The organism is Sphingomonas sp. NFR04, assembly GCF_900114095.1.
In the GTDB taxonomy this organism is placed as follows: Bacteria; Pseudomonadota; Alphaproteobacteria; order Sphingomonadales; family Sphingomonadaceae; genus Sphingomonas.
In genome coordinates this window covers 730,160-787,830 of the sequence record NZ_FORV01000002.1, presented here as the reverse complement: position 1 = coordinate 787,830, position 57,671 = coordinate 730,160, and the positions used below count along the sequence as shown (strand labels likewise).

45 protein-coding genes and 2 pseudogenes (2 of these 47 running past the window's edge) are annotated in these 57,671 nt (G+C 68.4%); 25 read left to right on the top strand and 22 right to left on the bottom strand.

Features of this window, described 5'->3' with window-relative positions:
• Positions 1 to 758 carry the end of a glutamate--tRNA ligase gene (locus BM009_RS09765; RefSeq protein ID WP_217644190.1) on the top strand. Its footprint begins 940 nt before the window's first position, so the window shows 758 of its 1,698 coding nt (coding positions 941-1,698); its start codon lies beyond the left edge, outside the window; the stop codon is at positions 756 to 758.
• Positions 759 to 769: 11 nt separating this feature from the next.
• On the opposite strand, the gene BM009_RS09760 is transcribed toward BM009_RS09765, so the two are convergent.
• On the bottom strand, positions 770 to 1,837 hold the full coding sequence (locus tag BM009_RS09760; RefSeq protein WP_254772220.1) for an FAD-dependent monooxygenase: 1,068 nt from the start codon (positions 1,835 to 1,837) through the stop codon (positions 770 to 772).
• On the opposite strand from BM009_RS09760, the gene BM009_RS09755 reads away from it, so the two are divergent.
• The 11 genes and pseudogenes from BM009_RS09755 to BM009_RS23220 all read left to right on the top strand — a co-directional run.
• On the top strand, positions 1,818 to 2,633 hold the full coding sequence (locus BM009_RS09755; RefSeq protein WP_254772219.1) for a TetR/AcrR family transcriptional regulator: 816 nt from the start codon (positions 1,818 to 1,820) through the stop codon (positions 2,631 to 2,633). The genes BM009_RS09760 and BM009_RS09755 overlap by 20 nt on opposite strands.
• 47 nt (positions 2,634 to 2,680) lie before the next feature.
• Positions 2,681 to 3,109 carry a hypothetical protein gene (locus BM009_RS09750; protein ID WP_254772218.1) on the top strand — a complete coding sequence of 143 codons (429 nt, stop codon included), beginning with the start codon at positions 2,681 to 2,683 and terminating at the stop codon, positions 3,107 to 3,109.
• 61 nt (positions 3,110 to 3,170) lie between these two features.
• Positions 3,171 to 5,522 (top strand): TonB-dependent receptor family protein, encoded by a 2,352-nt coding sequence (locus tag BM009_RS09745; RefSeq protein WP_093295706.1) that lies wholly within the window; start codon positions 3,171 to 3,173, stop codon positions 5,520 to 5,522.
• Between the two features lie 14 nt (positions 5,523 to 5,536).
• Positions 5,537 to 6,916, top strand: coding sequence for a PepSY-associated TM helix domain-containing protein (locus BM009_RS09740; RefSeq protein ID WP_093295705.1), 1,380 nt, complete (start codon positions 5,537 to 5,539; stop codon positions 6,914 to 6,916).
• Positions 6,917 to 7,024: 108 nt separating this feature from the next.
• The gene (locus tag BM009_RS09735; RefSeq protein ID WP_093295703.1) at positions 7,025 to 8,638 is read left to right on the top strand and encodes a Na+/H+ antiporter; all 1,614 of its coding nucleotides are present in this window, start codon (positions 7,025 to 7,027) and stop codon (positions 8,636 to 8,638) included.
• Positions 8,635 to 9,132, top strand: a complete 498-nt coding sequence (locus BM009_RS09730; protein ID WP_217644187.1) for a GNAT family N-acetyltransferase — start codon at positions 8,635 to 8,637, stop codon at positions 9,130 to 9,132. The genes BM009_RS09735 and BM009_RS09730 overlap by 4 nt, the downstream gene beginning before the upstream one ends.
• Positions 9,133 to 9,211: 79 nt before the next feature.
• Complete coding sequence (locus tag BM009_RS09725) at positions 9,212 to 12,373, top strand: intermembrane phospholipid transport protein YdbH family protein (protein WP_093295701.1); 3,162 nt, start codon at positions 9,212 to 9,214, stop codon at positions 12,371 to 12,373.
• 25 nt (positions 12,374 to 12,398) lie between these two features.
• A complete protein-coding gene (locus tag BM009_RS09720; RefSeq protein ID WP_093295699.1) occupies positions 12,399 to 12,593 on the top strand; it encodes a YnbE family lipoprotein in 195 nt (64 codons plus the stop codon).
• Positions 12,593 to 12,970, top strand: a complete 378-nt coding sequence (locus BM009_RS09715) for a YdbL family probable chaperone protein (RefSeq protein WP_093295697.1) — start codon at positions 12,593 to 12,595, stop codon at positions 12,968 to 12,970. Before BM009_RS09720 ends, BM009_RS09715 begins: the two co-directional genes overlap by 1 nt.
• 210 nt (positions 12,971 to 13,180) lie before the next feature.
• A complete protein-coding gene (locus BM009_RS09710; RefSeq protein WP_175487966.1) occupies positions 13,181 to 14,677 on the top strand; it encodes a TolC family protein in 1,497 nt (498 codons plus the stop codon).
• Positions 14,589 to 15,317: pseudogene (locus tag BM009_RS23220) on the top strand (3-hydroxyacyl-CoA dehydrogenase NAD-binding domain-containing protein); the annotation flags it as partial. The gene BM009_RS09710 and the pseudogene BM009_RS23220, both read left to right, overlap by 89 nt.
• Positions 15,318 to 15,640: 323 nt before the next feature.
• Here the strand turns inward: BM009_RS23220 and BM009_RS09700 are convergent.
• Entirely contained in the window at positions 15,641 to 16,108 is a 468-nt protein-coding gene (locus tag BM009_RS09700) for a hypothetical protein (protein ID WP_254772217.1), read from the bottom strand.
• Between the two features lie 86 nt (positions 16,109 to 16,194).
• The gene (locus BM009_RS09695; RefSeq protein ID WP_175487965.1) at positions 16,195 to 18,954 is read right to left on the bottom strand and encodes an ATP-binding protein; all 2,760 of its coding nucleotides are present in this window, start codon (positions 18,952 to 18,954) and stop codon (positions 16,195 to 16,197) included.
• A 194-nt stretch (positions 18,955 to 19,148) separates the two neighbouring features.
• Between BM009_RS09695 and BM009_RS09690 the strand changes: the two genes are divergently transcribed.
• Complete coding sequence (locus BM009_RS09690) at positions 19,149 to 19,964, top strand: hypothetical protein (protein WP_093295688.1); 816 nt, start codon at positions 19,149 to 19,151, stop codon at positions 19,962 to 19,964.
• Here BM009_RS09690 and BM009_RS09685 read toward each other — a convergent pair.
• The 7 genes from BM009_RS09685 to BM009_RS09655 form a co-directional block, all read right to left on the bottom strand.
• Positions 19,927 to 21,801: an FUSC family protein gene (locus BM009_RS09685; protein ID WP_093295687.1), complete on the bottom strand. Its 1,875-nt coding sequence runs from the start codon at positions 21,799 to 21,801 to the stop codon at positions 19,927 to 19,929. The two genes, BM009_RS09690 and BM009_RS09685, sit on opposite strands and share 38 nt — an antisense overlap.
• Complete coding sequence (gene mdtN, locus BM009_RS09680; protein WP_093295685.1) at positions 21,785 to 22,837, bottom strand: multidrug transporter subunit MdtN; 1,053 nt, start codon at positions 22,835 to 22,837, stop codon at positions 21,785 to 21,787. The genes BM009_RS09685 and mdtN overlap by 17 nt, the downstream gene beginning before the upstream one ends.
• 2 nt (positions 22,838 to 22,839) lie before the next feature.
• Positions 22,840 to 23,145 carry a hypothetical protein gene (locus BM009_RS09675; RefSeq protein ID WP_217644186.1) on the bottom strand — a complete coding sequence of 102 codons (306 nt, stop codon included), beginning with the start codon at positions 23,143 to 23,145 and terminating at the stop codon, positions 22,840 to 22,842.
• A gap of 227 nt (positions 23,146 to 23,372) precedes the next feature.
• Positions 23,373 to 24,896 (bottom strand): ABC transporter permease/substrate-binding protein, encoded by a 1,524-nt coding sequence (locus tag BM009_RS09670; RefSeq protein WP_093295684.1) that lies wholly within the window; start codon positions 24,894 to 24,896, stop codon positions 23,373 to 23,375.
• The gene (locus BM009_RS09665; protein WP_093295682.1) at positions 24,893 to 25,660 is read right to left on the bottom strand and encodes an ATP-binding cassette domain-containing protein; all 768 of its coding nucleotides are present in this window, start codon (positions 25,658 to 25,660) and stop codon (positions 24,893 to 24,895) included. The genes BM009_RS09670 and BM009_RS09665 overlap by 4 nt, the downstream gene beginning before the upstream one ends.
• A 45-nt stretch (positions 25,661 to 25,705) precedes the next feature.
• Positions 25,706 to 28,321, bottom strand: a complete 2,616-nt coding sequence (locus tag BM009_RS09660) for a glycoside hydrolase family 2 TIM barrel-domain containing protein (RefSeq protein ID WP_254772216.1) — start codon at positions 28,319 to 28,321, stop codon at positions 25,706 to 25,708.
• Between the two features lie 167 nt (positions 28,322 to 28,488).
• On the bottom strand, positions 28,489 to 29,241 hold the full coding sequence (locus tag BM009_RS09655) for a dienelactone hydrolase family protein (RefSeq protein WP_093295679.1): 753 nt from the start codon (positions 29,239 to 29,241) through the stop codon (positions 28,489 to 28,491).
• A 275-nt stretch (positions 29,242 to 29,516) separates the two neighbouring features.
• On the opposite strand from BM009_RS09655, the gene BM009_RS09650 reads away from it, so the two are divergent.
• Positions 29,517 to 29,735 carry a hypothetical protein gene (locus BM009_RS09650; protein WP_093295677.1) on the top strand — a complete coding sequence of 73 codons (219 nt, stop codon included), beginning with the start codon at positions 29,517 to 29,519 and terminating at the stop codon, positions 29,733 to 29,735.
• Here the strand turns inward: BM009_RS09650 and BM009_RS09645 are convergent.
• The 3 genes from BM009_RS09645 to BM009_RS09635 all read right to left on the bottom strand — a co-directional run bounded on the left by BM009_RS09645 (position 29,732) and on the right by BM009_RS09635 (position 35,305).
• On the bottom strand, positions 29,732 to 31,150 hold the full coding sequence (locus tag BM009_RS09645; protein WP_093295676.1) for a glucoamylase family protein: 1,419 nt from the start codon (positions 31,148 to 31,150) through the stop codon (positions 29,732 to 29,734). The two genes, BM009_RS09650 and BM009_RS09645, sit on opposite strands and share 4 nt — an antisense overlap.
• Positions 31,151 to 31,217: 67 nt before the next feature.
• Positions 31,218 to 34,268 carry a TonB-dependent receptor gene (locus tag BM009_RS09640; RefSeq protein ID WP_254772215.1) on the bottom strand — a complete coding sequence of 1,017 codons (3,051 nt, stop codon included), beginning with the start codon at positions 34,266 to 34,268 and terminating at the stop codon, positions 31,218 to 31,220.
• Between the two features lie 2 nt (positions 34,269 to 34,270).
• Positions 34,271 to 35,305 (bottom strand): LacI family DNA-binding transcriptional regulator, encoded by a 1,035-nt coding sequence (locus BM009_RS09635; RefSeq protein WP_093295673.1) that lies wholly within the window; start codon positions 35,303 to 35,305, stop codon positions 34,271 to 34,273.
• A 155-nt stretch (positions 35,306 to 35,460) separates the two neighbouring features.
• Here BM009_RS09635 and BM009_RS09630 point away from each other — a divergent pair, with 155 nt between their 5' ends.
• Positions 35,461 to 37,749 carry a glycoside hydrolase family 3 N-terminal domain-containing protein gene (locus BM009_RS09630; RefSeq protein ID WP_093295671.1) on the top strand — a complete coding sequence of 763 codons (2,289 nt, stop codon included), beginning with the start codon at positions 35,461 to 35,463 and terminating at the stop codon, positions 37,747 to 37,749.
• Positions 37,750 to 37,890: 141 nt separating this feature from the next.
• On the opposite strand, the gene BM009_RS09625 is transcribed toward BM009_RS09630, so the two are convergent.
• The 3 genes from BM009_RS09625 to BM009_RS09615 all read right to left on the bottom strand — a co-directional run bounded on the left by BM009_RS09625 (position 37,891) and on the right by BM009_RS09615 (position 40,085).
• Positions 37,891 to 39,165: an MFS transporter gene (locus tag BM009_RS09625; protein WP_093295670.1), complete on the bottom strand. Its 1,275-nt coding sequence runs from the start codon at positions 39,163 to 39,165 to the stop codon at positions 37,891 to 37,893.
• Between the two features lie 68 nt (positions 39,166 to 39,233).
• Positions 39,234 to 39,542, bottom strand: coding sequence for a UBP-type zinc finger domain-containing protein (locus BM009_RS09620; RefSeq protein WP_093295668.1), 309 nt, complete (start codon positions 39,540 to 39,542; stop codon positions 39,234 to 39,236).
• Between the two features lie 123 nt (positions 39,543 to 39,665).
• Positions 39,666 to 40,085, bottom strand: coding sequence for a DoxX family protein (locus BM009_RS09615; RefSeq protein ID WP_093295666.1), 420 nt, complete (start codon positions 40,083 to 40,085; stop codon positions 39,666 to 39,668).
• Between the two features lie 216 nt (positions 40,086 to 40,301).
• Here BM009_RS09615 and BM009_RS09610 point away from each other — a divergent pair, with 216 nt between their 5' ends.
• The 5 genes and pseudogenes from BM009_RS09610 (at position 40,302) to BM009_RS09580 (ending at position 44,037) form a co-directional block, all read left to right on the top strand.
• Entirely contained in the window at positions 40,302 to 40,616 is a 315-nt protein-coding gene (locus BM009_RS09610; RefSeq protein WP_093295664.1) for a hypothetical protein, read from the top strand.
• Between the two features lie 11 nt (positions 40,617 to 40,627).
• Positions 40,628 to 40,939, top strand: a pseudogene (locus tag BM009_RS09605) (OsmC family protein); the annotation flags it as partial.
• Positions 40,940 to 41,018: 79 nt separating this feature from the next.
• Positions 41,019 to 41,501 carry an OsmC family protein gene (locus tag BM009_RS09600; protein WP_093295662.1) on the top strand — a complete coding sequence of 161 codons (483 nt, stop codon included), beginning with the start codon at positions 41,019 to 41,021 and terminating at the stop codon, positions 41,499 to 41,501.
• 70 nt (positions 41,502 to 41,571) lie between these two features.
• A complete protein-coding gene (locus BM009_RS09595) occupies positions 41,572 to 42,378 on the top strand; it encodes a transporter (protein ID WP_175487964.1) in 807 nt (268 codons plus the stop codon).
• 1,203 nt (positions 42,379 to 43,581) lie between these two features.
• Positions 43,582 to 44,037 carry a hypothetical protein gene (locus BM009_RS09580; protein ID WP_139216585.1) on the top strand — a complete coding sequence of 152 codons (456 nt, stop codon included), beginning with the start codon at positions 43,582 to 43,584 and terminating at the stop codon, positions 44,035 to 44,037.
• 364 nt (positions 44,038 to 44,401) lie between these two features.
• Here BM009_RS09580 and BM009_RS09575 read toward each other — a convergent pair whose 3' ends face one another.
• Positions 44,402 to 45,331: a LysR family transcriptional regulator gene (locus BM009_RS09575; RefSeq protein WP_093295653.1), complete on the bottom strand. Its 930-nt coding sequence runs from the start codon at positions 45,329 to 45,331 to the stop codon at positions 44,402 to 44,404.
• Between the two features lie 120 nt (positions 45,332 to 45,451).
• Here BM009_RS09575 and BM009_RS09570 point away from each other — a divergent pair, with 120 nt between their 5' ends.
• Both BM009_RS09570 and glf read left to right on the top strand, forming a co-directional pair.
• Positions 45,452 to 46,150 carry a pirin family protein gene (locus BM009_RS09570; RefSeq protein WP_093295651.1) on the top strand — a complete coding sequence of 233 codons (699 nt, stop codon included), beginning with the start codon at positions 45,452 to 45,454 and terminating at the stop codon, positions 46,148 to 46,150.
• 161 nt (positions 46,151 to 46,311) lie between these two features.
• Positions 46,312 to 48,618 (top strand): UDP-galactopyranose mutase, encoded by a 2,307-nt coding sequence (glf, locus tag BM009_RS09565; protein WP_175487963.1) that lies wholly within the window; start codon positions 46,312 to 46,314, stop codon positions 48,616 to 48,618.
• Positions 48,619 to 48,684: 66 nt separating this feature from the next.
• On the opposite strand, the gene BM009_RS09560 is transcribed toward glf, so the two are convergent.
• Positions 48,685 to 49,881, bottom strand: a complete 1,197-nt coding sequence (locus BM009_RS09560) for a cellulase family glycosylhydrolase (protein WP_254772214.1) — start codon at positions 49,879 to 49,881, stop codon at positions 48,685 to 48,687.
• Between the two features lie 155 nt (positions 49,882 to 50,036).
• Between BM009_RS09560 and BM009_RS09555 the strand changes: the two genes are divergently transcribed.
• The 3 genes from BM009_RS09555 (at position 50,037) to clpX (ending at position 54,396) form a co-directional block, all read left to right on the top strand.
• Positions 50,037 to 52,238, top strand: coding sequence for a family 1 glycosylhydrolase (locus BM009_RS09555; protein WP_093295648.1), 2,202 nt, complete (start codon positions 50,037 to 50,039; stop codon positions 52,236 to 52,238).
• Between the two features lie 90 nt (positions 52,239 to 52,328).
• Positions 52,329 to 52,985, top strand: a complete 657-nt coding sequence (locus BM009_RS09550) for an ATP-dependent Clp protease proteolytic subunit (RefSeq protein WP_084579678.1) — start codon at positions 52,329 to 52,331, stop codon at positions 52,983 to 52,985.
• Between the two features lie 145 nt (positions 52,986 to 53,130).
• Positions 53,131 to 54,396 carry an ATP-dependent Clp protease ATP-binding subunit ClpX gene (gene clpX, locus BM009_RS09545; RefSeq protein WP_064311561.1) on the top strand — a complete coding sequence of 422 codons (1,266 nt, stop codon included), beginning with the start codon at positions 53,131 to 53,133 and terminating at the stop codon, positions 54,394 to 54,396.
• A gap of 63 nt (positions 54,397 to 54,459) precedes the next feature.
• Here clpX and BM009_RS09540 read toward each other — a convergent pair whose 3' ends face one another.
• The 4 genes from BM009_RS09540 to BM009_RS09525 form a co-directional block, all read right to left on the bottom strand.
• Entirely contained in the window at positions 54,460 to 55,566 is a 1,107-nt protein-coding gene (locus BM009_RS09540) for an acyltransferase family protein (protein WP_139216584.1), read from the bottom strand.
• Positions 55,567 to 55,771: 205 nt separating this feature from the next.
• A complete protein-coding gene (locus BM009_RS09535; RefSeq protein ID WP_139216583.1) occupies positions 55,772 to 56,380 on the bottom strand; it encodes a hypothetical protein in 609 nt (202 codons plus the stop codon).
• 104 nt (positions 56,381 to 56,484) lie between these two features.
• Positions 56,485 to 57,087: a methyltransferase family protein gene (locus BM009_RS09530; RefSeq protein ID WP_093295644.1), complete on the bottom strand. Its 603-nt coding sequence runs from the start codon at positions 57,085 to 57,087 to the stop codon at positions 56,485 to 56,487.
• On the bottom strand, positions 57,084 to 57,671 hold the end of the coding sequence (locus BM009_RS09525; protein ID WP_093295643.1) for a M1 family metallopeptidase. Its footprint extends 1,098 nt past the window's final position; the window shows 588 of its 1,686 coding nt (coding positions 1,099-1,686); the start codon falls outside the window, past its right edge; the stop codon is at positions 57,084 to 57,086. Before BM009_RS09525 ends, BM009_RS09530 begins: the two co-directional genes overlap by 4 nt.

The window sequence follows — 57,671 nt, the reverse complement described above, 5'->3', positions numbered from 1 at the left end:
ACTGGTATTCGGTCGAGGGCTATCCGCGCCAGGCGGTGATCGAGTATCTGCTCAACCTCGCCGACGGCAAGTTCGAGGACTGGCGCAAGGCCAATCCGACGGCGGATTCCGAGAGCTTCCCGCTGCAGGTGGAGCGGCTGAACCGCAGCGGCGCGCTGTTCGATCTCGTCAAGCTGTCGAGCATCAGCCGCGAGGTGATCGGCGCGATGACCGCGGCGCAGGTCTATGACGCGGCGCTGGCCTGGGCGCAGGTCCACGACGTGCCCTTCGCCGAGCGGCTCGCCGCGCATGCCGATTATGTCCGGGCGATCCTGAACATCGAGCGCGGCGCGGCGCGTGCGCGCAAGGACATCATCAAATGGTCCGACGTGCCGAGCGACACGGGCTATTTCTTCGACGATCTCTTCGTGCCGCGCGACGAGGCCAACCAGCCGCTCTGGGATGCGCTGGCACCTGGCCTCGCCGCGATCCTGCGCGAAGTGGCGGAGGGCTTCGACCCGACGATCGATCGCGATGCGTGGCTGGAATGGGTGCGCGCCATCGGCGAGAAGCATGGCTATGCCGCCAACGGCAAGGCCTATAAGGCCGAGCCGGAGCGCTATCAGGGCCAGTTCAGCGCCATCGCCGGTGCGCTGCGCCTGGCGCTGGCCGGCAAGCCGAACACGCCCGATCTGTTCGAGGTGATGACGGTGATGGGACCGGAGCGGGTTCGTGCGCGCCTGTCGGCAGCGGCGGCGTGGATCGAGGGCAGGGGCTGACCCTCCCTCGATTATAGGTCGATCGTCCCGTCACGCAGCCGGCGGTTGCGTTCCGCGAGTTCGGCTTCGTCGGCGGGGAACAGCATCGACATGCCGTTGGTCGCCGCCCGTTCCTGGACCGCCTCCACGAACGGGCGGAGCCCGGTTTCATAGGCCTGGAAGGCGGCTGCGTGGTCGCCCGGATGCTGCGCAAGCGCATCGGCCAGCCGCGCCGCGCCGATCAGCGCTATCGATCCGCCCATGCCCGCCAGCGGCGACACGCAATAGCCGGCGTCGCCGACCAGCGCGATCCTGCCCGTCGACCAGGTCTGCATCCGGATCTGGTTGGCCTGGTCGAAATAGAAGTCGCCCTCGGTATCGACGTGCGCGAGCATTGCGGGCACCTTCCAGCCGATCCCCTCGAACTGTTCCCGGATCAGGCGGCGCTGCGCGGCCTTGTCGCGGAAGTCATAGGCGATCGGCCGCTCCGCCCGAAAGGCGAGGCAGATGTCGGTGCGGTCGTGATAGCCATTGAGCATCGCGCTCTTGCCGGGAACGCTGAACAGTTGCGACGTGTCGCCGGGCAGCAGCCCGGTTTCGGGCACCACGCGCAGATAGAAATAGCCGCCCATGAAATAGGACGCGGTCTCGGCGTCGTCGAACGCCAGCGCGCGCGTGTTCGATCGGTTGCCGTCGCAGCCGAACACCAGCGCATATTGTTCCTGCGCGCCGTCATCGAAGGTCACTGTCACCGCCGACGCATTGTCCGAAAGCTGACGGATCGAGCGCTGGAACCGCATGTCGATCGCGCCGTCGATCGCGGCGAACAGGATGTCGAGCAGATCGTCGCGGTGGATCTCGTAGCGCGCCGTCGCCGGATCCCGCTCCCCGGTTTCCGCCGTAAAGCCGCCAAGCGTCGCGTCATTCTCGTCCTTGAAGTCAAAGCCGCGCGGCGGCAGCGCTTTCGCCAGTACCGCGTCGAGCATGCCCATCCGGCGGAGAATGTCGATCGTCTCGCCCGTGATGTCGACGGGCGTGCCGCCGCGGCGCAGGCCGGCCGCTGCCTCGACGATCGTGACCTTGTGGCCGAGCCTGGTCATCCAGAACGCCGTCGCGAGCCCGGCAAAGCTTGCACCGCTGATCAAAACACGCATGGGATTGGACACGCAAACCTCGCTAGGCATTGAACTATACCTAGTACATAAATATACTGAGTACAGAAAGCAAGCCATGTCCAATCCCGCCGTCGAACGACGCACGCGCAAGCGGCAGATGACCCGCCAGGCGATCTCCGATGTCGCCACGCGGCTGTTCTTCGAACGCGGCTTTGATCAGGTGACGATCGACGAGATCGCGCAGGCGGCGGATGTGGGCAGGATGACGGTGTTCAACCATTTTCCGCGCAAGGAAGACCTGTTCTTCGATCGCGAAGACGCCATCCGCGACGCCGCCCTTGCCGCCCTTCGCGAGCGGGCACGCGGCACGTCGGCCGTGCAGGCGCTGCGGGCGCTGGCGCACCGGCTGATCGACGATCCCGATCCGGCGTTTCCACTGTTCGACGGCACCTGCCGCTTCGTGCAGACGGCGCTGGCGAGCGAGGCGCTGAAGGCGCGGGCGCGGCAGATGCGCGACGTGTTCATCGACATGCTGGCGGCTGCGCTCGTGGAGGATGCCAGCGGCCCGGAAGGGGATCCGGACGCGCACCTGGCTGCGGGCCTGATCGCGGCGGCCTGGACCGTCGCGTTCATGGAAGCACATAAGCGGTTCGCGGAAAGCCAAGACCTGGACGCTGCGAACCGCATCTTCCTCGTCCTGATCGACAAGGGCATGGCCGGGGTCGATGCTGCGCTCGCCGGCACCGTCTATGCGGCAACATCGGCTGCCAAACCGGCCTAGGCGTACGTGGAACCGTTCGACAAGCCAGGCCGGGCAGGGTAGATATCGTGTCCGTGTCCGTCCTGCGCCGCCTCCTGCTCGAGCACCGCCTGCTGTGCGGGTGCCTGATCGCCGCCGCGCTGCTGATGAAGGCAGTGCTGCCGGCCGGGTTCATGCCGATGCAGAGCGGCGGCACGATCGTGCTGGGCTTCTGCTCGGGATACGGGCCGATGCCGATGGCGACGCCCATGCCGATGTCGATGTCGCTGTCGATGAAGGAACATCGCTCGAGCCCGGACGAGCACCAGCCCAAGACGGAGATGCCCTGCGCCTTTGGCGGGCTTGCGATGCCGGGCATCGCCGCGGTCGACCCGACACTGCTCGCGCTGGCGATCGCCTTCGTGGTCGAACGCGCGATCCGCACCGCGACGGTGCTCCCCACGATCGCCCGCGTCTATCTCCGGCCACCGTTGCGCGGGCCACCGCTCGCCGCCTGATCCCCCGTTTCCCTTTCAGGCGTTCGCGCTGTTGCGCGCGCCATCGGATCAGGAAGATTTCATGCCCAAGCTCTTGTTTCCGGCGGCCGTCGCGGCCGTCCTTTGCGCATCTGCCGCCTCCGCGCAGACCACCGACGATGCGCGCCGCGCCGAACTGCTCCGCCAGCGCGCGGCGATCGATGCCGAACTGGCCAGGCTCGATGCCGTCGCACCGAAGCCGCAAGCGGCGCCGGTTGTTACCCCTCCCGGCACCGACGAAATCTTCGTCACCGGCAAGGCGCTGTCGCTCACCACCCGGGTGAGCGGCCAGACGGTGACGACGGTCGACGCCGCCGCCTTCCGCAACACGCCGGCGACGACGATCGCCGACATCGTCCGGCTCTCGCCCGGCATCGCGGTCACCCAAGGCAACGGCCCGCGCGACGTCGGCGTCTCGGTGCGCGGCTCGAACGCGCGCAACGGCTTCGGCGCGCGCAACCTGCAGGTGTTCGAGGATGATTTCCCCGTCACCCAGCCCGACGGCCTGGCCCGCTTCGACCTGACTGACCCGCATGCCTATGGCGCGGTCGACGTGGTGCGCGGGCCTTCCTCGGCGCGCTACGGCAATTATGCGCTGGGCGGCGCGGTCAATTTCCGCACCCGCTCCGGCCGCGAGATCCAGGGTGTCGAGGCGGGGTTCGACGCGGGCGGCGATGGCTACGCCAATCTCTATGCGACGATCGGGCATGCGACCTCCGGCCACGACATCGCGGTGTTCGGCAGCTATGTCCGCGGCGACGGCGCCACGGGGCATACCGGCTACGAGACCGGGACGCTCAACGCGCTCGCCAGGTTCGAGCTGGGCGACCGCGATCGCGTCGCGGTGAAGCTGATCTACAACGAAGGTGATTTCCGCCTCTCGACCCGCCTTTCGTACAACCAGTATCTGACCAACCCCTATCAGCAGGGCTGTACGGCGGCGGCGACCGCCGCGCCGGGCTGCGGCACCATCTCGGTGCTGGTCAACGGCGTCAACGGCGCGCGGATCGCCCAGACCGCCGACGAGGGCGATCTCGCCCGCAACGACCGCCGGACGATCATCGGCACCCGCTACGAGCATGATTTGGGCCCGAACACCACCTGGCGGACGCAGGCGACCTTCGACAGCCGCGTGGTCAACCAGCCGACCAGCGCGACGCCGTTCAAGGGCACGCTGGACAGCTACAACCTGACCTCGGACGTGACCTATCACGGCCAAATCGCGGGAATGGCGTCGACCAGTTTCCTCGAGATTTTCTACAATTACCTCGATAACCAGAGCTACAGCTTCAACAAGACCCCCGCCGGTCGCAACGGCTTCGGCGCGCTGACCCAAACGGTGTTCGGCGACGTGCGGAACATGGGGGTGCGCGCCCGCGAGGAGCTGCAACTGACCGGCCGATTGCAGGCGATCGCCGGGATCGGCGCCGAGCGCTCGATCCTCGACATGCGCCAGACCGCCTATACCTACCCGGCCGGCACCAACCCGGTGCTCGCCTACATTCCCGCCGATCGCCACTTCACCAATGTCGCGCCCGAGGCGGCGCTGTTCTGGCAGGCGGTCGACGCAGTGCGGCTGCATGCGCGGGTCGGCACCGGCTACGGTATCCCGCAGTCCGGCAACCTGTTCGTCACGCCTGCAGGCGTGGCGGGCAACAATGCCAGCCTCAAGGCGCAGCGCAACACCGGCGTCGACCTCGGCGCCGAGGTGGCGCTCGGCAGCAACTTCAAGGCCGAGCTGACCGGCTATTACGAGTGGTTCACCAACGAACTGGTCAGCCAGTCGGCTGGCGTGAACCTGCTCGCCTATACCTCGAACGTGCCGCATTCGGTGCATCGCGGTGTGGAACTGGGGGTGAGCTGGAAGCCGCTGCCGGGGCTGCTGCCCGGCGCCAAGCTCGATGCGAGCTACAGCTATAACGACCAATATTACACCGACTTCCAGGAGCGGCTGACCGCCGGCACCCTGTTGACGCTGCTCGACCGCAACGGGAAGGCGATCCCGGGCGTAATCCCGAACTTCGTCAACGCCCGCGCCGGCTACGACCAGCCTGCCGGGCCGCTGCGCGGGCTCGGCGGATTTGCCGAGCTTTCCTATCGCGACCGCTTCTTCGTCGACAACAGCAACCTGCTGGCGATGCCCTCGGCGACGCTGGTCAACCTGAACGTCCATTATGACCCGCCAAAGGGACGTGGCCCGCTGTCGCGGCTCAGTTTCTATGCCTCGGTGCAGAACCTGTTCGACGTGACCTATGTCGGTGCCGCATCGGTGATCGCGAACAGCCTCGCGGCCTCGGGCGCGGAGAACCCGGGGTCTGTGCTCGCCAACACCACCGGCTCGGTCTACGCCGGGCAGCCGCGGACAATCTATGCCGGCGTCAAGGCTCGGTTCTGAGGGGGAGGGAATCCATGGCGCATAGCTCGCATCGGCGCTGGCCGAACACCGCGACCGTCTGGCGCTGGCACTTCTATGCCGGCCTGTTCTGCATTCCCTTCGTGCTGTGGCTGGCGGTCACCGGCTCGATCTACCTGTTCCGCCCGCAGGTGGAGGCGCTGATCGACGCGCCCTATGCCAATCTCGCCATCACCGGCCCGCGCGCCTCGGCGGCGGAGCAGGCGGCGGCGGCGGTGCGGGCGGTGCCGGGATCGGTGCTCCACCGCTACCAGCTGCCCGAGACCGACGGTCAGGCGGTGCAGATCATCGTCGGCAAGGGCGCGCAGGAAACCCGCGTCTATATCCATCCCCAGACGCTGGCGGTGCTCAAGACGGTCGACGAGGACCAAAGGCTGATGCGCGTGGTGTTCCGGCTGCACGGCGAGCTGCTGGCCGGCACGCTGGGTTCGTACCTGGTCGAGCTGGCCGCCTCCTGGACGATCGTGATGCTGCTGTCCGGCCTGTTCCTGTGGTGGCCGCGCCGCGCGGGCCTCGGCGGCATCGTCTATCCCCGGCTGGGTGCGGGCGGGCGGCGCTTCTGGCGGGATCTCCATGCGGTGACCGGCTTCTGGGTCTCGGCCTTCGCGCTGTTCCTGCTGATCTCGGGGTTGCCCTGGGCGAAGAGCTGGGGCGGATATCTGAAGGCGGTGCGCGGGGTGGTGGAAGGTCATCCGGTCAAGCAGGACTGGACCACCGGCCGCGCCGACGAGCTCCGCCAGCGCGCCGCCGCCGATGCAGGCACCCGCGCGATGATGGGCGAGCATGCCGAGCATCACGGCATGGCGATGGCGCACCCGGCGGTCTCGCTGGTGCCGCTCGACCGGCTGATCGCGACGCTGGGCCCGCTGCGCTTGGCGACGCCGGTGCTGGTTTCTCCGCCGACTGGGCCCGGTCAGCCTTGGACGGCAAAGTCGGATGCCGCCAATCGCCCGCTGCGCACCGACCTGACGCTGGACGGCGAAACCGGCAAGCTCCTCTCGCGCAAGGACTTCGCCCAGCGGCGGCTGGTCGATCGGCTGGTCGGCTATGGCGTGGCGATCCATGAGGGGCAGGCGTTCGGCTGGCTCAACCAGCTGCTCAACCTGCTGACCGCGCTGGGGCTGATCCTGCTCGCGGTGAGCAGCGTGGTGCTGTGGTGGCGGCGACGGCCCGAGGGCGTGCTCGGTGCGCCGCGGGCGGGCGAGCCGCGGCCGGCGGCGCTGGCGTTCTTCGCGCTTGTGGTCGCGCTGGGGCTGTTCCTGCCGCTGATGGGGATCAGCCTGCTCGCGGTGTTGGCGGTCGAGCGGCTGGTGCTGGTGCGCCTGCCGGGCGTGCGGCGCTGGCTCGGGCTGCGGAGGATGTCTGCGACGGCGTAGGCGCCGGATTTGCTGCCTGGATGTGCACAGGATAGCCTTGCCCCCGGAACCTATTGCCGCGATGTGCCTATAGGCATCGCCGCGATGCGGACCGCAGGGGGAAAGACGATGCATCCGGTCGATACGTTTGAGCTCGTCCTCGTGCTGTTCGCGGCGATCATCGCGCTGCACTGGGCGGCCGAGCGGCTGTCGTTCCTGCCCTCGGCGGCGTTGCTGCTCGGCGGCGGGGCGCTGGCCTTTCTGCCCAACCTGCCCAAGGTGTCGCTCGATCCCGAGCTCGTCCTCGTGCTGTTCCTGCCGCCGCTGCTGATGGACGGCGCCTATTATGCCGCGTTCGGGCGGTTGCGGCGCCATCTGCCGGGCATTTTGTCGCTGGCGGTGGGGGCGGTGCTGTTCACGACGCTGGTCGTCGGGCTGGTGCTCCACCTGCTGGTACCGGGGCTGCCCTGGGCAGCGTGTTTCGCGCTGGGGGCGATCGTCTCGCCGCCGGACGCGGTCGCCGCGCGATCGGTGCTGCAGCGGGTGCAGCTGCCGCGCCGCCTGCATGCGCTGCTCGAGGGCGAGAGCCTGCTCAACGACGCGACCGGGCTGGTGCTGTTCCGCTTCGCGGTCGCCGCGACGCTCACCGGCAGCTTCAACGCATTCGATGCCGGGACGAGCTTCGTGCTGCTGTCGATCGGCGGCGTGGTGGTCGGCGCGGCGGTCGGGTTCGGCGGCAAGTTCATCCTGCGCCGCCTGCCGGACCAGACCCTGATCGTCGCCACGGCAACCCTGCTCAGCTGGGCGGCCTATCTGGCCGGCGAGGCGCTGCACGTCTCCGGAGTGATCGCCGTGGTCGCCGCCGGAATCGTGTTCGGCTGGTTCCAGCACGAGGTGCTGCCGGCGCGGGTGCGGATGCAGGGCAGCGCCTTCTGGCGGACGCTGGTGTTCAGTCTCGAGGCGCTGGTCTTCATCCTGATCGGCTTCTCGCTGCGCGGCGTGCTTGATCGCGTCGGGCTGGAGCGGGTGTTCACCTCGATGGCGGCGCCGGTGATCGGCATCGTTCTCGCGGTGCTGCTCACCCGCTTCGCCTGGGTGTTCGGCAGCGAGCTGGTGCTTGGCACGCTCAAGCGGACCGGTGTCTCGCGGGTGCGGCCGCTCGGCTGGCGGCAGGCGACGATCCTTTCCTGGTCGGGGATGCGCGGCGTCGTCACGCTGGCGGTCGCGCTGTCGCTGCCCAACGACATGCCGGGCCGCGACCTGATGCTGGTCAGCGCCTTCGCGGTGATCCTCGCGACCGTCGTGCTGCAGGGCGCCAGCCTCGGCTGGTTGATCAAGGCCATTGCACCGCAGGACCGCGATCCGCCGCCCAACGTCACGTTGGTCCAAGCCGAAGCGGCGATTGCCCGCGCCAAGCGCGTCGAGGTAGAGGCGCGCGCCTATGACGAGGAGGGCAAGCTGATCCACCCGCGACTGCTTGAGGAATATCGCAAGCGCGATCATGTCACCGAACGTTATGCCGGTGATGCCAGCACCTATATGCCCGGCATCCGCGCGCATTTCGGGATCGTGCTCGCGGCAGTGGCGGCGGGCCGAAAAGAGCTGCTCCGCCTGCACCGCGAAGGCGAGATCGAGGACGAGGTGCTCCACAATCTCGAGCGCGACCTCGACCTTGAGGAACTCGGCGCGCTGTTCCAGGGCGGCGAGGGTGCCGACATCCATGGCCCGGGAGAACAAGCGTGACCGACCCTCAGCCCGCATCTTTCACGATCCGCCCGGCTGTGGCCGGGGACCGGGCGCAACTCGGTCGGCTGGGCGCGCAGATGGTCGCGGTGCATCACGCCTTCGACGCGCGCCGCTTCATCGCGCCGACGCCGGAGACGCCCGACGTCTATGGCGGATTCCTCATCCGGCAGATCGCTCGGCCGGAATCCGTGCTGCGCGTGGCGGCCACGGGCGACGCGGTGCTCGGCTATGTCTATGCCGGCGTCGAGGGGAACGACTATATGGCCCTGCGCGGGCCGGCGGGGGTGATCTACGACCTGATCGTCGCCCCGGACCACCGGCGCCAGGGCATCGGCCGTGCGCTGCTCGAGGCGGCCATGGCGGCGCTGGCCCCGCACGCGCTGCCGCGGCTCGTGCTGTTCACCGCCGAGCGCAATGCCGAGGCGCAGGCGCTGTTCGCCTCGGTGGGCTTCCATCGCACCATGGTGGAGATGACCCGCGACCTCGCCTGAGCCACGAGCCGGCCAAGGAACCTTTGCAGGATCGGAGAGCTATGGCTAGGGGCCGCACGGTCAGGCGGCTGGAGCGGGCGTGAACCGAAGCGAAGACGACACCGACGCCGAGGCGCGGCGGAGCAGCGCAGCAGCGCGGGCGAAGCGACGGCGTCGCGTCGCGGTGGCATTGCTCGCGCTGGTGTCGGCGAGCGTGGCGACGGTGTGGCTGCAGCGGCGGACGATCGCGCAGGGCTTTGTCGACCGCGAGCTGGCGGCGCGCGGGGTGGCCGCGCGCTACACGATCGAGCAGCTCTCCCCCTGGCGCCAGCGGCTGACCAACGTCTCGATCGGCGATCCCCGAAGCCCGGACCTCACCGCCGACTGGATCGAGCTGCGCACGGCGCTCACTCCCTGGCGCGCCGAGCTGCTGGTGGCGAAAGTAGGGACGGTGCGCGTGCAGGGGCGGATCGTGAACGGCGCATTGTCGCTCGGGTCGCTCGACCGGCTGATGCCGCCGCCGTCGGGCAAGCCCTTTTCCCTGCCGCGGCTCAGCGTCGAGGTGGCGGACGCGCAGCTGCGGCTGGCGAGCGGCGCGGGGCTGGTCGTGCTCGGCTTGCGCGGCAAGGGGCTGCTGACCGACGGGTTCGCCGGCACCGTGCGCGCGCAATCCGAGCGGCTGCAGTTCGGAAGTTGCGATCTGGTCGGCCTGGGCGCCGAGGTACAGGTCCGCATCCGCAAGGGCGCGCCCAGCCTCACCGGGCCGCTGGCGGCGCAGCGGCTGGCGTGCGGTGACGTTCAGGCCTTGCAGCCGCGCGGCGACGTGCGCGTGACGCTCGATGCGGCGCTTGCCGGCTGGAAGGGCGATGCGCGGCTGGGGCTGGCGTCGTTGACCTCCGCCTATGGCAAGCTTGGCCAGACCGATGCGCAAGTCGACTTCGCGGGCGATCGCACCCGGACTGCGGGGTCGCTTACGCTGCACGGCGCCGGCGCGGCGACCGACGCGGTCCGCGCGGGGATCGTCGAAGCCTCCGGCCGCTATGCGGTCGGAACCGTGCTGGCCTTCGATGGTCGCATCGGCCTGCGGGATGCGGCGATTTCCCAAGCAATACAGACGCAAGTAAACGGCTATCGCAAAGCAATAGCAGGCACACCGGTCGAGCCGTTGGCCGCCAAGTTTGCCTCGGCAGTGGAGGCCGCGGGACGACGCTTCGACGGTTCGGCGACGCTCGGGATTGCCACCCGGGGAGGCGGCGCGACGGTGCGCGTGAACGCCGTCGACCTCACTGCGCGCTCCGGTGCGCGCGTGCGTTTCGCGGGCGAGCAGGGCGCGGTGCTGGATGTCCCCAAGGGGGCGGTCGCGCTCGCCGGGCAGCTGTCGCTGGGCGGCGGCGGCATGCCGGAGCTTGCGCTCGATCTGCTGCAGCGTCCCGGCAGCGACCAGCTCCAGGGCACCGGCACGCTGCGCCCCTATGCGGCGGGCGGCGCGCGGCTGGCGCTGTCGAACCTTTATTTCACCATGCGCGGCGGGGCGGGCTCGGCAAGCACCGTCGCAACGCTCTCGGGGCCGGTGGGCAATGGGCGGGTAGACGATCTCTCGATGCCGCTGGTCGCGCGCTGGAACGGGCCGAGCGTGCTGGTGAACCCGGCATGCGAGACGCTCGGCTTCGCGCGGATCACCGCCTCCGGCATGGAGCTTCGAGGCCATCGCCAGCGTCTGTGCCCGATGGGTCCGGCGATGCTCGCCTGGAACGGCAAGCACCTGACCGGCGGTGTCCGCACCGGCGCGATCGCGCTGGCGGGCAGCATGGGCAGCAACCCGCTCAGCCTCGCCGCCGACGGGGCGCGGGTGGATCTCGCCCGGCAGACATTTGACCTCAGCGGCGTCGCGGTGCGGATGGGTGCGGAGCGGCCGACGCGGCTCGATGTCGGCCAGCTCCAGGGCACGTTCGGAAAGATGCTCGGCGGTACCTTCGATACGCTTGGCGGCCAGATCGGTGCGGTGCCGCTGGTGCTGTCGCAGGGCAAGGGCAGCTGGCAGTTCGCCGAGGGCGGGCTGTCGCTGCTTGGCAGCTTCCGCCTCGCCGATGCCGAGGCCAGCCCGCGTTTCGAGCCGCTGCTGGCTCCCGCGGGCCGGCTGACGCTCAACGGCAGCCGGATCGAAGCGCAGGCCGATCTGATCGGCACCAAGCGCCCGGTGGAGGTCGCCAAGGTGTCGATCATCCATGATCTCGGCAAAGGCGAGGGGCAGGCGCTGCTCGACGTGCCGGGCCTCCGCTTCAACACCGACGGCCTCCAGCCGATCGACCTCACCCCGCTCACCCTGGGCGTGATCGCCGATGTCGACGGCACGGTGGCCGGCTCCGGCAAGATCGCGTGGGACAGCGAGACGGTGACCAGCACCGGCCGCTTCACCGCCACCAACGTGGCGCTCGCCGCCGCATTCGGCCCGGTGCAGGGGCTGACGACCGAGCTGAACTTTACCGACCTGCTGAACGTCCGGACCGCGCCGGGGCAGGTGGCGAAGGTCGCCGAGATCAACCCCGGCGTGCCGGTGCGCGAGGGCGTGTTCCGCTACCAGCTGCTCGACAGCCGCCGGGTGCGGGTGGAAGGCGCGCGCTGGCCGTTCGCGGGCGGCGAACTCGTCCTCGATCCTACCACGCTCGACTTCAACGAAGCGGGCAAGCGGCGGATGACCTTCCAGGTGAAGGGCGTCGACGCGGCGCTGTTCCTCAAGGAAATGGCGTTCGACAATCTCGACGCGACCGGCACCTTCGACGGCACGTTGCCGATGATCTTCGACGAGACCGGCGGCCGCATCGAAGGCGGCGAGCTGCGGGCGCGGAAGGGCGGGCACATCGCCTATGTCGGCGAGGTTTCGCGCGAGAATCTGGGCACCTGGGGCAACATGGCGTTCCAGGCGCTCAAGTCGCTCGACTATCGCAACCTCGCGATCCGGATGAACGGGCCGCTGGCGGGCGAGATGATCACCGATATCGGCTTTTCGGGGCTCAGCCAGGGGCAGGGCACCAAGTCGAACTTCCTGATCCGCCGGCTGGCGAAGCTGCCGCTGGTGTTCAACGTGCGGATCAACGCGCCCTTCCGCCAGCTGCTCGATTCGGTGCAATCCTGGTACGACCCGCGCCGCCTGATCGAGCGTAACCTGCCGGCGTTGATCGAGGAGCAGAAACGTGCGCAGGAAGCGGGGCCCAATGCGCTTCAATCCACCGTTCAGCCCGCCGAAAGCACAACCCGTCCATGAAAGGCATGTCTATGAGCTTGGAAGCATGAAACAGGGTTCGTCTCTTCGGCTGGGTGCCTGCGCGATCGCGCCGCTGGCGCTGCTCGGCGGCTGCGTCACGGTGAACGCGCCCGACAAGCCGATTGTGATCAACCTCAATATTTCGATCACCCAGGAAGTGGTCTATCGCCTCGACAACAAGGCGAAGGCCATCATCCAGGACAATCCGGGGATTTTCTGATGCGACAGTTGCTCTCGACCTTCGCTATGGCAGCCGTAATTACGGCGGGGGTGATCGCCCCGGCCTTCGCCCAGCGCGACCCCGCCTATCAGGCGGCGCGCCAGGAAGGGAAGGTGGGCGAACAGCCCGACGGCTATCTCGGCATCGTCGGCGCGGCGTCGCCCGAGCTGCAGGCGATCGTCAACAACATCAACATCCAGCGCAAGCGCCAGTACACCCAGCAGGCGGCGGCGAGCTCGACCGTCGAGCAGATGGCGTTCGTCACCGGCTGCAACCTGATCCTGCGCACCGCCCCGGGCGAGAAGTATCGCGCGCCCGACGGCCGCTGGCTGACGCGCGGCAACGAGGCGCCGGTGCGCGACCCGCGCTGCCTCTGATTCCCGCGGCGTAGCGGCGGGGCTCACCCTCGCTTACGCCCGCGTCCGCCCCGTGCCGCCTAAGCGGACGGGGCGCATGCGGTCGGCCCCCGGTTCGTGCAGGCGCATCGCCAACAGCACGAAGGGACGGGCGCAGACCCCATGCATCGCCGATTTTCGCCTGCTTCGGCTCGCCGCCCCCGCCTTTGGTTTCGCCTCGCGCCGCTCGCGATGGTTGCGCTTGGCGGCTGCACCCGCCCCGGCGAACGGCTTGCCCCCCAGAGCTTCGACCGCGCCTGGACGCCCGCGACCGGCGCGAGCGGCGAGATCCTGCCGGTGCCGGCAGGCAAGGCCGCGGCGGCACCGACGGGCGGCTATGTGCTGCCCGAGAACCCGGCGCTGGCGACGCTGCCGGCCGCGCCCGATACCGACCCCCACCATGTCTACACCCTCACCGAGCTGGTGGACCTGGCGCATGCCGCCAATCCGAGCGTGCGCGTCGCCTGGTACGAGGCGCGTAGCGCTGCGCTGGCGCCGGGCATCGTCCGCGCCAGCCACGGGCCGCGCATCTCCGCGACCGGCGTCGGCGGCGGTGTGGTGAGCAGCGGCTATCGCGGCAAGGGGGTGAACGGCGAGGACCGCGATTCCAACGGCGGTACCGCGATCGCGGCGATCTCGCTCGAATGGCTGCTCTTCGATTTCGGCGGCCGCGAGGCGCAGATCGCGGCGGCGCGCCAGCAGGCGCTGGTCGCCGACATCGCGTTCACGGCCGAGCACCAGCAGATCACCCATCAGGTGGCGCTCGCCTTTTACGACGACGTCGCGGCGCGCGCGCGTTCGGCCAATGCGGATCGCGCCGTGGAGCTGGCGCTGCAGGTCCAGGCCTCGGCCGAGGCGCGGTTCCGGCGCCGCGTCGGCACGACGATGGAAGCGGCGCAGAGCCGCCAGGCCGCCGCCCAGCTGCGCCTCGCCGCGGTCCAGGCGCATGCCGCTGCGACCGACGCCCGGCTGCGCCTGATTACCGCAATCGGCCTGCCGCCCTTTACCAAGCTGCGCATCGCCGACACCGCCGATCGCACGCAGGCGCCGGCGATGGCCGACATGGCCGAGGAGGCGGTGGCCAAGGCGCTCTCGCGCCGGCCGGACATGCTTGCGGCGCTCGCCAGCCGCAAGGCGAGCGAGGAAGGCGTGCTTGCCGCCCGCGCCGATTTCAAGCCCAAGATCTTCGCCTCGGGCACCGCCTCGCACATTCGCGGCAACCGCGACGTGACGACGCTGCCGGGCACCGGCGGGGAATCGGCGACGCTCAACGTCTCCGCCCGGCAGACCAGCGGTTCGGTGCTGGTCGGGCTGCGGGTGCCGCTGTTCGACGGCGGGCTGCGCGCCGCCCGGCTCGAACAGGCGCGCGACCGGGTGGAGGGGGCCTCGGCCAAGCTGGAGGCCACCCGCAACCGCGCCGTGCTGGAAATCGTCACCGCGGAGAATGGATTGCGCGCGGCCCTCGAGGCGAACGCCGCCGCCGAGGAATCGCGCAGCGCCGCGCGCACCAGCTTCGACGCCGCCTTCGCCGCCTACAAGAACGGTGTCGGCGCCATTGCCGAGGTGAGCCTCGCCCAGCAGCAGCTGCTCGCGGCAGAGAATGCGGTCAGCGACGCCCGTGCCTCGGCGCTACGTGCCGCTGCGACGCTTGCCCTGGCGACGGGGACGCTGGGCGCCGCGCCCGAATGAACCATTAGCCGGCCATCGCACGGCCGCTATCGCCCGCTTACGCCGGAGCATGCCCCCTGCGCCTATCGTCGGCGGCAAGCGGCGGGCGGTGCGCGCATCCCATCTGCTTGCCGCGCGGGGAGGCACCGTGTCCACAAAGCCGTTCGAGTACGCAGCGAAGCGCGATTATGCGGGGACGACGGCGGCAATCATCGGGGGCGGCGTGATCGGCGCGTCCTGGGCGGCGCTGTTCGCGGCCAACGGCCTGAACGTGGTGATCAGCGACCCCGACCCCGATATCGAGGCCAAGGCGCACGCCCGCATCGCCGCGGCGCTGCCCACGCTGGTGGCGCTCGGCCACGCGCCGTTCGATATCGCGGAACGGGTCCGCTTCGTCGACGACCATGCCCATGCCGTCGCCGGCGCGTTCCTCGTCCAGGAATGCGGTCCGGAGCGGCCGGGCTTCAAGCAGGGGGTTTGGGAAGTCGTCGAGGGAGCCGTACCCGCCGACGCGCTGCTGTGCAGCTCCAGCGCGGGCATCCCCGCCTCGCTCCAGCAGACCGAGATGCGAGACCATACCCGCCTCTTGATCGCGCACCCGATCAACCCGCCGCACCGGATGCCGCTGGTGGAGGTGGTGCCCACCCCGACCACCGACCCCGAAGTCACCGCCCGCGCGGTCGCCTTCTACGATGGGCTGGGCAAGGTGACGCGGGTGATCCGCAAGGAAGTGCCCGGCTTCGTCGTCAATCGGCTGCAGGCGGCGATCTTTCGCGAGTGCGTGGCGCTGGTGCGCGGCGGCGTTGGTCACGATCGACGAACTGGACGATATCGTCACGACCTCGCTTGGGGTGCGGCTGGCCAGCTCGGGGCCTTTCCTCTCGCTGCATCTCGGCGGCGAGGATGGCGGGCTGCCCCATTCGATCGCGCAGCTCCGGGAGGCGAAGGAGATCGCGGTGCTCAACGCGAGCCGAGGCCTGATCGTCAGAACCGCTTCCCGCGGTGCGGGCGTGCCTCGAAGGACGCCAGTGCCTGGCGTTGCTCGACCCAGGCGATGAAGCGGTCGTGCCCGGAGAATTCGAAGCGGATCTCGTCGTTCAGGCTGCGCACGATCGGGCAGGTGAGGAAGCGATCGATGTTGCGAGACCAGATCTGCCACATCCGCGGCCGCACATAGCCTTGCTCGCGCAGCTCGTAGAGCTCGAGGATCAGGTGGAGCACCTGCAGCAGCCCCGGCAGGATCCGGGCCACTTCCTCGGGCGGCAGCTCGGCGGTCCAGATCGGCAGCAGCTCGGTCCGCAGCATGTGGCGGATGGTCTGCAGGCGATCGGAGAAGGACAGGAATATCTGCGCGTTGAGCTGGCGGGTATTGTTCCGCATGCCGACATAGACGGCGATCATGCCGACGAACACGCCGCCGGTGGTCATCAGTCGAAGAACAGTTTCCAGCATCCCGTCCGTCTGCAGCAGCGCCTGTCTCCCGTCCCAGGGACATGCCAGACTAGGCGGGCCGCAGCACCGGCAGAGGTGAGCAGGGGTTAGTCGGCCATGCTGGGCAGCAGGGCGCGGGCGGCGCGGACGTCGGCGATCTCGTCATCGCCTTCGATGGTGGCGAGCACCGGCGCCAGGATCGCGTGTGCGGCCCTCGGTCCGGAGAGGCGAGCGAGCGAGGTCGCCGCGCGCAACGCCCATAGCCCCGCACCCTGTTCCTGGGCGAGCGCCAGCGCCTGCTCGAAGCGGCGCTGCGCCCCCGCCAGATCACCCGCGCGCCGCTTGGCTTCGCCGTCTGCGCGCAGGATTTCCGCGGTCGGCCATTGCGGCGGATTGGCCTCGGCGCGCCCCACCACCTCGGCGTCGCACAGCGCGGCACAGGCGGTGACGAACACGTCCTTGTCGTGCGGCAGCGGCGGGCGCAGCTGTTCCAGCGCCGACAGCTGCGGCACCTTGCCCAGCCGCAGATCGGCGATCCGCGTGAACCAGGCGGCGAGCTCGACCATATAGTTGAAGCGGTTCGCCTCGGCGGTGCGGGCGAGCAGGCCGGCATAATGGCGCGCGAGCTCGTCGTCGCCCAGCCACAGGGCGATCGGGCAGGCGGCGCTGCTCAGGAGATAGCAGAAGGAGTGGGAATTGCGACGCCGGTGGGCATCGATCACGGCTTCCATGATCATTGCCTTTGCGCTTTCCAGCCTGCCCTGGATCGCCAGCGTCACGGCGTGGTTCCCGCGCGTGATCGTCGAATGATCGAAGCGCAGCGCAGCGCCATAGGATCCTCGCCCGGTGAGGCTGCGGACGAGATCGCCGCCGATCGTCGCGGCCTCGCGCACGCGACCGGCCCGCAAGGTCATGATTCCGATGATCCGCAGCGCAAAGGCACGCAGTTCGGGATCGAGGGGCGATCCTTCCTGGCCCAACATCTGCTGCGCAAGGGTGAGCGCGGCTTCATGATCCCCCATGATCGTGCGGTGGCCGGAGAGCAACCAGAGGCCCGTGGCGCGGGCCAGCGGATCCCCGATCTTCTTGCCGATCCGCAGCACCTGCGTCGCTGCGCGGACAAAGGCTTCGCCGGGCCGTTCGGCATTGTAGAGGAGGACGCACAGGCCGTTCTGCAGCTGAATCTCTTCGGCGCCGCCCGCTTCGCCCAGAGCTTCCAGGGTGGCCAGCGCGCGCTCGAGCCAGGCATTATATTCGCCGAACTGCGACATGCCGAGCCAGAGCGGGGCCGATGCGATGGTCAGCCGCACGCCCAGGCGCTTGTCGCCCGCATCGCCGAGCGACCAGGCCAGGGCCGCGCGGACATCGTCGATCGCCGGGCCGTAGCGCTCCCACCAGACCGTCCGCTCGAGCCGCGGCCATTCCGCCTGCGCGCGCGCCAGCACGCCGCCCACCCATTCGGCATGGCGTCGTGCGATGACGCCCGCCAGCCCGGACGCGTCGAGCTTGCGCCGCGCATAGGCCCGCGTCGTCTCGAGCAGGCGGTAGCTCACCCCCTGGGGCGCGGGTTCGACGACGAGCAGCGACTTGGCGGCCAGTTGCAGCACCGCCTGCGCGGTCTGCGTCTCCCCATCGCTTTCCAGCGCGGCTACCTGCACGGCAGCGGCAAGGTCGAACCCGGCGCGGAACATGGCGAGGCAGCCGAGCACGGTCCGTTCCGCCGGCGACAGCAGCTCGAAGCTCCAGTCGAGCATCGCCTCCAGCGTCTCGTGCCGCGCCAGGGTGCGGCGGCCGAAGGCGAGCAGCGACAGGCGGACGGTGAGGCCGCTGGACAGCGCATCGAGCCCCACCATCGGCACTGCGGCCGCGGCCAGCTCCAGCGCGAGCGGCAGCCCGTCGAGCGATCGGCACACCGTCGCGATCTGCCGCGCATTTTCCTCCGTGATCGCGAAGCCGCCCATCGCCGCGCCCAGGCGCTCCACGAACAGCGCGACGGCGGGATTGTCCGCGATCATGCCCGTGCTGTCGGCCACGGCGGGGACGGGCAGGGGCTGGAGATGGACCTGCATCTCGCCGGGCACGCGGATCGGTTCGCGGCTGGTCGCCAGCAGCTTCACCCGCGGGCAGGAGCGCAGCACCGTATCGGCGACATGCGCGACCACGCCGATCAGATGTTCGCAATTGTCGAGCAGCAGGATCAGCTCGGACTCGCGGAGGCGATCGACGAGGACCGCCGGCGTCGTGTCTCGCCCCATCGGGCTCTGCAGCGCAGCGGCGGCGGCTGCGGCGACATGCTCGACCGAGGTGCAGTTGGTGAGATCGACGAAGCACACGGGCGTGTCGCCCTCGATCCCGGCGAGCGCCGCCAGCGCGACGCTCGTCTTGCCGATGCCGCCGGCGCCGACGATGGTGACGAGCCGGTGGAGGTGGATACAGGCCAGCACCTGCGCCACGCTCTCCGCGCGGCCGATCAGCCGGTTGACCTGCAGGGGCAGGGGAAGCGGCCGGAAGCCCGGAAGGGCGCGGGCATCGTCATTCTCTTCACCGGCATCGTCGACGGCCACCTCGGCGCTGAGCCGATAGCCGCGGCCGGGTACGTTGACGATCTCCACATCGCTGTCGGCCGCCCGAAGCGCACGCCGGATCGCGCTCATGTGCACGCGCAGGTTGTTCTCCTGGACGAACAGGTTCGGCCAGACATGCTCGTTGATTTCCTGGACGGAGACGACTTCGCCGGCGCGCTCGGCGAGCAAGGCGAGGATGGCGAGCGCGCGCGAACCCAGGCCGACGCGGACGCCGCCGTTCAGCAATTGCTCGCGTTCCGGCCGAAGTTCGAACGGGCCAAAGCGCAAGACCCGCTCCGTCATGGCCGCCCTGTCCGCACGCGATTCACCCATGTCCCCCCGAACATACCGTTAGCGCTAACCTATGCGCGAATTAGCAGCTCTTGGCATCTGTTAAGTGGGGCAGTGTCGGGGTCTGGAGTATCCGCCACGAGCAGAGGGGGGCGATCGGCAACGATGTTCGACGCCGCCCGATCACCATCTTGGGGAGACTGTGTATGCGCCGGGCAGATCCTGCCGCGCCGGCCCGTGCCGGCGACGAACCGTCGATCGACGAACCCACGCCGGACGCGGTGCGCGGCCAGCTGGAACGGCTGCGCACCCATGCGTTCGCCGGGTCGGGCAAGCTCTTCTCCTTCCTCCGCTTCGTCGTCGAAGAGGCGCTGGCGGGGCGTGGCGGGACGCTCAAGGAACTGGTGATCGGCATCGAACTCTATGGCGGGGTGGTGGACTATGATCCGCGGATCGACTCCACCGTGCGGGTCGAGGCGCGGCGGCTGCGGCGGAAGCTCGACGCCTATTATGGCGGGCAGGGCGCCCGGGATCCGGTGATCATCTCGATGCCGACCGGCAGCTACGCGCCGTGCTTCCGCATGCGGGTCGATGCCGAGCCCGCGCCACAGACGCCGGCCGAGCCGGTCGTCCGCGCGCCGGTGCTGGCGGTGCTGCCGTTCACCGCGCTGTGCAGCGAGGAGCGGGCGTTCGCGGCCGGTCTCACCGACGAGCTGATCCATGCGGCGGAGGGCTCGGTCCGCTTCCGCGCCGTGCCGCGGGCGATCATGTTCCAATTTCGCGAGACCCGCTATTCGCTCGACGCCGTCGCGGCAGAAGCGGGGGCCGATCTCGTGTTGCACGGCACGGTGCGGCGCGCGCAGGAGGTGCGGCGGATCGCGGTGGAACTGTCCAACCGCTGGGGCCAGATCCTCTGGTCCGATCGCATCGACGTCGCCGGGGACGACGATCTCGCCGCGCAGGAGCGGGTTGCCGCGGAAATCCTCACGCGGCTGCCGGTGGCTGTGGCGGAGGCGAGCTGACAGCGGTGTTGCTCCCTGGCGGCGGGGATGCGGCAAGCGCATCGGCGTCGCGGGCGACCGCCTCCAGCGCCGCGTCGGTGCCCGGCTGCGCGAGCAGCAGCGGGGACTCCAGCCGCTCGATGCGCGCGAGCAGGTCGCGTCGTGCCGCGATCCATCCGCGCGAGGGGCGCAGCCGGGCAGGTTCGAACGCCGCTAGGTCTATCCAGCGGCGCAGTGCGTCGGCTGCGGCCATCGCCTGCATCGCCAGTGCCTCGCGCGCGTCACCGCCGGCGTTCGCCGCCTGGCGCAGCAGCGCGACCAGCCGGGCGATTGCCGGATCGATCGTCCCAGTCACCGACACCGGCCAGAGCCGGGTAAACACCAGATAGGACATGCCGGTGCCGAGCAGCACGCCCAGCACGCGGTCCCGCGCCACGCTGAGGTCGAACCCCGGTCCGTGGCCCTGCAGGGCGCATAGCAGGAACGCGAAGCCCAGCTGGAACCCGGCATAAGAGATCCGCGCATCGCCTGCCGCCGCCCAGCTGGCGAGGAACATGCCCGCCGCGATCACCAGCAGGATGCCCGTGATCGAGGTGATCGCGGGCAGCACATAGACGATCGTCGCCAGTCCCAGGCCTGCGCCGACCAGGCAGCCGATGATGCGCAGCGACAGTTTCTCGATGGTCTCCGCCGCGGTGCCGAGGCCGACGATGTAGCAGGTGATCATCGCGGTATGGATGCCGGGCCAATCCCACAGCGCGAACAGCAGATAGCAGAGCATCGCCCCGATCGTGACCTTCAGTGCAAATTCGACATGCGCCGGGTTGGTGAAGGCACCGGCGACGAAGAAGCCGGACTTCGCCGCAGGCGGCTTGGCGTGCAAGGGCGGCGGCGTGGTAGTGAAGCCGGCGATCGCCTCGCTTAGGGCGGCAAGGACGGGCGCGAGATCGGGCGGGACCTTGGGCCAGCATGGCGGATCGATGGCGACCGGATAGCCACCGCTGGCGAGGATCCCGGCCATCGCGCGCAGCGTCGGCGCGAGTGCATCGGCAAGGGCCGTGCGCAGATCGGCGTCGGGATGCCGGTCGAGCAGGTCGACGGCGGCCAGGATGCGCATCGTGGCCGCCGTTGCCGAGCGATAGGCCACCGCGCTTCCGGGCGTCAGCGCCTTCTCGATTCCCGCAAGCTTGAGCAACCCCGGCGTGCCGGTCGCCGCCTCACGCCGCAGTGCCTCGAACCGCGCCCGCGTCGCATCCCCGGGGGTGTCGAGCAGGTCGGCGGCGCTGGTCAGCGCCCGCGCGAGCAGCAGGCCGCCGAACAGCCGGCGCGGCGACGGGGCGAGCAGCAGGTCGGCGAGCACCGACACGCCGGCGGGTATCCCGACGAACAGCCAGGCATAGAGCAGCCCGCGCGTCGCCAGCTCGCCGCCCGGCAGGCTACCGAGCAGATCCAGGACATAGGCCGTGATCAGCGCCATGGTCGGCGCGAACGGGCGCAGCTTGCTCGCCGAGCCGAGGAACATCAGGCCGAAGGAAAGCCCGCCCATCGCCATCGTGCGCCAGAAGGGGGTGTCGATCAGAAGCGCCGTGACGGGCACCAGCAGCGCGATCACCACCGTGACGAACAGCTGCATCACCACTGCCAGCATCAGGCCGCTGGTCCGTTCCGGGCGATTGAGGAACAGCCCGAGATAGACGACCAGCGCCGGGTCCGGAATCTCGAACCACAGCGCGACCAGCCCCGCGCCGCAGCAGACCAGGGTCAGCCGCAGGGCATAGGCGAGGCGGCCGGGCGTGTTCGCCCGGAGCGCCCCCCATGCCGCCGCAAGCGGGCCGGCTGGCTCAGTGCTTGCAGGCACTGCCGGACCGGACCTGGATCACCGCGCTCGCCCCCAGCCGCACCAGCGTTGCGGGCGGTGCGATCAGGCGCACCCGCACCGGGAAGCGCTGGGCGACGCGAACCCAGTTCAGCGACCGCTCGACATAGGGCAGCGAGCGCGGGACGTTGATCCGCTCGCCGTCGAGCACGCCGGCGCCGATGCCGGTCACCATGCCGCGGATCGGCTGGGTGCGATCGATCATCGTATAGACCGTCGCGCAGTCGCCCGGCGCGATGCGCTTGAGCTCGGTCTCGCGGAAATTGCCGACCGCGAACCAGGCATCGGCATTGACCAGCGTGAAGATGGACTGGCCGGGTGCGACCATTTCGCCCGACAGGACCGAAAGCCCGGTCACCCGGCCGGCATGGTCGGCGCGGACGACGGTATTGCCCAGCGAATGCTCGGCGACCGCGAGCGCGGCCTCGCGCGCCTGGATGTTCGCGGCGGAGCTATCGGTGGTGTCGATCGCGGCGGCGGTGCCCTGGCGTTGCGTCTGCGCCTGGCGCAGGCTGGTGGTAGCGTCCCGTTCGTTGGTCTCGGCCTGGTCGAGCTGCTGGCGGGGAACATAGCCCCGCTCGGCGAGCGGCCGGAGCCGCGCCACCGTGCGGCGGGCGAGCGCGAGATTGGCCTCGGCGCGGGCGATCTGCTCGGCCGCGACGGTGGCGGCGGAGCGCTGCGTCGACACCGAACGCCCCTGGCTGGCATGCGAGGCGCGGGCGAAGGCCAGGTCGGCGCGCGCCTGCGCGACCGCCTGCTGATAGGGCACGGGATCGATGCGGAACAGCAGCTGGCCCGGGCGGACCAGCTGGTTCTCGGTCACCGCGATCTCGACGATGCGGCCGCCCACCGCCGGGGCGACATGGACCACCTCGGCATCGACCGCGGCATCGTCGGTCGAGGGATGGGCGCTGCTGCGCCGGAGGGCGTAAAGGCCGAACGCGATGGCGACGACGATGACGGCAATGGACGCCAGCCGTGCGCCGAGCCCGAAGCGGGGTTTTCCTTCCGCGCGCATCGTCACAGCCCCACGCAGAACGCGGCGACGACCAGCCCGGTGGTGGTGCCGATCGCGGTACACAGCAGCAGCTGATAGGGCAGCCGGTGCGACAGGCCAGAGACCACCATCAGCGTGCGCGCGACGCCGGCCGCGACGCAGCCGATCACCGCGCAGGCGAGCCAGATCGGGAAATAGGCGCCGAAGAAGACGAGCGACGGCGCCCCGCGCGCGCAGCCGGCGGCCGGCAGCGCGAGGAACGCGGCGGCCAGGCGCACCGCGATGCTGTCCGGCCTGCCGAACCGGGTGGATAAGGGGCTGGCACGCACGTCGCCGTCTCCGAGATTGCTGTCGGGCCGGTTTCGCCGCCCGGGCGATGCTTCGGGAGTGAGGCCGGGTTGGTGCGATCGGCTCACCCGGGCTAACGTCCCGGCCTGGTCTGCGGGGCTAGAAGGCAATCCGCTCCGCTTGGGAGAGGATGGAGCGAGTGGCGGCGGGAGCAGGCCGGCTGCGCGTTCCAACCCTCTTGCGCGCGTCGCCGGTCGGCTCCCGCCTTTTAGTGGACCAGCCGATCCGCCAGCCAGCGCGCAGCGGCGTCGGGGCTTTGCTTGTCGGTGTCGCGATCGACCAGGTAATTGGCCTGCCGCATCCGCTCGACCGGCACGGCACCGATCAGCGGGCGCAGGGCTGCCTGGAAGCGCGCGTCCTTCGCGTGGCGGGGGGCGATCAGCAGCACCGCGTCATAGCCGGGGATCGCGCCCTTGGGATCCTTCAGCACCGCCAGCCCTTGCGCGGCGATCCGGCCGTCGGAGGAGAAGGCCGGGATCACGTCGGCGGTGCCGCTGGTCAGCGCGCGGTACATGAAGGTGGGTTGATAGGGATGCGCCTCGGCGAAGCGCAGGCCATAGGCGCGCTGGACCGCCTTCCATTCGGAGCGTTCGAGAAACTCGATATCGGTGGCGAGCTTGAGCGATGGCGCAACCTTGGCGAGATCGGCAATCGTCGCGATGCCGCGCCGTCGGGCATCGTTGCCGCGCATCACGAAGGCATAGGCATTCTCGAAGCCGAGGCTCCCCAGCAGCGTGACGTTGCTGGTGCGCTTGGCCCAATCGGCGACGCCGCGGACGATGTCGGCGCGGGACGGCACATCGGTGCGGTGCATCTGGTTGGTCCAGATCGTGCCCGAATAGTCGACATAGACGTCGATCGCATCGCTCGCCAGCGCGCCATAGGCGACGCCCGAGCCGAGCCCCTCGCGATAGCGGACGGTGTACCCCGCCGCCTCCAGCCGCGCGCCGATCAGCCGGGCGAGGATATATTGCTCGGAAAAGCCCTTGGCGCCGATCGTCACCACGCCGCGGCTCGCCGGCCAGGCGGGGGCGAGGGCGGCGAGGGCACCGGCGGCGAGCAGCCCCAGGCTCAGCCATACCAGCACGCGGCGGCGGTGCGCGATGCCCCATTCGGCCAGCCCGAGCAGCGCGTCGACCGCCAGCGCCAGCCCGGCGGCGGCAATGCAGCCGGCAAGCACCAGCGCCCAGTTCTGCGTCTGCAGCCCGGCAAAGATCAGGTCGCCGAGGCTCGGCTGGCCGACGGTTGTGGAGAGCGTCGCGGCGCCGATCGTCCACACCGCGGCGGTGCGGATGCCGGCCATCACCACCGGCGCGACCAGCGGCGCCTCGACCAGGCGGAGCTTCTGCCAGCGGGTCATGCCGACCCCGTCCGCCGCCTCGCGCACCGCCGGGTCGAGCGTGACCAGACCGGTCACCGCGTTGCGCAGGATCGGCAGCAGGGCGTAGAGGGTGAGGGCGAGCAGCGAGGGCAGGAAGCCCAGCGCCGGGATGCCGCCGCCGACCAGCGCGGAGAGCGACAGCAGCAGCGGGTAGAAGAGCGCGAGCAGCGCGAGGCTCGGGATCGTCTGGATCAGGCTTGCCAGCCCCAGCGCGGCACGGGCGACGCCGCGATGCCGGGCGGAGAGCACCGCCAGCGGCAGGCTGATCGCGATGCCGAGCAGCAGTGCGGCAAAGGCGAGCAGCAGATGCTGCGCCAGCAATTCGGGCACGCGGGCGAAGGCGTTGGTCATCGCGCCAGCGCCGCCAGCCGCTCGGCCTGTTCGCGCGGCACTGCGACCAGCGCATCGGCCGCCGCGCCGCCCTTGCCGGCGAGCAGGTCGCGCGGGGTCGCGTCGCCGACGACGCGGCCCGCCTCCATCACCAGGATGCGGTCGGCGAGCAGCAGTGCCTCGGCCATGTCATGGGTGACCAGGATGGTGGTGAGCCCCATGGTCCCGTGCAGCGCGCGGATCGCCTTGCCCAGCGCATCACGGGTGACGGGATCGAGCGCGCCGAACGCTTCGTCCATCAGCAGCAGCTTGGGCGACGTGGCGAGCGCGCGGGCGACGCCGACGCGCTGGCGCTGGCCCCCGGAGAGCGCGTCGGGCATCCGACCGGCCATGGCTTCGGGCAGGTCGACGAGGCGCAGCAACTCGGTGACACGCGTATCGCGATTGCGAATGCCTTCCAGCTTCAGCCCGATGGCGACATTCTCGCCGACGGTCAGATGCGGGAACAGCCCGACATTCTGGAAGACATAGCCGATGCGGCGGCGGAGCAGGTGCGGCGGCTCGGCATCCACGGGCGCCCCGTCGATCAGGACGCGGCCTTCGCTCGGCTCGATCAGCCGGTTGACCATCTTGAGCAGCGTCGACTTGCCCGAGCCCGAGGCGCCGACCAGCGCGACGAAGCTGCCGCCGGCGATCTCCAGCGACACCCCGTCGACCGCCCGCGCGCCCTTCGCATAGGATTTCCCAACGCCTTCAAAGGCGACGCTGCGCAACGGGTCCGGCATCGCCCCATTTGTGGGCAATGTCGCGGCAAAGGTCAAAGCCGGCGCTCAGTTCGGCCGGATCGCAATCCCCGCCACCACCGCATCGCCGCCGACCGGCTCGAACGCCAGCACCAGCCGCCCGCCGCTGCTCTTCACCGGGAAGCTGCGGGTGACCGCCTTGTTGGCGCCGCCCGCGGCCTGCATCGGCGAAAACGCGTCGATCACCCGCTTCCCGTCGGCGAGGACCGCAAAGCTGCGCGCCGCGCCCTTCGCGGTATCGGGCTCCAGGCTGGCGATCGTAACGGTCCAGTTGCCGTCGGGCAGGGGGATCTCGTAGCGGAATTTGCCCTCGCGGTAGCTGCCGAACAGCGCCGGGCTGTCGGTACCCTCCACCTTGGGCGGCGGGGCGAAGGGGGAGGGGCCGGCCAGCACCTTGCCGGTGCCGCCGCGGAAGAAATCGTCCGAGCCATAGCGGTCGCCGCCCATCGTGCCGCCGACCAGCGCGCCGGAATCGATGAACACGCCCTTGCGCGGATCGGGGCCGGTCCAGTCGATCGCGTCGCTGACCTGCTTGCCGCCGATCGTGGCGGTGGCGACGAGATGGTTCGCCACCGGCGCCAGCGCCACGCCCGGCCACACGCAGATCCGGTCGGGACAGGCGACGTCGCCCACCGGCTTGCCGTTGACCGACAGCGACACGCGATCGGCGTTGGAATAGCCGCGCACATCGGTCACCGCATAGGCGCGGTCGACATAGCGGCGGCCGTTGAGGTGCACCACCGGCGCGTCCGACCAGCTGGCCTGGATAAAATAGAAGGCGTCCTTGCGCGTCTTGCGATCGTAGGAGACCAGGCCCTTGGTGTTGATGTCGGTCGCGTCGCCTTCGTTGCGCATCGTCGTCGCGAAGTCGAACAGGTTCCACAGCCAGCTTGCCGCGAGATAGGGGCGCGCGCGGATCTGCTTCCAGTTCTCCTCGATCGCGAGGCTCTGATATTCCTCGGGCTGCGGGCGGCCATAGGCGGCAACCGGGCCGCCGCGCGGATTGTCGCTATGCTGGGTCATGGCGCCCCCAGCGCCCCATTCGCTGAGGCCGATCGGCAGCGTCGGGTGCTTGGCGTGCAGCGCGTCGAGGGCCGGGCCGACGCCGTCCAGATCGCCATAATACCAGCCATAATAGCGGTTGAGCCCCATCAGCTGGGTGACACCGTTGAGGCTGGGCGTGCCCTGCATCGACAGGATCGAAGGCGTGTCCTCGCAGCAATCGGCATAGACGGTGGGGCGGCTGGGATCCTCGGTGCGCGCCAGCCGATCGAGCTGCTCCAGCATCGGCCGCGACTGGGCGGGCTTGGCGCCGCCGCCCTTGCGCATCGCGTTGATCGCCGCGCCGATATCGGCCTCGTTGCCGACCGACCAGAGCAGGATCGAGGGATGATTATAGTTCTGGTGGATCAGCTCGCGCAGCTGCTCCTCGGCATTGGCGATCGTCTCCGGGGCGGGGGGCTGGCTGGGCTCGACATTGGCCTCATGGACGAAGGGAAGCTCGGCCCACACCACCATGCCGGCCTTGTCGGCCTCCTCGGTCCATTCCTGGGCGTGCTGGTAATGCGCGTGGCGGATGGTGTTGGCGCCGATTTCGAGCGCGAAGGCCATGTCGGCGGCATGGTCGGCGGGCGTCAGCGCCCAGCCCTTGCCGCCGACATCCTGGTGGCGCGAGACGCCGTGGAGCGGGGTGACCTTGCCGTTGAGGATCAGGCCGCGGTTCGGATCGAAGGCGAAGCTGCGGATGCCGAGCGGCTGGACCTGGCGGTCGATCACGCGGGCTCCGTCGCGCAGCTCGCTGACGACGCGGTAGAGATAGGGATCGGCGCGGCCCTGCCAGAGGTGCGGCGTGGCGACGGTGAGGCTGCGCTCCACCGCCAGCGCCTGACCGGGGGCGAGCGTGGCCGGCGCGCGATCGATGGCGACGGGCTTGCCCGTCGCGTCCTGGATGGTGGTGGTGAGCGTCAGCGTTCGGGCGTGGGTGCCAAGGTTGCGCAGCAGCGTCTTCGCGGCGACCTCCGCGCGCTCGGCGGAGACCTTGGGCGTGTGCAGGTACACGCCCGGCCCGCCATGGTCGGCGAGGTCGATATGCGCACCCTCCACGGCGATCAGTCGCACGCCGCGATAGATGCCGCCCTGCACGAAGAAATCGCCGCCGAGCGGGATCACATGCTCGGTGCTGCTGCCCGGCGCGGAAGCGCTGTTGTCGGCGCGGACCGCAAGGCTGTTGGCACCCGGCTTGAGCGCGCTGGTCACGTCGATCCGGAAGCGGCCGAACGCGCCGGCATGGCGGCCGACATGCTGGCCGTTCACCCACACATCGGCGATCTTGGAAACCCCGTCGAATTCGAGGAACAGGCGCCGCCCGTTGAGCGCGGCGGGCACGGTGAAGCTACGCCGATACCAGCCCTGGCCCTGCCGCATGTCCGCATCGGCGGCGCGGGTGAGGGCATAGGTGCCGACCTTGTTCCAGGTGTGCGGTACCGTCACGGGCTGCCACGCGGCATCGTCGAAGCCCTGGGCGGAAGGCGCGGTGTCGGCGTCGCCGAAGTGGAAGCGCCAGCCGGTGGAGAGATCGATCGTCGCGCGCGGCTCGGCGCTGGCTTGGCGTGCGGCCTGCGCCTGTGCAGAAGCCGGTGCCACGATGGCTACGGAACATAGCAGGAGGGCGGCCAGAGCCGGGTTGGTGCGCATCGCGATGTCTCTCCCATGGCAGTCGCTCGAGCGCGCCGCCTTATTGGTCATACCACTCGCATGGCGGTGGCCTGTCAATCAAGATCATCGCATGGATGCAAAAGCATCACCCGGATTTATACCGAGCCGCCCAGCGTGCGGCGGTAGAAGTCGAACGTCAGCGCCATTGCCTGGAGGAACAACGCGGGGTCATAGCGCGGGCCCTCGTCGCGAAGGAAGGCGTGCTGTGCGTTGAACTCGTGCCACACATAGGACGCGCCGACTTCCTCCAGCCGCGCCCGGATCGCCTCGCGCCCGGAAAAGGGGATGTGCGGATCCTGCCGGCCCCAGACGAGCAGCAGCTCGGCCTTCAGCTCGGCCATGCGCGCGAGACTGTCGTCGCTGCGGCCTTCGCCCAGCGTGCCGGAATGGATGTCGGTCGGATAGAAGCAGGCCGCCGCCGACACGCGAGGATCGAGCGCGGCGCGATAGGCGAGGTGGCCGCCAAGGCACACCCCAAAGGTGCCGAGCTTGCCGGAGCAGACGGGGTGGTCCGCCAGTGCGGTCAGCGCCGCGGTGGCGTCCGCGTCAAACGCGGCGACCGGCTTGGTGATCTTCAGCGCATTGCCGCGATCGGTGCCGGCTGGGTCATAGGCGAGGACCGTGCCGGCGGGTTCATATTCGTGATAGACCTCGGGCACCGCCACGAGCAGCCCGTTGCCCGCGAGCATCGCCGCCAGCCGCCGGATCGGCGCGGTCACCTGGTAGATCTCGGAGAAGAGCAGCACGCCAGGGAAGCGCCCCTCCACCGCCGGGCGGAACAGGTGCATCCGCATCGTGCCGCCGCCGGGCACCTCGATGTCCTGCGTCTCGTCGCTGCGGATGATCATGGGCTGCTCCCTTTGCTACTTCAGCGGCGGCTTTACACGAGGGAGCTCCGAGAGGAACCCGTCCCGCCCCACCAGCCGTCATCCCGGCGAAAGCCGGGATCCATTGGTGCTCCGTCGCGGCTCTTGCTGGCACCGAGGAGCGACTGGATCCCGGCTTTCGCCGGGATGACGATCGCTGGGGAAGGGATCACGCCCAAGGGGGGGTGAGCGCTATCCACAGATTCGTCGGTGCCCCCGCTGGACAGCGCGGCGCCCGCCCGAATAGCGGCAGACGCATGCCAGTCATTGCTACCATCATGAATTCGAACACCGGCGAACCCATCCAGAAGATGACGTTCGGCCGCATGCCCAAGCCTTGGGCGTCCTTCACCCTCTCGAACGGCGAGCTGGTCCAGGCCAGCCGCGTCGATATCGGCAAGCCCGCGCCGGGCAAGGTCGTCGTGCCGGTCCATGTCTGGGTCGCGCCCAAGAAGACCGACCGGCAGGACGATTAGAGCCAGCCGCCCTTGAAGCCAGCGCGCTGCAGCCCGCGACGGATGTGCGGGTTGCGGCGCATCACCTCCCAGACCAGCCCGGTGCGGAGGTTCTCGATCATCAGCAGGATCGGCCCCTGGTCGATGCCGAGATGGTCGCCGTCGACCCAGCCGATGCCGGGGACGATCTTGCCGTGCTTGAGCGGCGCGGTCGCGCGGGTGAGGGTCGGGTTGAAGCTGTCGAGAAAGCCATAGCGGCCATAGATGCCGCGGCCATAGCGCGCATGCATCGTCGCCACCGCGCGGCCGGCCAGTTCCGGCTCGAACGCGATCGAGGCCGCCGCCGCCGTCGGCGCCAGCGTGCCGTCGTCGCGATCGTCCGGACCGCGCGCCGAATAGCTGAAGAACTCCCGCTCGCGCCCGCCGATCCGCTGCTTGAAATCGCCGGGACCGTCGCACGCGGTCAGGCCCCAGACGTCCTCGCCATAGCCGGCCCAGCCGCCCGGATTGGCAATGGCGTAGTTTCGCTGCGCGCGCACCGCGCGGCGACTGTTCTCGAAATAATCGATGCCCTTGGCCGCCATATAGGGATCGCGGATGCCGCGGAAATCGATCCAGCAATGGCTGTACTGGTGGATGAACAAAGGCGCGAAATGGAGGTGCGGCTCGCCCCATTTGTCGCTCCACTGCGCGTCGAAGCGGGCGGTCCAGGCGGCCCAGGTCTCGGGCGGCAGCGGGTGGCTCGGCGAGCCTAGCGCCAGCACGTAGAGCAGCAGCCCTTCGTTGTAGATGTTCCAGTCGGAGGGGATGAAGCCGCTCTCCGGATGCCAGCCCATCGACACGAAGGGTGGGCGCGGCGTGATCCAGGTCCAGTCGACCGCGGCGTAGAGCTGGTCGGCTAGGCTGCGGATCTCGGCCTCTTGGGGCTCGTCTGCGTCGAACCAGCTCTGCGCGAACAGCACGCCGCCCAGCAGCAGCGCGGTATCGATCGTCGACAGCTCGGCGCGGGCGAAGCGGCGGCCCTTGGTCACGCCGAGGAAGTGGTAGAAAAAGCCCTTATAGCCGCTGGCGTCGCTCTGCCCGTCGCCCTGCGGCGCGGTAGCGAAGAAGCGCAGCGTGGCGAGCGTGCGGGTGCGCGCCTGCTCGCGGGTGATCCAGCCATTGGTGACGCCGATCGGATAGGCGGTGAGCGCGAAGCCGACCGCGGCGATCGAGGCGAAGGAGGGGGTGGGCCAGCGATCGGGGGCGAGCCCCGTCTCGGGATCGGTGTTGTCCCAGAAATAGCGGAAGGTACGTTCCTGCAGGTCGCGGATCAGCGGGTCTGCGCCCGGTGCCGGGCCGGTGCCGGCGATGCGGGTTCCGGGCTGCGAGCATGCGCCCGCGAGGCCTGCCAGCGCCACCGCGCCGGAGCCGAGCAGTTGCCTGCGATCGATCATGAAAATGGGTCCTGGATGCAAAAAGATGGGGCGGCGCAAGGGAGATGCGCCGCCCCAGTAGGAGGGATCAGAAGGAATAGCCGACCGACAGCTTGACCGTCCGCGGCGGGTTGCCGCCCACGTCATAGCTGCTGCGCGCGCCCCAGTTCGACGAGGCGGGGTCGTTGTTGAAGGTGATGTAGTTGTAGTCGTTGAACACGTTCAGCACGTCGACGCGGAAGCGCAGGCGGGTCTGATCGCTGATGAAGTGGATCGGCACGTACTTGGTCAGCGCCATGTCCAGCTGGCGCCGGCCCCAGCCGCCGCCCGAACCATCGACCTCGCGGCCGACGACCACGCGCTGGAACGGGTTGGACTGGTTGAGGATCGCCTTCTCATAGGCGGAGGACTCGATCTGGAACTTGGACGACAGCGCGAAGCCGAGCGGCAGGTCGACGCTGCCCGCCATCACCAGCCGGTGCCGCGGCACGCCCGAGGATCGCAGCATCGGGTAATCGCTGACCGACGGGAAATCGAGCAGATAGGTCTCGCCCAGCTGGTTCTCGGTGGCTTCGGTGTAGGTGTAGGTCGCGTCGAGGCTCCAGGGCGAGGCCTGGGTATAGCTCTTGGTGACCTTGAAATAGACCGAGTCCGCATTGGTCTTCAGTCCGTTGGTGCCGAGGATGATGCTGTTATAGCCCGGGGGCGAGAAGCCGAAGGGCGGCGCCGGCGTGTCGGTCGGGTTGGCCGGATCGTTGAAGAAGAAGCTGCCGTCCGGCCGGCGGTTGCCGAGCAGGAAGGCGAAGCCGTTCTTGCTGGCGACATGGCTGTAGCCGAGCTCGAGGCCGACCTGCTGGAAGCGGCCGCGGATGCCGAGGCTGAACTGGTCCGAATAGGGGACCTTGAGGTCGTTCTTGAGGAAGCGGAACTCGCGGCCGCCGCCGGTTGCGCCGGCGAGCAGCTGCTGGCGGCCTTCCGGGGTCAGGTAGATCGGATTCCAGGTGACGCAGGTCGACGCATCGGCCCCGACACAGGCGTTGTTCGGGTTGGAATCCGCGCCGCGGAAGTTGAAGCGGCGCACGGCATAGACGCCCTGGCTGACTTCCTGCTGGAGGAAGTCGAACTGGTTGCGGTCATAGGAACGGCCATAGCCGCCGAACACCGCGAACCGGCCCGCTTCGTCGATGCGATAGGTGAAGCCGAGGCGCGGCTGGAAGGCGCCGGTGAAGGTCTTCCGGTTGTGGCCGTTCGAGATGAAGTCGTTGATGTTGTAGTCGGCGTTGACCAGGTTCGGATAGTTGGCCGGCGACACCGCCGTCAGATTCTCCTGCGAGGTCACATAGTTCACGAAGGCCGGGGTGCGCTCATAATCCCAACGCAGGCCGAGGTTGAGCGTCAGGTGCGAGGTCACGTCCCAATCGTCCTGCGCATAGACGCCGAACTGGAAGTTGCTCGAACGGATGTCCACCGGGCCGTTGCCGGTGGGGACGCCGAAATCGAGCTGGTACGGCACCTGGTCGTTGAAGCCGGTGGGGCTGAACGCGTTGATGTCGTAGGTATATTGCGGATTGGCGCGGTTCTGCTCGAGCGAGCGCAGGCGGATGAAGCTCGCCTTGGTGCCGATCTTGATGGTGTGGCCGTTGAAGCCGGTGAAGGTGAAGTCGTCCTGCAGCGTCCAGCCCTTCTGGCCCTTGTCCTGCTGGCTGCCGCCGCCGCCGAAGCGCAGCAGATCGGTTCGGGTGAAGTTCCCGTTGTTCACCGTGGAGGCCTGGAAGAAGCTGGTGTTGCCGAAGGTCTCCGGCGTCGGTGCCCACTTCGTGTCCTGGTAGGAGACGCGGGCGTCGTTGATCCAGTTGTCCTCGCTGCGCTGCCAGCGGAGCATGAAGCGCTTCTCGTCGACCTTGTTGAGCGTCGCGGTGTTCGCCGCGTTGATGCCCGTCGCGATCTGCGAGCCCGATTCCTTGCGATACTTGCCGGTGAGCTCGATCAGATCCTTGTCGCTCGGCTCCAGGTCGATCTTGCCGAAATACAGGTCTTCGTTGAAGCGCTGCGAGAAGCTACCGAAATATTGCTGGTACTGCGACGGGAAGATGCTCGTCGAGACACCGTTCTCCGGCCGCACGTCATAGGGGCTGTCGATCCGCTTGCCTTCGTAGGTCACGAAGAAATGCGCGCGATCCTTGATGATCGGTCCGCCCAGCGCGACGCCGAACTGCTTGTTGTTCGAATCCACCTTGTCGCGGAGGCTCGGGAAGAGCTCGGTCGGCCGGCGCGCGCGCAGGTCCTGGTTGGTATAGTCGATAAAGCCTTCGCCGTGGAACTCGTTGGTGCCCGACTTGGTCGCCGCGGTGATCGCCACCGAGCTGACCTGGTCGAACTCCGCCTTGTAGTTGGACGAAAGCACCTGATACTCGCCGATCGCGAGCTGCGGGAACGGGTTGCCGGCCGAGCTGTCCTGCCCGGTGATGCCGTTCTTGAGGACGTAATCCTTCTGGCTGACGCCGTCGATGAACACGTTGACGGTGCGGCTGTCCTGCGCGCCGCCCTTGATGCTCGACGTGCCGTTGGCGCCCTCGATGAAGCGCACGCCCGGGGCGAGATCGGCGAAGGCGAGGAAGTTGCGGTTGTTCTGCGGCAGCTGCTCGATCAGCCGCTGGGTGATGTTGATTCCGACCTGGCCGCCGTCCAGCGAGCGGATGCGATTGCCGGTGACGACGATCTCGTCGCCCGTCGCGGGCGCTGCGGTGTCGTCACCCGCCGGCGCGGCACCGGCATCGGCGGCCGGGGCGGCCGTGGTCGTCGACAGATCGAGGTCGAGGCCGGCATTCTGGCCGACGCGCAGCGTGAACGCGTCCGAATTGCGCACGCCGTTCTGCAGCTTGATCTCCAGGCGATAGGTGCCGGGGCGCAGCGACGCGAAGTTGTAGCTGCCGTCGGCGCCGACGGTCGCGCTGCGGCGGATGCCGGTCGACACTTCGATCGCAGTCACTTCGGTGACCGGGTTGTTCGCGGGCGCGGTGATTGTGCCGCGCAGCGACGCCTGGCCGACCTGGGCCATGGCAGGGGCGGGGGCGAGCAGGGCACCGCTGCTCAGCACGGTCATCGTCAGCAATGCGGAACGCAAAACTAGCTTGTTCATGGTTACTCTCTATCTCCCCGGCGGATCGGGTTTTCTGTTGTGTTTTTGGGGTATTGGCGGGTCGATTCCCGCGCGATGACGATCGGCGCACGCCATTCGAGCGTGTCGTCCGGGGTGCCATCGATCAGTCCGGCGAGGCGCACCACGGCGCGCGCGCCGAATTCGGCAATGTCGATGCTGGCGGTGGTGAGCGCCGGCGAAATCAGGCGGGTCAGCGGGATGTTGTCGAACCCCGCCACCGCCACCTGTTCGGGAACCGCGACGCCCGCGCGCTTGAGCGCCATCAGTGCGCCCACCGCCATCATGTCGTTGGCGGCGAACACCGCGTCATAGTCGGCGCGCTCGGCCTGGAGCGTGGCGATGGCGGCGGTACCGCTATCCTCGTTGAAGTCGCCGGAGACCACGCGAAGCTCCAGCCCCAGCCGCGCGCAGGCTTCGCGCGTGCCCTGCAGGCGCTCGCGTGCGTCGATATTGTCGTCGGGGCCGGCGATATGGACGATGCGGCGGCATCCCCCGGCGGCGAGATGCTCGACCACCGCAACCGCTCCGGCAACGTTGTCGACGCGCAGCTCGGGGCGCGAGCCCTCGTGCGGGGCGCAGTTGACCAGCACCGAGGGCATGGTGCGGGGCAAATGCTGGAACAGCTCGTCCGAGGTGATCTGCGGCGCCATCACCACCAGCCCGTCGACCCGGCCGCGCATGGCATGCAGCGCGGTGACGCCACGTTCGGCCTCGCCATGCATCACCATCAGCAGCAGGTGCAGGCCGAGTTCGGACGCCTGGCGGTCCATGCCGCGCAGCAATTCGGAAAAGAACTCGCCGTGCAGATCGGGAACGACCGCGCCGATCGTGGAGGAACGGGCGAGGCTGAGGTTGCGCGCGCCCGCATGCGGCACATAGCCGAGTCGGTTGGCGACATCGCGGATGTGATCGCGCAGTTCGGGACGGATGTTGGTCGCGCCGTTCAGCGCGCGCGAGACCGACGCGACGGACACCGACGCTTCACGCGCGACATCGCGGATCGTGGCGTTCGGCATGGCGGTCTTCGTCCCCTCCTGGGTCTTGGGTTGTGGCGGCTTGTTTGCCGGCAGTGGCGTCAAGCTCTTGATGTAACCGGTTACATGAAGCAATAGCGGGTTGCAAGATTGTTGATGCGGTGGCCGATGTAGGGCCACGCTGTGGGAGGAAACGCGTGAAGGACGGCCATATTTCCAGGCGTGCGGTGTTGATCGGGGCGAGCGCGGCGGCCGCCTGGGCGGCGAGCCCGGCGCGCGCGATGCTGCTCCAGGCGGGCGCGAAGAAACTGCCCGCCGCGGTCGAGTCGCTGCTCGCCAAGATGACCGTCGAGGAGAAGGCCGGGCAGCTCACCCTGATGGCCGCGGCCTGGTCGGGCGGGGCGGCGGTGACGCTCAATCCGGCGGGTGCCTCGTCCAACTTCGACGGGCAGATGGGCGAGGTGCGGGCCGGTCGGCTGACCGGCGTGTTCAACGGCAACGGCGCGGCGATGGTCAAGCGGATGCAGACCGTTGCGATGCGCGAATCGCGGCTCAAGATCCCGCTGCTCTTCGCGGCCGACGTGATCCACGGCTTTCGCACCGTCTTCCCGGTGCCGATGGGCGAGGCGGCGAGCTTCGATCCCGATCTCGCCGAGCGCACCGCGCGGGTCGCGGCGATCGAGGCGGCAGCCTCGGGCATCGACTGGACCTTCGCGCCGATGGTCGACATCACCCGCGATGCGCGCTGGGGTCGCAGCGTAGAGGGGGCGGGCGAGGACGTGCTGCTCGGCAAGCTGATGGCGGCGGCGCGGGTGCGCGGCTTCCAGGGCGCCAAGGGGCTGGAGGCAGCAGACGCGGTCGCCGCCTGCGCCAAGCATTTCGCCGCCTATGGCGCGGTGGAGGCGGGGCTCGACTATAACACGGTCGACATTTCCGATCGGACGCTGCGCGAAATCTATTTTCCGCCCTTCGAGGCGGCGCTCGCGGCGGGTGCGCCGACGGTGATGGCGTCGTTCAACGAACTTTCGGGCATCCCGGCCACCGCCAACGAATGGCTGCTGACGGAGGTATTGCGCCGCGAATGGGGCTTCGACGGCGTCGTCGTCTCCGACTACACCGCCGACGAGGAACTGATCGCGCACGGCTTCGCGGCGGACGCGCGCGAGGCGACCAAGCTCGCCTTTATGGCTGGCGTCGACATGAGCATGCAGAGCGGCTTCTATATCAAGCATCTGCCGGACCTGGTCGCCAAGGGCGAGGTGCCGATGGCGCGGCTCGACGAGGCGGTGCGGCGCGTGCTGGCGCTGAAGGTGCAGCTCGGACTGTTCGACGATCCGTTCCGCCGCATCGATCCGGCGCGGGAAAAGGCGCGCGTGCGTACCCGTGCCAATCTGGCGCTCGCCCGCGAGGCGGGGTCGCGTTCGATCGTGCTGCTCAAGAACGAGGGCAATCTGCTGCCGCTGCCGCGCGCGGGCAAGAAGATCGCGCTGATCGGACCGTTCGCCAGCGGGCTGCACGATCAGATCGGGCCGTGGAACGTCTATGGCACCGATGCCGAGGCGGTGGATCTTGCGGCCGGCGTGAAGGCGCTGGTCCAGGATCCGGCGCTGGTGAGCGTGACCCAGGGCGCCGGGCTCGACGGCCCCGTCCCGGGCGGTATCGAGGCGGCGGTGGCTGCAGCGCGCGCCGCCGATGTGGTGGTGCTGGCGATCGGCGAGCATGCCCGCATGTCGGGCGAGGCGCAGTCGCGCTCCGCCATCGTCGTGCCCCCGGCGCAGATGGCGCTGGTCGAGGCGGTGGCGGCGACCGGCAAGCCGGTGGTGGTGCTGCTCCGTAACGGCCGCGCGCTGGCGCTGGAAGGCGCGGTACTCAAGGCGCCGGCGATCCTCGTCACCTGGTTCCTCGGCTCGCAGGACGGGCCCGCCATCGCCGACATATTGTTCGGCGCGGTCAGCCCTTCCGCGCGGCTGCCGGTCTCCTTCCCGCAGGCGACGGGGCAGGAGCCGTACCACTATGACCACAAGGCCACGGGCCGTCCCAACCCGGCGGGTCCGCTGCAGGAATACAAAACCCACTATCGCGAGTTCTCGAACCAGGCGCTGTTCCCGTTCGGGCACGGGCTCACCTATGGCGAGATCGCGTACAGCGGCCTCGATCTCGGCGGCGGCAGGCTGGCGGCGGACGGTAAGCTGGTGGTGTCGGCGACCATCGCCAACAGCGGATCGCGCGCGGCCGAGGAAGTGGTGCAGCTCTATATCCGCGACGTGGCGGCGAGCGTCACCCGGCCGGTGCGCGAATTGAAGGCGTTCCGCCGCGTCGCGCTCAAGCCCGGCGAGCGCAAGACGGTGCAGTTCACGCTCACCCGCGCCGACCTGCTGTTCATCGGCCAAGCGCTCAAGCCGACGGTGGAGCCCGGCAAGTTCCAGCTGTGGATTGCGCCCTCGGCGCAGGCCGAAGGCGTGTCGGGCAGCTTCGAACTGGTGTGACCCACCCGTAATCCTCCCCCGCCAGGGGGAGGTGGCGCCGAAGGCGACGGAGGGGGAGGACGCACGACGGCCGAGAGGTTCTGGCATCCTCCCCCTCCGTCAGCCTCCGCCTGACACCTCCCCCTGGCGGGGGAGGATACCCTAGGCCAGCGTATCCTGCCTGAGCGGCAGCGCCAGCACCGCGGCCAGCGCGCCGAGCAGCAGCACCGCCGGTCCCGCCAGCATCAGCCAGCGGATCGCCGCTAGACTCGCCGCCCCCTGCGGTGCCCCCGCGACGAAGCCGCTCGCCTGATAGATCGCCCCGATCGCGAACCCCGCCGCCGCCAGCGCCGCCTTCTGGGCGAGGGCGAAGGTGCCGAACGCGATCGCCTCGACTCGAATGCCGCTCCGCGCAGCACCCCAGTCGACGCTGTCGGGCAGCAAGGTCCAGGCGGCGAGCCCGAAGCCCGCGAAGGCGACCTGCATGCCCAGCAGGAACAGCGTCGCCGCGCTTACGCCCGGGGCGGGCAGCAGCACGAAGCCGGCGGGCAGCGCGAGCGCCAGTCCGCACGCCGCCAGCCACGCGGCCCGCGCTCCGGCCCGCCGCGCGGCGAGCGTCCAGAGCGGCGTCGCGACGAGGCTGGCAAATGCCATCGCAGCCAGCGCCTGCGGCCCGGCGGGATCGTCGGCGAGCACGTAGCGGAAGAAATAGAGCACCGACTGCGTGGTGAGCGCCGCCGCCGCCGCACCCGCCGCCGCCGCCAGGTTGAGCGCAACGAACGCACGGTTGCGGGCGAGCAGTAGCAGCGCCGGGCCGATCGCCGGGCGGGTCGCTGCGTCCCCCGATGGCCGCCGCTCGGGCACCGCCCACGCGATCGCCAGCAGCAGCGGCATGCCGAGCGCCGCGAGCAGTGCGCTCGCCGCCCCATAGCCGCCGAGCGCCCGCACCAGCCCCGGCAACGTCCCCGCCACCAGCGTCGCGGCGACCGCGCCGAAGATCATCCGCAGCCCGGCGAGCAGCGAGCGCTCGGCGCTGGTGCCGGCCAGCCGCGTCGTCCAGGCCGAATAGGGAATGTTGGTGAAGGCATAGAGCGTGCGGAAGCCGAGCTGCGCCGCCAGCGCCGCGCCCCAGCCGCCCACCGGCACCGCGAACATCGCGACGAAGGCGAGCCCCAGCGGCACGGCGCCCCAGCCGATCAGCCAGCGATAGGGCCGCCGCATCCGCTCGGCGACCACGCCCGCGACGAAGTCCGCCGCACCGTCCCACGCCGCGCCGACGAGGAACAGCGTGCCGGCCAGCGCCGGCGCCAGCCGCAGCGTGTCGATATAGAAGAAGAGCAGGTAGAGATTGACCGCCTGCCAGTAGAGATTGAACGCGAAATCGCCCGCGCCGAACAGCAGCAGCGCGGCGCGCGAGGCCGGGGCGGGCGGGTTCATCGAAGCGACGGCAGCGCGATCATCGCCCGCGTCTTAGCGCGCCGCCCGCGCGTGTCCACGGGACGGGATCAGAAGAAGCGCGGGATGGGTCCATCCTGCGGCGTCTGGTCGGGCAGGTCGACCTCGATGCCGTCGGCATAGCACCAGCCCCAGCCTTCGGGCGGGTCATAGCCTTCCATGATCGGATGGCCGGTCTCGTGGAAATGCGCGGTGGCGTGGCGGTTGGGCGACTGGTCGCAGCAGCCGACATGCCCGCACTCCCGGCACAGGCGCAGATGCACCCACCAGCTGCCGGTCTTGAGGCACTCCTCGCACCCCTTGGCGCTCGGCGTAACCTCCCGAACGGTCTCCGAATTCATGTGCGTACAGCGGGTCATAGCGATCTCCTCGGGTCCCTTCCTAGCCGAGCCGGCGCGGCAGATCGCCTGTACGTGTGGATGAGGACGCGAAAAGGGGCCGCACCGCCGGTGCGACCCCTTTTTACAACGTTTCAGATCGATTTAGCGGCGGGCGTCGAGGCTCCAGCCGCCGGCGCCGAACGCGACGACCTGGAGCAGGCCGCCGGCCATCGCGATGTTCTTGAAGAAGTGGATGAACTGGTTCTGGTCGCCCAGCGCCGAATGGAAGGCGAGCGCGGTCGCCACCGAAAAGGCGGCGAGAATGCCTGCCACGATGCGAGTGCGATAGCCGAGGATCAGCGCGATGCTGCCGCCCAGCTCGACGAGCAGCGCGATGGCGAAGCCCAGCTGCGGCAGGGGCAGGCCCGACGATGCGATATAGCCGATCGTAGCCGCCGGCGCGGCAAGCTTCGACAGGCCGCTGAGCAGGAAAATCGCGGCGATGCCGATGCGGCCCACCAGCGGCAGGGCCGACTGAACGTTGGTAGGGGTAGCGGTGTGTGAATAGGGTGCGGTAGCCATGATGTGTCTCCGAATGAGGGCGGGGACCGATCTGCCTCGCCTGGTGACCGGAAGATGGCCCCCGAGAGATGGCCTGAGAACTGGAATAAAGTCGTCCCATATGTTCGACTAAATCGAAAAGCGGCTGTTCAACTCCCTCGAACGATAGCGTCGAAACTATCCGGCTGATCGGAACAGCGGCGCCCGGCTAGAAACGGCCAAACACAGGAGGTTTCGATGGATCGTAGCGCAGCACCCGAACTCAGCCAGACCGAATGGGCTGCCGTCTCGGTCGCCTTCCGGGACGCGGCGGCCTGCGGCTGCAGCGCCGTCGCGGCAACCGAAAAGCCCTCGCTGTTCGGCCGCGTCGCCGACACGCTGTTCGGCACCCGCCGGCCGACGCCGCTCGCCAATCCGCGGCTGGAGGCGATCCGCCAGTTCGTCTGCACCACGCGCCGCCAGCGCCAGCCCGCCGCGCATCTGGTGCCGGTGCTCGCCGACCACGGTTTCAACCCCGCGCAGATCGAAGCGATCGCGCTGCTGGCGATCTGAGGACCAGGACCATGCTGCATGCCACCGCCCATATCGGCCCCGAGGCCATGGAGACGCAGATCCAGGCCGGCAGCCATGCGATCCTCGCCGACGAGCCGCCGAGCAATGGCGGCACCGATGCCGGCCCCGCGCCCTATGAGCTGCTGCTCGCTGCGCTCGGTGCCTGCACGGCGATGACGCTGCGCATGTATGCCGACCGCAAGGGCTGGCGGATCGACGCGCTCGATGTCGACCTGCGGATCCTCGGCAAGCCCGAGGAGCGCCACATCAAGCGCACCCTGACGATCGCCGGCCCCGACGAGGCCGCCAAGGCACGGCTCGCCGAGATTGCCGAGCGCACCCCGGTGACGCTGACGCTCAAGCAGGGTATCGCGATCGAAACTAATTGGCGGAGCAGACGGCATGAGCAGCGAAGTGGCCCTGGACGCAATCGCGCGCGATACCGGCGCGGGCAAGTTCCAGGTGGCGGTGCAGGTCGCGGGCGTGGCGCTGATGCTCGACGAGCCGGTGTCGGTCGGCGGCATGGGATCGGGGCCGACGCCCTATCAGATGCTCGCCTCGGCGCTCGCCGCCTGCACGACGATGACGCTGCGCGTCTATGCGCTGCAGAAGGGCTGGCCGGTCACCGGCATTCGCACCCTCGCCGGCCACCAGCGCCAGGCAGGCGTCCAGCCGGCAGACCTGTTCACCCGGCGGATCGAGATCGAGGGCGACCTCGACGACACCCAGCGCGCCCGGCTGCTCGAGATCGCCGATCGCTGCCCGGTACACCGAACGCTCACCGGCGGCGCCCGCGTCGAGACCGAACTTGCCGATGCCGCCGCGCCGACCGAGCCCGCCGCCGCCCATGCCGCCGATCTGGAGCATGCGATCCGCGACGCCTGAGGCGCGTGTATCGAAACATTTCCGACACGACATCGTTTGGCCCTCCACAAGAGCTTCGGGGGGACAGGACATGGTACGAACGGCACGCATCTTCGGGCTGGGGGCGGCACTGCTCGCGGCGGGCAATGCCTTTGCCGATGACGATCCGCGCTTCTGCCCGACCCGGCCGAGCATCGGCGGATCGAGCTGCACCACCGAGCCGGGCCGCGTCCATGTCGAGACCTCGTTCGTCGACTGGGAACGCGACGACACCGCCGACCAGCGCGAGGACCGGATCGTCACCGCCGATCTGCTGGTGCGCGCAGGCGTGGGCTCCAAGACAGAGGTGCAGCTGGGCTGGACCGGCTATGGCCACGATCGCACCCGCGACAAGGCAAGCCGCGCCATCGACACGGTCGGCGGCACCGGCGATCTGCGCTTTGCGATCCGCCAGCATCTCGCCGGCGAGAAGGGCAAGCCCTTCTCCGCGGGTGTGGAGGGCTTCGTCACCGCGCCGACCGGCAAGTCGCCGATCGGCGACGGCACCTGGTCCGCCGGCGCGATCGTGCCGGTGCAATATGACCTGACCGAGAAGCTCGCGATCGGCTTCACCGGCGAGGCCGACGCCGCCGCCAACGAAAGCGGGCAGGGGCGGCACTTCGCCTATAGCGGCATCACCAGCCTGCGCTACAAGCTCAGCGAGAAGGTGACGACGACCGCAGAATTCTCGCTGGAACGCGACAATGAGCCCGAGGGGCACGAGACCCACGCCCTCGCCGCGCTGTCGACGGCATGGCGCCCGACCAAGGTGCTGCAGTTGGACCTGCTGGCGGTGGCGGGTTTGAACCACAATTCGCCGGACGTGCGGCTGGTGGCGGGTGGGGCGGTGCTGTTCTAGTGGGCGGGCCCGTGAAGGGCTTTTTGCACCACGCTCTGCCGTTTGGATGTGCCCAGCGCGGCCCCAGGACAGGCCGATGATTTAGCGGATCCTCGGTCACCCATGGTGGGACGAAGCGGTCGCCTACCAGGATTTGGGAAGCTGGCCCCGGGGAGCCCCCGTGCGACCCTCCAACTGCTCGGTTAAGCCTTCCGCCTTGCCAGCGTTCCGAGGGCGAGGAGGCTGGCAATCGCGATAGCCGGCATGCCGATCAGCCAGAGGCGGTCATCTGCCGTCAGGTCCCATGGCGCTCCGCTGCAGCTTGTCGCACCGGGGGCGTAGCCGCAGGCTAGTTGGACGAGATACCCATAGACGAGTATCGCGCACACGCCCGTCAGCGCCGCGAGCGCGAAAAGGACATTGGATAGCACTCGCATCATCCGGTCGACCGTCCTCGGCTCAATCCCATGAGCGACACACCCCATGGGAGGCCAACGCCTCTAGTCGATCCGCAGTTACGTGCAATCGGGGCTGCGGCGCGGTATCTCGAGGCAGAAGAGGCGAAATGAGGGGCCGGTCCGCGCTAGATGCGGTGGCTTTTCGGCCTTGCTAAAGGCGCAAGGGGCCAGCGTTCTGCCGGTCCTGCCCCCCGAGAAGGAGAAGCATGCTGTTCGTTCGTGCCGTCTTGATCAGCGCAGCCGCAGTGACCTTAGGCGCGGCGTCGCGGCCACATCAGATCGCCGCCCAAGCAAGTGCGAAGCGGATGCCACTCGTGCCGCTGAGCGACGAGGACGAGCAGTCGACGCAGGAGACAGGCTGCACGTTTACGTTCACTGGGGCAGGCCACGACTATCTCCAGCTTATTGGCAGCGAGCTCATGCTCCGAGATCCGCAGGGCTTACGCTCGTGTCGGTTGACCGAGAGAGAGGGCGAGGACTTGGAGACAGGAAAGGGCACCGCTTCCTGTTCGGGGTACCGTCTGCACATTCGGGCTACCGGCCGCTCCACGTCGAATGCAGCGACAGATAGCAGCAGCGGTCGCGCGGTTCTTACGGTGGATCACGGCGGCGCTGCCAGCAGCATGCGTGGCATTTGGGGAGTCGCTTGCTGAACCCGACGTGCCATCTTGCAAGAAGGACGAGGGTCCGAACGCCACGTGTGGTTTCACTTCATCTGCATCGGATGCTGTTCAAGAGCGTTCGCTCGCCGGCTAAGGAGGTTTGGATGCGTACGTGTTATCTCAAGCTCATGGTCGGGGTTGTGCTCGGAACGGCGTCTGTGGGTGCCCTGCAGGCACAGGACCTGCCTTCCGACGAACAGCTGCAAAGGGCATTTGGCGCGACGTACAATCGCTTAGGCCTTATTGAATATTGTGTCGCCAATGGCTTCGCGACCACAGGTGATGTGGCGAACGCGCGGAGGATCGTGGCTGCGACCTTGAGCGGAATGACTGCCACGCCCGCCGCGCGTGTGCAGCAAGAGGTTGGCCGGCGCGGCACCATTGTTGGACCGCAGGTTATTGGGTTGATGAACCCGGCGGATCCAGCGCATCCTGAGGAGGTCCGCGAGGGCCAGACGATATCGCTCGTCGAGAATGCTCGAGCACAGAAATTATCTGAGCGCACGCTTTGCAAGCAGATGACCGAACAAGCAGCCGCCGTTGGAGCTGCCGAACGGTAGGAGACCACCCGGCGGCGCGCTGGATCAACAGCCGCGATCGCGATCTGTCACGCGAAAGCCGTCGGGCAGCAATCCAGCAGGTCGGGTCGCTGCCAAAGAGCCTCAACCATACTTGGCCGCAGCCTCCTTGCGTCTGCAACGGCGTTCCTTATATGTTCTATGCGCCACCTGGGAGTGGTCGCTCTTTGATCTCGCCGGATACCGTCCCTTCGCGCGTGACGCGACATGCCTCGCGCGCTTGACGCAGGAGAAGATGGGGGCCTGCGCAATTCTGCGCGAGCCTAAACTTCCTAAACTTCGGTAGTCGGCAGCCGGTCGGCGCGGCGAGCCTTCACGCGTTGCAGGCACCCGGTGCCGTCCCATCTTACGCCTCGCCAAGCCCCTCCAGATCCGCATCCTCGCGCCCCACCTCGACGAACCGCGCCCGCAGCCACGACGCCGCTGGCCCGGGTGGCACATCCCGCCTCCAGATCGCGCCGAAGCGGTACATGCCGCCGGGGCTCTCCGGCATCGCCAGCCGCACCAGCGTGCCGGCGACGAGGTCCGGCTCGATCAGCGGCAGCGGCATGTTGCCCCAGCCGATGCCTTCGCGAAGCAGCGCGTGCTTGGCGCCGAGGTCGGCGAGGCGCCAGGTGCGGGGGCTCATCACGGCGAAGTCGCGGCCGGCGGTGAGCGGCGAGCGGTCGGAGAGCACCAGCTGGACATGGTCGCGCCCCGCGCCGGGCGGGATCGGGTTCATCCGGCCAAGCGGATGGTCTGGCGCCGCCACCGGCACCATTGCCACCGATCCCGCCGCCTCGCACTCGATGCCGTTCATCCCCTGTGCCAGCGGCCCCGAGATGCCGAGCACCGCCTTGCCGTCCAGCACCAGGCTGGTGATCGCCCCCAGCGCCTCGACGTGGAGGCGCAGCGTCACCGTCGGGAACTCGGCGCGGAAGGCGCGCAGCACTTCGCCGAGCCGGCGGGTGGGAAGCATCACGTCGACGGCGAGGTTCACCTCCGCCTCCAGTCCGTCGAGCAGGCCCTTTACCTTGGCGCGCAGCCCGTCGATGCCCTGCGCCACCGTCCGCGCTTCGGCCAGTACCGCTTCGCCCGCGGTGGTGAGGCGGGGCTTCTTGGTGCCCTCGCGATCGAACAGCAGCACGCCGAGTTGCGCCTCGAGATTGGAGATCCCGTAGCTGATCACCGACACCGCGCGGTTGAGCTGGCGCCCGGCGCCCGCGAAACTGCCGCTGTCCACCACGGCGAGGAAGATGCGGAGCTGGTCGAAGGTGGGCGTGCCCGGGTTTGACATTTCTATTTCCTGGAACGTTTCGCTCCAACTTATCCCACTGATTGGAGAAGTCGAGCCCGCCTATATCCCGGTCATCGAAACGGCGCCGCAGCCCGGCGCACCCCCACAGGGAGACCCACAATGATCGAACTTCGCCCCTTTTCCAGCCTCGGCGGTGCCAACCATGGCTGGCTCGACGCCAAGCACCATTTCTCCTTCGCCAATTACTATGATCCAGCCCGCACCAGCTGGGGCAATCTGCGCGTGTGGAACGACGACACGATCGCGCCGCAGTCCGGCTTCCCGCCGCATCCGCACCGCGACATGGAGATCATCACCTATGTCCGCGACGGCGCCATCACCCACCAGGACAATCTGGGCAATCACGGGCGGACTGTCGCCGGCGACGTGCAGGTGATGTCGGCAGGCACCGGCATCGCGCATTCGGAATATAACAAGGAAGACGAGACCACCCGCATCTTCCAGATCTGGATCCAGCCGACCCGCGGCGGCGAGAAGCCGAGCTGGGGCACGCGTCCGTTCCCGAAGACCGATCGCGCCGGCCAGTTCGTGGTGCTGGCGAGCGGCTTCGAAGGCGACGGTGATGCGCTGCCGATCCGCACCGACGCCCGTGTCGTGGGCGCGACCCTGCGCGCCGGCGAGACGGCGGAATACACGCTCGGCAGCGATCGCCGCGCCTATCTGGTGCCCGCCACCGGCGCGGTGGAAATCGATGGTGTGCGGATCAATGCCCGCGACGGCGCCGCGATCAAGGATGCCGAGGTGGTCAAGATCACCGCGATCGAAGACAGCGAGATCGTGATGGTCGACGCGGCCTGAGCACAAGGCGGGCGGTACTTCGGTGCCGCCCGCAATGCTGCTGCGGGACCAAATTGCATTAACTTGTATCATGCTGTTTTTAAAAGAATTGTTGCGGAGGTCTTGGAACGGGAAGAAGCTTGGGCGGGTTCTCTCTGTCGACCGCAACAGGGAAACCGTCCTTGACCAACCATGCCGCAAGCACCCGACCGAGCAGCAACTTCGCGCTGATCTGCTTTTCGCACCTCCGCTGGAATTTCGTCTTCCAGCGACCGCAGCACCTCATGACCCGCTTCGCGCGCAACATGGACGTGCTGTTCTGGGAAGAGCCGATCGACGACGACAGCCCCACGCCCTGGCTGGAGCTGCGAGACGAAGGGGCAGGGGTGACGGTGGCGGTGCCGCATCTACCCGGCAGCATGGGTGGCGATGCGCGGACGGCGGCACTGCGCGCGCTGCTCGACGATCATGTCGCGGGCATCGGCGAGCAGCTGATCCGCTGGTATTACACGCCGATGATGCTGCCTTTCTCCCGGCATCTGGCGGCGGCCTGCACCGTCTATGACTGCATGGACGAGCTGAAGAATTTCCGCTTCGCGCCCCCCGAGCTGATGCCGCTGGAGCAGGAGCTGTTCGGGCTCGCCGACCTCGTCTTCACCGGCGGCTACAGCCTCTACGAGGCGAAGCGCGAGAGTCATGCTTCGGTGCACCCGTTCCCGTCGAGCGTCGATAGCGCACACTTCGCGCAGGGCCGCGCGCTGGTGCAGGATGTCGCCGATCAGACGGGGCTGCCGCGTCCGCGCCTCGGCTTCTACGGCGTGATCGACGAGCGGATGGACCTGGAGCTTATCGCGGCGCTCGCCGACGCCCGGCCGGATTGGACGATCGTGATGGTCGGCCCGGTGGTCAAGATCGATCCCGCCGAGCTGCCGCAGCGGGCCAACATCGCTTGGCTCGGCTCCAAGAGCTATGCCGAGCTGCCGCTCTACGCCGGCGGCTGGGACGTCGCGCTGATGCCGTTCGCGATCAACGAGGCGACGCGCTTCATCAGCCCGACCAAGACGCCCGAATATCTGGCTGCCGGCCTGCCGGTGGTCTCGACCCCGATCGTCGACGTGATCCGCCATTATGGCGACGTCGCCGGCGTGTTCGTGGCGGACGGCGCGGCGGCATTCGTCGACGCGTGCGACCAGGCGCTGGCGCTGCGCCGGACCGGCGATGCGTGGCGGATCGAGGCGGACACGCTGCTTGCCGAGCAGAGCTGGGATCAGGTCGCGGCGCGCATGCTCGGGCTGATCCTGCAGGTCGCCGAGCCCGACCAGCCGCTGCTCAAGCCGGTGCGCAGCGACCATTACGACTATCTCGTGGTCGGCGCGGGCTTTGCCGGATCGGTGATGGCCGAGCGGCTGGCGGCCGATGCCGGCAAGCGCGTGCTGGTGATCGACAAGCGGCCGCACATCGCCGGCAATGCCTTCGATCACAAGGACGAGGCCGGGATCCTGATCCACCAATACGGCCCGCATATCTTCCACACCAACAGCGCGGATATCTTCGACTATCTCTCCCGCTTCACCGAATGGCGGCAATATGAGCATCGCGTGCTCGCCGAGGTGCGCGGGCAGCTGGTGCCGATCCCGATCAACCGGACGACGCTGAACGCGCTGTTCGGCTTGTCGCTGGAGACCGAGGAGGAGGCCGCCGATTTCCTCGCCGCTCGGGCGGAGCCGGTGACGGTGATCCGCAGCTCCGAGGATGTGGTGATCTCGGCGGTGGGCCGCGAACTCTACGAGACCTTCTTCCAGGGCTATACCCGCAAGCAATGGGGGATCGATCCGTCGGAGCTCGACAAGAGCGTCACCGCGCGCGTGCCGACGCGGACGAATACCGACGATCGCTATTTCACCGACCGCTTCCAGGCGATGCCGCGCGACGGCTTCACCGCGATGTTCGCCAAGATGCTCGATCATCCGAACATCGGCCTCGAACTGGGCGTCACTTTCGAAGAGGCGAAGCGGCGGTTCAGCTTCGACCAGATCGTCTTTACCGGCCCGATCGACGAATATTTCGACTTCCGCTTCGGCAAGCTGCCCTATCGCTCGCTGCGCTTCGAGCATGTCCATGAGGACCGCGAGTGGGCGCAGCCGGTGGCGGTGGTGAACTATCCGGACGAGAAGGTGCCCTATACGCGGGTGACCGAATACAAGCACCTGACCGGGCAGCAGGCGCCGAACACCAGCCTGACCTATGAATATCCGAGCGCCGAGGGGGATCCATACTACCCGATCCCGCGCCCGGAGAACCAGGCGCTGTTCAAGCAGTATGAGGCGCTTGCGGAGGCGACGAAGGGCGTGCTGTTCGTCGGCCGCCTGGCGACCTACCGCTACTACAATATGGACCAGGTGGTCGGGCAGGCGCTCGCCACGTATCGCCGCCACATCGCCGAGGAGCGGGAGATCCCGCCGCTCAAGACGGCGGCGCTGGCGGAGTGAGAATTGCTGCTTCTTGTCCCCCTCCCACAGGCGAGAGGGGGATGAGAAGCGGAAGAGGAGAAGCCCTTACGCCGCCTTTGCAGCATCTCCGGCTTCAGCGGAGCCATTTTTCCCCGCCTCGACCTCGATGATCGGCCAGTGCGGCGCCTTGTCGTCGATCGTGCGCAACAGACGGAGGAACTCGACCTCGGTGTCGTCATAGGGGACGCCGCCGACATCGAAGATGTCATGGAACCACTTGTCCTTCAGCCCCGCGAGATTCGGGTTTTCCCACGCCGCCCAGGGCAGGTGGGTCTGCGTCTTGCCGCGCACCAGACCCCAGCAGAAGGCGCCGACATGGCGGGCCTTGGCGACCGGCAGGATCGCCTCGAAGGTGCTGCCCGCCGGGCGCGCCATGAATTCGGTGCACCAGATCGGCCGGTCGAACACGCTCAGCCAGTCGATCCGCTGCGCGAAATCCTCAGCCGTCCCGTAATTGTGGAACGAAATCATGTCGGACAGGCCGGTCTGCGCCTGTTGCAGCGGGGTGAGCAGCTCGGGCGAAGACCAGTTGCCCAGCCAGATGCCGCTGGTGAGCGGCTGGACGGGGCGCATGCTGCGCGCCCAGCTGAACGCGTCGACCAGCAGCGGCAGGACCAGATCGGCCTTGGCGCCCAGCTCACCCGCATCGCACAGCGAGACCTCGGGCCCGTTGTCCGGCTCGTTCCAAATATCCCAGGCGAGGACGCGGCGATCGGTGCGGAAGCGGCCGACCACGCCCTTGATATAGGCTTCGAGCCGCGGCCGTTGGGCGGGATCGCGGAGCGCGGGAATGCCCGGCGATTGCACCCAGCCCGAATTGTGCACGCCCGGCTTGGGCGCTGGCTGCGGCCCCAGCGCGGGATCGGGATGCCAGCAGGAATCGAACAGCACCAGCATCACCCGGATGCCATAGCCGTCCGCCGCCGCCAGCAGCGTGTCGATGCGGTCGAGAAAGCCGTCCGGATCCTCGGCCCAGAGCAGATCGTGCAGATACACGCGCACCGCATTCATGCCGACATCGGCCGCCAGCGCCAGTTCGGCGCGGATTGCCGCGATGTCGAAGGTGGCCGCCTGCCACATCTCGAGCTGGTTGATCGCGTTCGAGGGGGTGAAGTTGCAGCCCATCACCCAGGGCTGCTGCGCGTACCACGCCTTCGCCTCTGCTTCTGTCCAGCGCCCGACCATTGTTCCACACTCCGCCGCCGGCATCGCCGGGATCTGCCCATAACCGTTACTAACCATGTTGTTTTTATAGGCGGGGAAGTGAATTTCGGATGTACCCGCTACGCGCTTCTTCGGAGGCTGTTCGGGTGTTTTTGCGACGAGCCGAGCTTCCGGCCTAACCTAGGTTGGTCGTGGACCACGTCCGGCGCCCGTTGCGGTCAAGGGGGGCATCCATGACACCACTCGAGCTGTGGGGCGGTGCCGAGTGCACCGTCAATCGCGTCGGCGATACGTTCCGCGATCAGGCGATCGAGACCGGCCATCATGATCGGCTGGAGGATCTGGATCGGATCGCGGCACTCGGCGTGAAGGCGCTGCGCTTCCCCATATTGTGGGAGCGGGTCTGCCCCGACGATCCCGCGAACTGCGACTGGGCGTGGAGCGACAGCCGACTGGCGCGGGTGCGCGATCTCGGCATGCGGCCGATCGCCGGGCTGGTCCATCATGGCAGCGGTCCGCGACGCACCGACCTGCTCGACCCTGATTTCGGCAGAAAGCTCGGCGACTATGCCGCGCGGGTGGCCGAGCGCTACCCCTGGATCGCCGACTGGACGCCGGTCAACGAACCGCTGACCACCGCGCGCTTTGCGGCGCTCTACGGCCACTGGTATCCGCACGCCCGTGAGGAGGGCAGCTTCTGGCGAGCGCTGGTGCACCAGATCGAGGGCGTGGCCTGTGCGATGCAGGCAGTACGGGCGGTGCGGCCGAATGCGCGGTTGATCCAGACCGACGATCTCGGCAAGACCTATGGCACGCCCGCCACCCAGGCGCAGGTTGCCTATGACAATGCGCGGCGCTGGATGGGGTGGGACCTGCTGTGCGGCCGCGTCGTCCCCGGCCATGCCCTATGGGAGCGGCTGGCCGGCTTCGGCCTTGCCGACAAGTTGGAGGCACTCGCCGAGGCGGCCTGTCCGCCCGATGTGATCGGCATCAACCACTATCTGACCAGCGACCGGTTCCTCGACGAGCATGTCTCGGCGTACCCTCCGGCGATGCGCGGCGGCAACGGCAGCATCGCCTATGTCGATACCGAGGCGGTGCGGGTGCTCGATCCGGCGCTGGACGGACTTGCCAACGCGCTGGCCGAGGCCTGGGCGCGCTACCGCATCCCGATCGCGATCACCGAGGTCCATAACGGCTGCACCCGCGAGGAGCAGATGCGCTGGATGCGGGATGCCTGGGAAGATGCCGAGACGGCCCGCGCGGCAGGCGTTCAAGTGGAGGCGGTGACCGCCTGGTCGCTGTTCGGCGCGTCTGGTTGGAACACCCTGCTGACGGAGCCGGGCATCTACGAGCCGGGCGTGTTCGATGCCCGCGGTGGCGAACCCCGGCCCACGGCGATGGTGCCGCTGCTACAGGCGCTGGCGCAGGGAGAAGGGCACGACCACCCCGCGCTGAACGGCGAAGGGTGGTGGCAGCGCGATCTGCGCGTGACGCATCATCCCCGGCCGCATCCCGAGCCCCGCACGCGCTCCGGGCGGGGCGTCGCATCCCGTCCCCCCTTGCTGATCGCAGGCGCCACCGGCACGCTGGGCCAGGCACTCGCCCGCACCTGCGACATCCGCGGACTTGCCTATGTGCTCACCGACCGCACGATGCTGGACCTTGGCGACAGCGCCTCGATCGCCGCCGCGCTCGACACGCATCAGCCCTGGGCGGTGATCAATGCCGCGGGCTGGGTGCGCGTCGACGATGCCGAGGACGACGAGGCGGGGTGTTTCGCCGCCAACTGCCTCGGCGCGACCGAACTCGCGATCGCCGCGTCCGAGCGCGACATCGCGACCGTCAGCTTCTCCAGCGACCTGGTGTTCGACGGCGCGCTGCATCGCCCCTACACGGAAGCTGATCCCTGCGCGCCGCTCGGCGCCTATGGCCGCAGCAAGGCGGCGATGGAGGCGGCGATCGGTGGTCTGCCCGGACGCCACCTGGTCGCGCGGACGGCCGCGTTCTTCTCGCCCTGGGACCAGCACAATTTCGCGGTCCATGTCGTCGAGGCGCTGGCGGCCGGGCGACGGTTTTCTGCTGCCGACGATCAGGTCGTGTCGCCCGCCTATGTGCCGGACCTGTGCACCGCAGTGCTCGACGCGCTGATCGACGGGACCTGCGGCATCCTGCACCTCGCCAACCAGGGGGCGGTGCACTGGGCGAACTTCGCTACGGCGCTAGCCGAAGCCTGCGATCTGCCAGCCCGGCTTGTCGATGCGGTCCCCGGTACCACGCTCGGCTGGAAGGCCCCACGTCCCCGTCATGTGCCGCTCGCCAGTCAGCGCATGCCGTCCCTTGCGGCTGCGCTGCAGGCCTTCGCTACGGCGCCGGAGGTTCTCGAGCGCATCGCTCGGGCTCGGCAAGGGGCCCACGCGCTGCAATCGGCCTGAGCCCGGTCCTCCGGCAAAGCCCCTCTTGCGCTGGGCAGCCGGAGCGCCGATGTAGTCGCGGGCAATACAACAACCACGAGATCATCCCACATGCATCCGCTTTCCGGTCAGATGACCATCGATCCCGTTACTGGCGCACTCGTTCCCATCGTCATCGAGCAGTCGAGCCGCGGCGAGCGCAGCTTCGACATCTATTCGCGCCTGCTGCGGGAGCGGATCGTGTTCGTCACCGGCCAGGTCGAAGACCACATGGCCTCGCTGATCACCGCCCAGCTGCTGTTCCTCGAATCGGAAAATCCGAAGAAGGACATCTGGATGTACATCAACTCGCCGGGCGGCGTCGTCACGGCGGGCATGGCGATCCACGACACGATGCAGTATATCCGTCCGCGCGTCGGCACGGTGTGCATCGGCCAGGCGGCGTCGATGGGCTCGTTCCTGCTGGCGTCGGGCGAGCCGGGCCTGCGCGTGGCGCTGACCAACGCCCGCATCATGCTCCACCAGCCCTCGGGCGGTGCGCAGGGCATGGCGTCGGACATCGAGATCCAGGCCAAGGAAATCCTGCGAATCCGCGCGCGCATGAACGCGCTCTATTCGAAGTACACCGGCCAGCCGATTGAGAAGATCGAGACGACGATGGACCGCGACTCGTTCTTCGAGGCCGAGGAAGCCAAGGCCTTCGGCATCGTCGACGAGGTGTACGAGAAGCGCCCGGTGCCGAGCGAGGATGCGGCAGCGGCAAATTAACACTATATCCCTATCCTCGGTCGCCTGACGATTCCCGGTGCATGGAACGTCAGGCGGGCGGGGCGATTTATGGATTGCCGGAATTTCGCCTGCGTGTAGGATGGCAGGCGAGCGTTACGCGCCCGAGGCGCGAAGGATGGATTGAATGACCAAGCTCAGCGGCGGTGACTCGAAGAGCACGCTCTATTGCTCCTTCTGCGGCAAGAGCCAGCACGAGGTGCGCAAGCTCATCGCCGGCCCGACCGTGTTCATCTGCGATGAGTGCGTCGAGCTGTGCAACGACATCATCCGTGAGGAAACCAAGTCCTCGCTGGTGTCCAAGAAGGACGGAGGCGTCCCCTCGCCGCAGGAAATCTGCGACGTGCTGGACGACTATGTCATCGGCCAGAAGAAGGCGAAGCGCGTTCTCTCGGTCGCGGTGCACAACCACTACAAGCGGCTGAACCACGGCGCCAAGGGTGCCGATGTCGAGCTCGCCAAGTCGAACATCCTGCTCGTCGGCCCCACCGGCTGCGGCAAGACGCTGCTGGCGCAGACGCTGGCGCGCATCCTCGACGTGCCGTTCACCATGGCCGATGCCACCACGCTCACCGAAGCCGGCTATGTCGGCGAGGACGTGGAGAACATCATCCTCAAGCTGCTCCAGGCCTCCGACTATAATGTCGAGCGGGCGCAGCGCGGCATCGTCTACATCGACGAAATCGACAAGATCAGCCGGAAGGCCGAGAATCCGTCGATCACCCGCGACGTGTCGGGCGAGGGCGTGCAGCAGGCGCTGCTCAAGCTGATGGAAGGCACCACCGCGAGCGTTCCGCCGCAGGGCGGCCGCAAGCACCCGCAGCAGGAATTCCTGCAGGTGGACACGACCAATATCCTGTTCATCTGCGGCGGCGCTTTCTCGGGCCTCGAGAAGATCATCGGCGATCGCCTGCAGGGCAAGTCGATCGGCTTCGGCGCGCATGTCGCCGCACCGGACGAGCGCCGCACCGGCGAACTGCTCCGTCAGACCGAGCCGGAGGATCTGCTCAAGTTCGGCCTGATCCCCGAATTCGTCGGCCGTCTGCCGGTGATCGCGACGCTGGAAGACCTGGACGTCGAGGCGCTGATCAAGATCCTGACCGAGCCGAAGAACGCCCTGGTCAAGCAGTATCAGAAGCTGTTCGACATGGAGGCGGTCAAGCTCGGCTTCACCGACGACGCGCTCACCGCGGTGTCGAAGAAGGCGATCGAGCGCAAGACGGGCGCCCGCGGTCTCCGCTCGATCCTCGAAGGCATCCTGCTCGACACGATGTTCGACCTGCCCAGCATGGACGGCGTCGACGAAGTGGTGGTCGACAAGGATGTGGTCGAGGGCCGCAAGGAGCCGGTCCGCATCTACGCCAAGAAGGAAAAGGCCGGCAGCGCCGCCTGATCCGTCGAACGGACTATCGAACAGAAAGCGCGCGGGTCACGAAGCCCGCGCGCTTTCTTTTTGTCAGCGTGCCGTCACCGTCTTGCGCGTCGCCTTCCGCCGGCCGTTCAGCAGCAGCAGCAACAGGCTGGATCGGCGCACGACCAGCAGGTGGAAATAATACAGGATCAGCAGCGCGACCGGTGCGATGACGGCCATCGCCTGCCAGGGCCCGATGCCGGTGGGGTAGAGCAGCCACAGCAGCCCGAGGATCGCGGGTACGTGCAGCAGATAGATGGTGTAGCTGGCGTTCGACAGGTCCGCCTGCCACTTGTGGCAGTGCCGCAGCGAGAAGGCGCTTCGGAACACCAGCGAGGTCACAGCAAAACCGACGATCGGCCGCGCGACGAAGAAGATCAGCATGCGCAGCTTGCCGTCGGCGATCACTGCGACCGCCGCGAGATCAAGGATCGCCAGCAGCACCGCGATCGCATAGACCGCGCGGGGCGGGGACAGGAGCAGATCACGCACCGCCTGGACCCGGAACGCGGCGTGGCCCAGCGCATAGAAGAAGCAGAAATAGGTGGTCTGGCGCAGCAGGAAGGCGATGGACTGCAATCCTATCACGTGCAGGGCCTTGCCCGCTGCCCATATCGCCAGCGACGCGCCAAGTCCTGCCAACCAGAGCGCGGCGACGGTCGAAAGCGGGCGTCGCGCGGCGAAGCGCCCGAACGCCTCGACCCGCCGGTCCTGGGCCTGCAGCGCAAAGGTAAGCGGTACGTAGAGCGCAAGCGCGATCAGGAACCACATATGCATGTGCCAGTCGCTGGGCTGCCAGGGGAGATAGTCCCCCATGAAGCCGGGCTGCTTCGCGAGATCGGCGATCAGGAGGTGCGACAGCGGCACCGCCGCGGCGAGCCCCACGGCCAATGGCACCAGCAGCATCACCAGCCGGTGTCGAATCCAGTCGGCGGGCTCCGCCTTGCCGATCGTCAGCGCGGCGAAGAAGCCCGAAATCGTGAAGAATGCCTCCATCCTGCACAGATGGGATGCGTCTTCGATCATGTTGAACGCGGTGATGTCCGAAAGCGCGGCGCAATGAACGATCAGGCCCGCGGTCAATAGTGCGCCACGCCAAACGTCCATGCCATAGATGCGCTCGGGCGACCCTCTTTGCGCTGGTTTCATCATTGTATCCCCCCTGTTCGAGCAGGCCGGAGCCCGGCCCACCGATCGGGCTTTAAGGGATGGGGACATGATCTCACAACGCCAAGAAGTTATTTTTGCTGGACAAATTCCTCACATATAAAAGAATGCTGTGCGATTATGAGACAATATCGGCCGCTTTAACGCCTGCGAAGCCGATCGCGGACGAGAAGGACTGGCCGAGCAAATCCTATTTCTGGGGCGGAGGCGTCGCGCCAGCGTCGTCCAGTTGCACCGGCCAGTCCAGACCGTGCAGCAGCTCGGCAAATGCGTCCTCGAGCTTTGCCGAGCGCGACCAGCTTCCGCGCGCCGCCACCAGCCAGGTGCCGCCGGCGGGGCAGAACAGATAGCTTTCGGAGGTCAAGGGTTGCTCCTTGCCGTCCAGCGTTCCGGTCATGGTGAAGCGGGCGTGATAGGCGATGTCGGGCGTGGCGCCGGAGGGGGAGGGCCACCGGTCTTTCGACGCCAGCTTCACATCGGCATAGCTCCTGGCGACGTTGCGCTCGATCTCGGCGAACGACGCCGCACAATCCTGACCGGGTGCGGCGGGGTAGACGTAGAGCGTCACGAAACCGAGCTCGCCGCCGCGCCGCAGCGAATAGCCGGCGCTGACGTCGAGCTGCTCGGCATCATAGCTGTGGATGCGCGTGCGCAGTGCATTGCCGAGCCGTTCCGGGAACACCATGCCGCTGGCGGTGTGCGTCCAGTCGCCGTCGACGCGCAGATCTTCCTGTGCGCTGGCCGGCAGCGCGGCGAGCATCAGGCTGGCCCCCAGCATCAGGCCGCAAAACAGTCTCATTCCTCACCCCAGCAGGTCGTGTGCATCTCTTGGTGCGGCCCGAAAGGTTGCAGAGGCCGGCTGTCGATGCAAGCCGGGCATGCCGGCTTGCCTTGCGGGGCGGGTTAGAAGAGGCGGGGCAGGAAGCGCTTCACGCGGGCGGCATAGGCCTCATATTGGCGCCCGAACCGAGCGTGCAGCAGTGCTTCCTCTTCCACGACGCGGATCCAGGTGCCCCACGCGAACAGCGGCAGTCCCAGGATCAGCCCGCGCCAATGGCCGAAGGCGGTCGCCATCGCCAGCAGCATCGCGAACAGGCCCGTATAGATCGGGTGCCGGATGGTGGCGAAGGGTCCCCAGGTCACGAGATCATGGTCCTGCCGGGTTCGCGCGGCGAAGCTCCAGTTGCTGCCCATCGCCGTTGCCGCGGACAGGAACAGGCCGATACAGGCGCCGACGAGCACCGCCACGACGACTGCCTGACCGACAGACGCCGCCGACGCGGCCTGCAGCGTGGGTCGCAGCGGCCCGGAGGCGACCAGGAAGAAGCCGGCGCCCTGCAGCCAGATGCCATGGCCCGATCGGCTGCTAACCTGCGCGCCCGCCTCCCCGCGGCGATATCGGCGGAAGCGGACGTACAGCAGTGCGGCGACGAAGCCTGCTAGCCCGATCAGCAGCGCGGCGAGTGCCGGCACGCCGATCGGCGCGGGCGCCACGATCGCGATCATCGGTCCTTCGCCCAGCGCTGGAGTGCTTCCACCGCTTCCGAGCGGCGGAGGATATGTGCGTTTGGATCGAGCACCACATGCGCACCCGCTGGCACGGTAAGCGTTGCGGTGCCGCCCGGCATCGCCACCTTCTGCAGCGTGCCGTCCATCGACACATCGACGGGGAGCGGGAAGGGGCGGTCGCCGCTTGTCTTCCAGCGCAGCGTCAGCCGATCGCCGGTGCGTTCGCTGACCAGCTCGGGCAGGTCGGCCTGGTAGAGATAGGCGTCGAAGAACCATTGCAGGTCCTGGCCGGTAACCTGCTTCACGATGCCGATATATTCGGGCGTGGTGCCGAAGCGCGGGGTGAAGTTGCCCGGCTTGGGGTCCGGACGGCCATAGACGATGCGCCGGGTCACCTCGAAGAACCGGTCGTCGCCGATCAGGTAGCGGAGCGTGTGGAGGACCCAGGCGCCCTTATAGTAGATGTCCTGGCCGGGGCCGCCCTTGTCTTCCTCATACACCTCTTCCTCGGTGCGGATCTTGCCCGAGACGATCGGCGCCTTGTTGCGGATGGCGAGGCGATACTGGTCCATCATCGCGGC

What these genes read in the sequence shown, in the direction of transcription:
- BM009_RS09760 (WP_254772220.1), bottom strand. Translation starts at nt 1,837, where the DNA reads ATGACCAGGCTCGGCCACAAGGTCACGATCGTCGAGGCAGCGGCCGGC.
- BM009_RS09745 (WP_093295706.1), top strand. Translation starts at nt 3,171, where the DNA reads ATGCCCAAGCTCTTGTTTCCGGCGGCCGTCGCGGCCGTCCTTTGCGCA.
- BM009_RS09740 (WP_093295705.1), top strand. Translation starts at nt 5,537, where the DNA reads ATGGCGCATAGCTCGCATCGGCGCTGGCCGAACACCGCGACCGTCTGG.
- BM009_RS09735 (WP_093295703.1), top strand. Translation starts at nt 7,025, where the DNA reads ATGCATCCGGTCGATACGTTTGAGCTCGTCCTCGTGCTGTTCGCGGCG.
- BM009_RS09720 (WP_093295699.1), top strand. Translation starts at nt 12,399, where the DNA reads ATGAAACAGGGTTCGTCTCTTCGGCTGGGTGCCTGCGCGATCGCGCCG.
- BM009_RS09715 (WP_093295697.1), top strand. Translation starts at nt 12,593, where the DNA reads ATGCGACAGTTGCTCTCGACCTTCGCTATGGCAGCCGTAATTACGGCG.
- BM009_RS09710 (WP_175487966.1), top strand. Translation starts at nt 13,181, where the DNA reads ATGGTTGCGCTTGGCGGCTGCACCCGCCCCGGCGAACGGCTTGCCCCC.
- BM009_RS09700 (WP_254772217.1), bottom strand. Translation starts at nt 16,108, where the DNA reads ATGCTGGAAACTGTTCTTCGACTGATGACCACCGGCGGCGTGTTCGTC.
- BM009_RS09695 (WP_175487965.1), bottom strand. Translation starts at nt 18,954, where the DNA reads ATGACGGAGCGGGTCTTGCGCTTTGGCCCGTTCGAACTTCGGCCGGAA.
- BM009_RS09690 (WP_093295688.1), top strand. Translation starts at nt 19,149, where the DNA reads ATGCGCCGGGCAGATCCTGCCGCGCCGGCCCGTGCCGGCGACGAACCG.
- mdtN (WP_093295685.1), bottom strand. Translation starts at nt 22,837, where the DNA reads ATGCGCGCGGAAGGAAAACCCCGCTTCGGGCTCGGCGCACGGCTGGCG.
- BM009_RS09670 (WP_093295684.1), bottom strand. Translation starts at nt 24,896, where the DNA reads ATGACCAACGCCTTCGCCCGCGTGCCCGAATTGCTGGCGCAGCATCTG.
- BM009_RS09665 (WP_093295682.1), bottom strand. Translation starts at nt 25,660, where the DNA reads ATGCCGGACCCGTTGCGCAGCGTCGCCTTTGAAGGCGTTGGGAAATCC.
- BM009_RS09655 (WP_093295679.1), bottom strand. Translation starts at nt 29,241, where the DNA reads ATGATCATCCGCAGCGACGAGACGCAGGACATCGAGGTGCCCGGCGGC.
- BM009_RS09650 (WP_093295677.1), top strand. Translation starts at nt 29,517, where the DNA reads ATGCCAGTCATTGCTACCATCATGAATTCGAACACCGGCGAACCCATC.
- BM009_RS09645 (WP_093295676.1), bottom strand. Translation starts at nt 31,150, where the DNA reads ATGATCGATCGCAGGCAACTGCTCGGCTCCGGCGCGGTGGCGCTGGCA.
- BM009_RS09640 (WP_254772215.1), bottom strand. Translation starts at nt 34,268, where the DNA reads ATGAACAAGCTAGTTTTGCGTTCCGCATTGCTGACGATGACCGTGCTG.
- BM009_RS09635 (WP_093295673.1), bottom strand. Translation starts at nt 35,305, where the DNA reads ATGCCGAACGCCACGATCCGCGATGTCGCGCGTGAAGCGTCGGTGTCC.
- BM009_RS09625 (WP_093295670.1), bottom strand. Translation starts at nt 39,165, where the DNA reads ATGAACCCGCCCGCCCCGGCCTCGCGCGCCGCGCTGCTGCTGTTCGGC.
- BM009_RS09620 (WP_093295668.1), bottom strand. Translation starts at nt 39,542, where the DNA reads ATGACCCGCTGTACGCACATGAATTCGGAGACCGTTCGGGAGGTTACG.
- BM009_RS09615 (WP_093295666.1), bottom strand. Translation starts at nt 40,085, where the DNA reads ATGGCTACCGCACCCTATTCACACACCGCTACCCCTACCAACGTTCAG.
- BM009_RS09610 (WP_093295664.1), top strand. Translation starts at nt 40,302, where the DNA reads ATGGATCGTAGCGCAGCACCCGAACTCAGCCAGACCGAATGGGCTGCC.
- BM009_RS09600 (WP_093295662.1), top strand. Translation starts at nt 41,019, where the DNA reads ATGAGCAGCGAAGTGGCCCTGGACGCAATCGCGCGCGATACCGGCGCG.
- BM009_RS09595 (WP_175487964.1), top strand. Translation starts at nt 41,572, where the DNA reads ATGGTACGAACGGCACGCATCTTCGGGCTGGGGGCGGCACTGCTCGCG.
- BM009_RS09580 (WP_139216585.1), top strand. Translation starts at nt 43,582, where the DNA reads ATGCGTACGTGTTATCTCAAGCTCATGGTCGGGGTTGTGCTCGGAACG.
- BM009_RS09575 (WP_093295653.1), bottom strand. Translation starts at nt 45,331, where the DNA reads ATGTCAAACCCGGGCACGCCCACCTTCGACCAGCTCCGCATCTTCCTC.
- BM009_RS09570 (WP_093295651.1), top strand. Translation starts at nt 45,452, where the DNA reads ATGATCGAACTTCGCCCCTTTTCCAGCCTCGGCGGTGCCAACCATGGC.
- BM009_RS09560 (WP_254772214.1), bottom strand. Translation starts at nt 49,881, where the DNA reads ATGGTTAGTAACGGTTATGGGCAGATCCCGGCGATGCCGGCGGCGGAG.
- BM009_RS09555 (WP_093295648.1), top strand. Translation starts at nt 50,037, where the DNA reads ATGACACCACTCGAGCTGTGGGGCGGTGCCGAGTGCACCGTCAATCGC.
- BM009_RS09550 (WP_084579678.1), top strand. Translation starts at nt 52,329, where the DNA reads ATGCATCCGCTTTCCGGTCAGATGACCATCGATCCCGTTACTGGCGCA.
- clpX (WP_064311561.1), top strand. Translation starts at nt 53,131, where the DNA reads ATGACCAAGCTCAGCGGCGGTGACTCGAAGAGCACGCTCTATTGCTCC.
- BM009_RS09540 (WP_139216584.1), bottom strand. Translation starts at nt 55,566, where the DNA reads ATGATGAAACCAGCGCAAAGAGGGTCGCCCGAGCGCATCTATGGCATG.
- BM009_RS09535 (WP_139216583.1), bottom strand. Translation starts at nt 56,380, where the DNA reads ATGAGACTGTTTTGCGGCCTGATGCTGGGGGCCAGCCTGATGCTCGCC.
- BM009_RS09530 (WP_093295644.1), bottom strand. Translation starts at nt 57,087, where the DNA reads ATGATCGCGATCGTGGCGCCCGCGCCGATCGGCGTGCCGGCACTCGCC.